The organism is Staphylococcus sp. ZWU0021, from assembly GCF_000798895.1.
GTDB lineage: Bacteria > Bacillota > Bacilli > Staphylococcales > Staphylococcaceae > Staphylococcus > Staphylococcus saprophyticus.
Window position 1 is genome coordinate 464,582 of record NZ_JTLN01000030.1, and the last position, 57,671, is coordinate 522,252.

General features: G+C 33.6%; 49 protein-coding genes, 2 pseudogenes and 1 riboswitch (1 of these 52 cut by a window edge). Of the genes and pseudogenes, 9 read left to right on the forward strand and 42 right to left on the reverse strand.

The features are described from left to right. From L987_RS11285 to L987_RS11295, 3 genes are all read right to left on the reverse strand, one after another. A protein-coding gene (locus L987_RS11285) for a lactate/malate family dehydrogenase (protein WP_047504701.1) crosses the window boundary here: on the reverse strand, positions 1 to 471 show its 5' portion. It extends 462 nt beyond the left edge of the window; 471 of the gene's 933 nt are visible here — the first part of the coding sequence; the start codon lies at positions 469 to 471; its stop codon lies off the left edge, out of view. Between the two features lie 43 nt (positions 472 to 514). Further along, a complete protein-coding gene (locus L987_RS11290; protein WP_011302237.1) occupies positions 515 to 1,333 on the reverse strand; it encodes a MetQ/NlpA family ABC transporter substrate-binding protein in 819 nt (272 codons plus the stop codon). 89 nt (positions 1,334 to 1,422) lie between these two features. After that, a riboswitch (SAM riboswitch) is annotated at positions 1,423 to 1,529 on the reverse strand. 145 nt (positions 1,530 to 1,674) lie between these two features. Continuing rightward, positions 1,675 to 2,430 (reverse strand): CPBP family intramembrane glutamic endopeptidase, encoded by a 756-nt coding sequence (locus tag L987_RS11295; protein ID WP_047504704.1) that lies wholly within the window; start codon positions 2,428 to 2,430, stop codon positions 1,675 to 1,677. A 213-nt stretch (positions 2,431 to 2,643) separates the two neighbouring features. Here L987_RS11295 and panE point away from each other — a divergent pair, with 213 nt between their 5' ends. Then, entirely contained in the window at positions 2,644 to 3,561 is a 918-nt protein-coding gene (panE, locus tag L987_RS11300) for a 2-dehydropantoate 2-reductase (RefSeq protein ID WP_011302235.1), read from the forward strand. 94 nt (positions 3,562 to 3,655) lie between these two features. Here the strand turns inward: panE and L987_RS11305 are convergent, their stop codons facing one another. The 14 genes and pseudogenes from L987_RS11305 to L987_RS11375 form a co-directional block, all read right to left on the reverse strand. Further along, entirely contained in the window at positions 3,656 to 4,171 is a 516-nt protein-coding gene (locus L987_RS11305) for an HTH domain-containing protein (RefSeq protein ID WP_047504706.1), read from the reverse strand. A 342-nt stretch (positions 4,172 to 4,513) separates the two neighbouring features. Next, the gene (locus L987_RS11310; protein WP_002482190.1) at positions 4,514 to 5,245 is read right to left on the reverse strand and encodes an amino acid ABC transporter ATP-binding protein; all 732 of its coding nucleotides are present in this window, start codon (positions 5,243 to 5,245) and stop codon (positions 4,514 to 4,516) included. Beyond that, positions 5,242 to 5,961 carry an amino acid ABC transporter permease gene (locus L987_RS11315; RefSeq protein ID WP_011302233.1) on the reverse strand — a complete coding sequence of 240 codons (720 nt, stop codon included), beginning with the start codon at positions 5,959 to 5,961 and terminating at the stop codon, positions 5,242 to 5,244. The genes L987_RS11310 and L987_RS11315 overlap by 4 nt, the downstream gene beginning before the upstream one ends. Then, on the reverse strand, positions 5,945 to 6,739 hold the full coding sequence (locus tag L987_RS11320; RefSeq protein ID WP_011302232.1) for an amino acid ABC transporter substrate-binding protein: 795 nt from the start codon (positions 6,737 to 6,739) through the stop codon (positions 5,945 to 5,947). Before L987_RS11320 ends, L987_RS11315 begins: the two co-directional genes overlap by 17 nt. Positions 6,740 to 6,972: 233 nt before the next feature. Further along, positions 6,973 to 7,299 carry a PTS lactose/cellobiose transporter subunit IIA gene (locus L987_RS11325; RefSeq protein WP_011302231.1) on the reverse strand — a complete coding sequence of 109 codons (327 nt, stop codon included), beginning with the start codon at positions 7,297 to 7,299 and terminating at the stop codon, positions 6,973 to 6,975. Between the two features lie 10 nt (positions 7,300 to 7,309). Continuing rightward, the gene (locus L987_RS11330; protein WP_047504709.1) at positions 7,310 to 7,630 is read right to left on the reverse strand and encodes a PTS sugar transporter subunit IIB; all 321 of its coding nucleotides are present in this window, start codon (positions 7,628 to 7,630) and stop codon (positions 7,310 to 7,312) included. Between the two features lie 37 nt (positions 7,631 to 7,667). Beyond that, complete coding sequence (locus L987_RS11335; RefSeq protein ID WP_011302230.1) at positions 7,668 to 8,564, reverse strand: DUF7916 family protein; 897 nt, start codon at positions 8,562 to 8,564, stop codon at positions 7,668 to 7,670. Between the two features lie 18 nt (positions 8,565 to 8,582). After that, positions 8,583 to 9,899 carry a PTS sugar transporter subunit IIC gene (locus tag L987_RS11340; RefSeq protein WP_047504711.1) on the reverse strand — a complete coding sequence of 439 codons (1,317 nt, stop codon included), beginning with the start codon at positions 9,897 to 9,899 and terminating at the stop codon, positions 8,583 to 8,585. A gap of 10 nt (positions 9,900 to 9,909) precedes the next feature. Further along, a complete protein-coding gene (locus L987_RS11345) occupies positions 9,910 to 11,040 on the reverse strand; it encodes a zinc-dependent alcohol dehydrogenase family protein (protein WP_011302228.1) in 1,131 nt (376 codons plus the stop codon). 55 nt (positions 11,041 to 11,095) lie between these two features. Further along, positions 11,096 to 11,944, reverse strand: a complete 849-nt coding sequence (gene ahlS / locus L987_RS11350; RefSeq protein WP_041079459.1) for an AhlS family quorum-quenching N-acyl homoserine lactonase — start codon at positions 11,942 to 11,944, stop codon at positions 11,096 to 11,098. A gap of 245 nt (positions 11,945 to 12,189) precedes the next feature. Then, entirely contained in the window at positions 12,190 to 12,936 is a 747-nt protein-coding gene (gene nagB, locus L987_RS11355) for a glucosamine-6-phosphate deaminase (protein WP_047504914.1), read from the reverse strand. Between the two features lie 51 nt (positions 12,937 to 12,987). Further along, positions 12,988 to 14,523: pseudogene (ptsG, locus tag L987_RS11360) on the reverse strand (glucose-specific PTS transporter subunit IIBC). 454 nt (positions 14,524 to 14,977) lie between these two features. After that, positions 14,978 to 16,045, reverse strand: coding sequence for an ornithine carbamoyltransferase (gene argF, locus L987_RS11370; RefSeq protein WP_170178157.1), 1,068 nt, complete (start codon positions 16,043 to 16,045; stop codon positions 14,978 to 14,980). 594 nt (positions 16,046 to 16,639) lie between these two features. Next, positions 16,640 to 17,893, reverse strand: coding sequence for an MFS transporter (locus tag L987_RS11375; protein WP_011302222.1), 1,254 nt, complete (start codon positions 17,891 to 17,893; stop codon positions 16,640 to 16,642). A gap of 393 nt (positions 17,894 to 18,286) precedes the next feature. Here L987_RS11375 and L987_RS11380 point away from each other — a divergent pair, with 393 nt between their 5' ends. Together L987_RS11380 and L987_RS11385 are read left to right on the forward strand one after the other, a co-directional pair. After that, positions 18,287 to 19,876, forward strand: a complete 1,590-nt coding sequence (locus tag L987_RS11380; protein ID WP_011302221.1) for an L-lactate permease — start codon at positions 18,287 to 18,289, stop codon at positions 19,874 to 19,876. 240 nt (positions 19,877 to 20,116) lie between these two features. Continuing rightward, positions 20,117 to 20,776, forward strand: a complete 660-nt coding sequence (locus L987_RS11385) for a glyoxalase/bleomycin resistance/dioxygenase family protein (RefSeq protein WP_047504718.1) — start codon at positions 20,117 to 20,119, stop codon at positions 20,774 to 20,776. A 97-nt stretch (positions 20,777 to 20,873) separates the two neighbouring features. Here the strand turns inward: L987_RS11385 and L987_RS11390 are convergent, their stop codons facing one another. From L987_RS11390 to L987_RS11405, 4 genes are all read right to left on the reverse strand, one after another. Further along, entirely contained in the window at positions 20,874 to 21,323 is a 450-nt protein-coding gene (locus tag L987_RS11390; protein ID WP_306462266.1) for a hypothetical protein, read from the reverse strand. 94 nt (positions 21,324 to 21,417) lie between these two features. Next, entirely contained in the window at positions 21,418 to 22,002 is a 585-nt protein-coding gene (locus tag L987_RS11395; protein WP_011302218.1) for a TetR/AcrR family transcriptional regulator, read from the reverse strand. Positions 22,003 to 22,168: 166 nt separating this feature from the next. Continuing rightward, the gene (ssuE, locus tag L987_RS11400) at positions 22,169 to 22,708 is read right to left on the reverse strand and encodes an NADPH-dependent FMN reductase (protein ID WP_011302217.1); all 540 of its coding nucleotides are present in this window, start codon (positions 22,706 to 22,708) and stop codon (positions 22,169 to 22,171) included. 229 nt (positions 22,709 to 22,937) lie between these two features. Continuing rightward, positions 22,938 to 23,330 (reverse strand): DUF1398 family protein, encoded by a 393-nt coding sequence (locus L987_RS11405; protein WP_047504721.1) that lies wholly within the window; start codon positions 23,328 to 23,330, stop codon positions 22,938 to 22,940. Between the two features lie 210 nt (positions 23,331 to 23,540). Between L987_RS11405 and L987_RS11410 the strand changes: the two genes are divergently transcribed. Next, positions 23,541 to 24,773, forward strand: coding sequence for an ArgE/DapE family deacylase (locus L987_RS11410; protein ID WP_011302215.1), 1,233 nt, complete (start codon positions 23,541 to 23,543; stop codon positions 24,771 to 24,773). Positions 24,774 to 25,090: 317 nt separating this feature from the next. Here the strand turns inward: L987_RS11410 and argB are convergent, their stop codons facing one another. From argB to L987_RS11465, 11 genes are all read right to left on the reverse strand, one after another. Beyond that, positions 25,091 to 25,852, reverse strand: a complete 762-nt coding sequence (gene argB / locus L987_RS11415; protein WP_011302214.1) for an acetylglutamate kinase — start codon at positions 25,850 to 25,852, stop codon at positions 25,091 to 25,093. A gap of 12 nt (positions 25,853 to 25,864) precedes the next feature. Further along, positions 25,865 to 27,103, reverse strand: coding sequence for a bifunctional glutamate N-acetyltransferase/amino-acid acetyltransferase ArgJ (gene argJ, locus L987_RS11420; protein WP_011302213.1), 1,239 nt, complete (start codon positions 27,101 to 27,103; stop codon positions 25,865 to 25,867). 23 nt (positions 27,104 to 27,126) lie between these two features. Further along, entirely contained in the window at positions 27,127 to 28,158 is a 1,032-nt protein-coding gene (gene argC, locus L987_RS11425; RefSeq protein WP_047504723.1) for an N-acetyl-gamma-glutamyl-phosphate reductase, read from the reverse strand. A 44-nt stretch (positions 28,159 to 28,202) separates the two neighbouring features. Beyond that, positions 28,203 to 29,387 carry an ornithine--oxo-acid transaminase gene (gene rocD / locus L987_RS11430; RefSeq protein WP_047504725.1) on the reverse strand — a complete coding sequence of 395 codons (1,185 nt, stop codon included), beginning with the start codon at positions 29,385 to 29,387 and terminating at the stop codon, positions 28,203 to 28,205. A 457-nt stretch (positions 29,388 to 29,844) separates the two neighbouring features. After that, positions 29,845 to 31,488, reverse strand: a complete 1,644-nt coding sequence (locus L987_RS11435; protein WP_047504728.1) for an APC family permease — start codon at positions 31,486 to 31,488, stop codon at positions 29,845 to 29,847. A gap of 490 nt (positions 31,489 to 31,978) precedes the next feature. Then, complete coding sequence (locus L987_RS11440; protein ID WP_225791771.1) at positions 31,979 to 33,322, reverse strand: gluconate:H+ symporter; 1,344 nt, start codon at positions 33,320 to 33,322, stop codon at positions 31,979 to 31,981. A gap of 199 nt (positions 33,323 to 33,521) precedes the next feature. Then, positions 33,522 to 34,190: an ABC transporter ATP-binding protein gene (locus tag L987_RS11445; protein WP_011302207.1), complete on the reverse strand. Its 669-nt coding sequence runs from the start codon at positions 34,188 to 34,190 to the stop codon at positions 33,522 to 33,524. Positions 34,191 to 34,200: 10 nt separating this feature from the next. Continuing rightward, positions 34,201 to 35,124 carry an ABC transporter permease gene (locus L987_RS11450; RefSeq protein ID WP_011302206.1) on the reverse strand — a complete coding sequence of 308 codons (924 nt, stop codon included), beginning with the start codon at positions 35,122 to 35,124 and terminating at the stop codon, positions 34,201 to 34,203. Continuing rightward, entirely contained in the window at positions 35,121 to 36,287 is a 1,167-nt protein-coding gene (locus tag L987_RS11455; RefSeq protein WP_047504732.1) for an ABC transporter permease, read from the reverse strand. The genes L987_RS11450 and L987_RS11455 overlap by 4 nt, the downstream gene beginning before the upstream one ends. Before the next feature lie 50 nt (positions 36,288 to 36,337). Beyond that, on the reverse strand, positions 36,338 to 37,843 hold the full coding sequence (locus L987_RS11460; RefSeq protein WP_047504735.1) for a DUF6583 family protein: 1,506 nt from the start codon (positions 37,841 to 37,843) through the stop codon (positions 36,338 to 36,340). Between the two features lie 240 nt (positions 37,844 to 38,083). Further along, the gene (locus L987_RS11465) at positions 38,084 to 39,481 is read right to left on the reverse strand and encodes an MFS transporter (protein WP_047504738.1); all 1,398 of its coding nucleotides are present in this window, start codon (positions 39,479 to 39,481) and stop codon (positions 38,084 to 38,086) included. A gap of 333 nt (positions 39,482 to 39,814) precedes the next feature. Here L987_RS11465 and L987_RS11470 point away from each other — a divergent pair, with 333 nt between their 5' ends. Next, complete coding sequence (locus L987_RS11470; RefSeq protein ID WP_047504741.1) at positions 39,815 to 40,756, forward strand: nucleoside hydrolase; 942 nt, start codon at positions 39,815 to 39,817, stop codon at positions 40,754 to 40,756. A 95-nt stretch (positions 40,757 to 40,851) separates the two neighbouring features. Here the strand turns inward: L987_RS11470 and L987_RS11475 are convergent, their stop codons facing one another. The 4 genes and pseudogenes from L987_RS11475 to L987_RS11490 all read right to left on the reverse strand — a co-directional run bounded on the left by L987_RS11475 (position 40,852) and on the right by L987_RS11490 (position 44,955). Continuing rightward, positions 40,852 to 41,994, reverse strand: coding sequence for a CapA family protein (locus L987_RS11475; protein ID WP_047504744.1), 1,143 nt, complete (start codon positions 41,992 to 41,994; stop codon positions 40,852 to 40,854). A 147-nt stretch (positions 41,995 to 42,141) separates the two neighbouring features. After that, positions 42,142 to 42,768 (reverse strand): nitroreductase family protein, encoded by a 627-nt coding sequence (locus L987_RS11480; protein WP_047504747.1) that lies wholly within the window; start codon positions 42,766 to 42,768, stop codon positions 42,142 to 42,144. A 262-nt stretch (positions 42,769 to 43,030) separates the two neighbouring features. Further along, positions 43,031 to 44,336 (reverse strand): annotated as a pseudogene (locus tag L987_RS11485) (MFS transporter). 175 nt (positions 44,337 to 44,511) lie between these two features. Next, the gene (locus tag L987_RS11490) at positions 44,512 to 44,955 is read right to left on the reverse strand and encodes a GNAT family N-acetyltransferase (RefSeq protein WP_047504749.1); all 444 of its coding nucleotides are present in this window, start codon (positions 44,953 to 44,955) and stop codon (positions 44,512 to 44,514) included. 319 nt (positions 44,956 to 45,274) lie between these two features. Here L987_RS11490 and L987_RS13575 point away from each other — a divergent pair, with 319 nt between their 5' ends. Next, the gene (locus L987_RS13575) at positions 45,275 to 47,434 is read left to right on the forward strand and encodes a bifunctional glycosyltransferase/CDP-glycerol:glycerophosphate glycerophosphotransferase (protein WP_047504753.1); all 2,160 of its coding nucleotides are present in this window, start codon (positions 45,275 to 45,277) and stop codon (positions 47,432 to 47,434) included. Positions 47,435 to 47,613: 179 nt separating this feature from the next. On the opposite strand, the gene L987_RS11500 is transcribed toward L987_RS13575, so the two are convergent. The 5 genes from L987_RS11500 to betB form a co-directional block, all read right to left on the reverse strand. Next, a complete protein-coding gene (locus L987_RS11500) occupies positions 47,614 to 47,937 on the reverse strand; it encodes a hypothetical protein (protein WP_047504757.1) in 324 nt (107 codons plus the stop codon). Between the two features lie 27 nt (positions 47,938 to 47,964). Further along, the gene (locus L987_RS11505) at positions 47,965 to 48,285 is read right to left on the reverse strand and encodes a carboxymuconolactone decarboxylase family protein (protein ID WP_047504760.1); all 321 of its coding nucleotides are present in this window, start codon (positions 48,283 to 48,285) and stop codon (positions 47,965 to 47,967) included. A gap of 125 nt (positions 48,286 to 48,410) precedes the next feature. Continuing rightward, the gene (locus L987_RS11510; RefSeq protein WP_047504763.1) at positions 48,411 to 49,298 is read right to left on the reverse strand and encodes a LysR family transcriptional regulator; all 888 of its coding nucleotides are present in this window, start codon (positions 49,296 to 49,298) and stop codon (positions 48,411 to 48,413) included. A gap of 348 nt (positions 49,299 to 49,646) precedes the next feature. After that, positions 49,647 to 51,329, reverse strand: coding sequence for a choline dehydrogenase (gene betA, locus L987_RS11515; protein WP_047504766.1), 1,683 nt, complete (start codon positions 51,327 to 51,329; stop codon positions 49,647 to 49,649). A gap of 56 nt (positions 51,330 to 51,385) precedes the next feature. Then, positions 51,386 to 52,879, reverse strand: coding sequence for a betaine-aldehyde dehydrogenase (betB, locus tag L987_RS11520; protein WP_047504769.1), 1,494 nt, complete (start codon positions 52,877 to 52,879; stop codon positions 51,386 to 51,388). Positions 52,880 to 53,081: 202 nt separating this feature from the next. Here betB and cudC point away from each other — a divergent pair, with 202 nt between their 5' ends. Continuing rightward, complete coding sequence (gene cudC, locus L987_RS11525) at positions 53,082 to 53,642, forward strand: choline uptake/conversion transcriptional regulator CudC (RefSeq protein WP_002482146.1); 561 nt, start codon at positions 53,082 to 53,084, stop codon at positions 53,640 to 53,642. 169 nt (positions 53,643 to 53,811) lie between these two features. On the opposite strand, the gene L987_RS11530 is transcribed toward cudC, so the two are convergent. Beyond that, positions 53,812 to 55,434: a BCCT family transporter gene (locus L987_RS11530; RefSeq protein WP_011302187.1), complete on the reverse strand. Its 1,623-nt coding sequence runs from the start codon at positions 55,432 to 55,434 to the stop codon at positions 53,812 to 53,814. A 484-nt stretch (positions 55,435 to 55,918) separates the two neighbouring features. On the opposite strand from L987_RS11530, the gene L987_RS11535 reads away from it, so the two are divergent. Continuing rightward, entirely contained in the window at positions 55,919 to 56,641 is a 723-nt protein-coding gene (locus tag L987_RS11535; RefSeq protein ID WP_011302186.1) for a class I SAM-dependent methyltransferase, read from the forward strand. Between the two features lie 125 nt (positions 56,642 to 56,766). Further along, positions 56,767 to 57,657 carry a fructose bisphosphate aldolase gene (locus tag L987_RS11540; protein WP_011302185.1) on the forward strand — a complete coding sequence of 297 codons (891 nt, stop codon included), beginning with the start codon at positions 56,767 to 56,769 and terminating at the stop codon, positions 57,655 to 57,657. Positions 57,658 to 57,671: the final 14 nt, after the last annotated feature.

A 57,671-nucleotide genomic window follows, 5' to 3' on the forward strand; every position in this document is an offset into this window, starting at 1 on the left:
GGCTATAATTGTTTTAAATCTTGATGTCTCTAGAGCCGTACCCGTACCAATAATTTTATGGGCTGGGTAATCTATTTGATTTGCAAAGTAAACTATAGAATCTACAGGATTAGATATCAGAATCACAACCGCCTCTTGCGTCACTTCAGCTATTTGGGACATTATGCCCTTAATGATGTCGTGATTTCCTTGCGCTAATAATGTACGGTCACCATTATTTTTATCGGTTGCTTCACTCGCAGCTATGACGATAAAGTCTGCATCCGTTAAGTCTTGATAGACACCGCTACGAATCTTGATATGTGCAGTATTTATCAGTCCTTGCGAGTGAATATGGTCAAGTGCTTCACCACTTGCCACGTCCGCTCTATCATCAATTAAAATAATCTCTGAAAACAAATTCAGTTGCTGTACATCTGTAAGTACTTGCGTACCCACTTTTCCTAAACCAATAATACCTAGCTTAGACATAATCGAATCACCTTCCTCTTCAATCTATATATTACATGATTATTTATTTTTCATACGGAATAACATCTTGTCCATATTTATCAGTTATAAATTTCTTCATCTCTTTAGATTGTAAAACTTTCATAAGTTCTTTGAATTTTTTATCGTTTTTATGTCCTTCTTGTACGGCAACAATATTCGCAAATGGTGATGATTTTCCTTCTATAGCAATTGCATCTTTATGTGGTGTTAGACCATTATCAATCGCATAATTAGAATTCATTATCACTGCTGCGCCTTCTTTACTATTATAAGTTTTAGGTAAGAATTCCGCACCTTGCTTGTTATTAAATTTCAAATCTTTTTTATTTTCTACAATGTCATCAAACTTAGCATCTTCAATACTGACACCTTTTTTAATTTTGATTAAGCCTTTATCAACAAAGAATGACAAGAAACGACCTTCTTCAGCAGGATTGTTTGATACATAAATGGTAGAACCTTTAGGGATATCTTTAATGTCTTTATATTTTTTACTATAAACGCCCATCGGTGTCGTGAACACTTTCCCGGCTTCTTCTATTTTATAATTATGGTCTTTCTTTTCTGCTTTAAGATACGGTGTATGTTGAAATGCATTCGCATCAACATCTCCTTTATCTAATAATTTATTAGGAACCTTATAATCATTAACTGTTTTTATTTTTAAATCATAGCCTTTCTTTTTCATTTCTTCTTTTGCATGTTCAAGTACGACGCCATGGGGCGCTGGCGAAGCAGCAATCGTAATTTCCTTATCCTCTTTTTCACCATTCGATTTACCACATGCTGCTAGTATAATCGTTAACACAAACAATGATCCTAAAATAAACCATTTTCTCATAATACTTTCACTCCTTAAAAATTTGTTTCAACGTACTTATATGTATAAAAAAACTTTCTCTTAATAAATCAAGAGAAAGTTTGCACTTTCTCTCATCTCCAAAAGTTAAATAACTTTTTGTGACTTAGCACCATTTCGAAAAATCGACGGTTGCTGGGTTTCATCGGGCACATCCCTCCACCACTCTTGATAAGAGTCAATCATATTTATGTTTAGTGGTTTAATCCTAGCATTATGCTCAAGATTAGTCAATGAGTTTTTAGAAAATTCTAAACACTAACACGATAAAATATACCTGTCCTTCACAAAGAAGACAGGTATATCACTAAGAATTATGTAAATTACGTGATAATCATGAAAATATACGCTAATAAATTATTCAAAGCATGTAACGCAATGGCTACAGCTAAACTACGCTGCGATTTCATATATACATATACAATACCAACTGCTATGGCAAGATACATCACAATTTCTAATGGAGATTTAGCTTCTGTTACATGTAAAGATGCAAACACAATAATTGAAATAACAGACATAACATAGAAATTTAATTTCTTTCCTAATTCGCCAATAATTAAATGTCTAAATAAAAATTCTTCTGTCATTGGTGCAATAATTACAATTGAGAAAAAAGCTAATATGGTTGATACAGGCGTAGCAAACATTTCCTCCACCATTTTGTCATTTTGTGTTTCTTCAAATTTCCAATGTTCTGGTGCGAATGCATTTACTAAATATGGATAAATTTCTTTAAACACTATAATAACGATAAATGTAATGACAATGAGTTTCCAGTGTTGCTTAATATTTTGTAGCCCCTGTTTCCACGATTGTCTAAATGAATGTCTATGGAATAAAATCCATAACGCGAATATAATTATAAAGGCAATCATTTCCATTAATATGCCTGGCGTACCTGAAAAGTTAGCATTAAAGTTAGCGTTATTTTTCCCTTGCGTTTCATTGATTCCAATCATGATTGTTAAGATGACTATAGATAAACAAAAATTACCTATCAAATAAATAAACGGTAGTAGAAAATCTTTCCCTTGCATATCTTTCCACTGATACTTATGATCATTTTTAAACGACATTGGAACCCCTCCATGTTTGTAATTAGTGAACACTTATTACATTGCACAAATTTTATTGTTTTCAAATATATATTTAAAAATAAAATATACTGTCCCAACTACATCTATTGAATTATTTGAAAATTATTTTCATATGCGTATATGCCCCTCAAATGTGGTATATATACATCAATTAACAAATCAACACACATAGCGTATAAGGAGTTGTATTCAATGCGTATATTAGTATTAGGTGCTGGCGGTATCGGAGGCTATTTTGGAGGCAGATTAGCCGAAAGCGGACAGAACGTGACATTCTTAGTAAGACCCAAACGCAAGTCATTTTTAGAAAGAAATGGATTAGCCATCCACAGTGAGCAGGGAGATTATCATTTCAATCCTCAACTCATTACAAAAGACGATCGCGTAGCGCCTTTCGATGTTATTTTACTTTCTTCTAAATCCTATCATTTAGAGCAAGCCATGACAGATTTGAAACCATTTGTCGATGGTCATACTGCCATCATTCCATTATTAAACGGCGTCGCACATATTCCACAATTACAATCTATCTTTGGTAAAGACAAAGTTATGGGTGGCTATTGTGTGATAGAAACAACATTAGATAGTATGGGAGAAATCATACAAACAAGCCCTTTTGATAAACTCTTTTTTGGAGAACTAGATGGAAGTAAAAGTGAACGCGCACAAAAAATTGCACAAGCATTTTCTGAAACAAAGGCAGAATTCAAATTAAGCACTTCAATCGAACAAGGCATGTGGCACAAATATTTAATGATTACTGTGTTATCCAGTATCACAACATTAATGCATGCGCCTATTGGTCCTATTCGAGACAGTGATGGTGGCATTAACTTCGTTCGCTCTTTATACAATGAAGTCGCTTCGATAATGCGTGCACATCGAGCGCCACTCGCAGACGATATTGTATCACAATATATGACATCATTTAATCAGTTATCATACCATTTTAAGACTTCTATGCAACGTGACATGGAAAAAGGATTAAATATTGAAACAGGTCACTTACAAGGTTATTTATTAAACTTAGCCGATACGTACCAAATTGACGCCCCATTACTTAAATGCGTCTACCAAAACCATAAAGTCTATAAAGAAATGCTTAAATAATATAAACAGATCACAAATCTGAAATACAACAGCGCATGTCATCTTTATTATGAGATGACATGCGCTGTTTAAAGTTAAGTCGATAAATGCAATATTATTTTAGTTTTGACATATATTGATAAGCTGTTACGCCATATCGATATTTAAATACCTTATTTAAATGCGCTAAATCTACGAAAGCACATTCTGCTATAGCAAGATAGTCATGCTGCTCTAACCAATTTTGAACGCTTTTCAAATCTTCCACAATCGTTCGTCTTGAAACAGATACGGTGGTCGCAAGCACTTGTGATGATGTCGGCGTATTGGCTTCAAGTAATTTTAACGTTATATATAACAAGCGCTCTTCTTTTGCATAATGTATTGTATGCGTTGTCGATTTAGGTGCAAAGCGCTTTAACTGTTCTGGTGTTGTGGTTATTTTGACCCCCTCTTGCTTAGTCCTTTGAATAATTAAACCTAGGTTACTTGCCATATCTTCAATGTATTCAAGATCGTACTGTATCGTTCTTTCTGTAACATTAAAGTGCGTTGCTAAATGATGAATTTGCACAAAAGTTTCACATTCAAGTATGAACATTAAAATATGATACTGTCGCTTACTTAACATATTAGCAACCTCCTCGCCTCTTTATTGTAAACGCTTTCTAAAGATGATAGATGTGTAATCTCTTTCGTCTTTAAATGCGAAAAGTTGCACATCAAATAAAAAAATCATTATATTTTTAAATTATAAAGTTCAAAGTACATATATGATATCGTTTTATAAAAAAAGCCCGGACATAACTAAATGTCTCGGACTCACCTTATTTAGGCAATCATATATTCTATTGAAAATACATCGCTATCACTTTTAAAAATGCTATTCTTCAGACTGCCTAATCATCCTTGTCAGTATATATAACAAGGCAATCGTTTTATCATAATACTTTCACTAAACTTTCTTTCAACGTTAAACTTCACGAATCATATTTAAAAATCTTTGTAGTTCAGCGCTTTGTGGATGATTAAAGATTTGCTCTGGAGGCCCAGATTCTCCAATTACACCATCATGTATAAATACAATCTTGTTAGATACTTCTTTAGCAAATCGCATTTCATGCGTCACGATAATCATTGTCATACCTTCATTAGCTAGGTCCTTGATGACACGAAGCACATCATTAACGAGTTCTGGATCTAACGCAGACGTAGGTTCATCAAACAGCATTACTTTTGGATTCATGGCTAAAGCTCTAGCAATTGCTACACGTTGCTGTTGTCCTCCAGATAAAGCATTCGGTCTTTGATCTTTTACAGCAGTTAAATCTACTTTTTCCAATAAAGCTAATGCTTGTTGCTTTGCTTCATCTTTTTTCGTTTTTTTAACAGTAATGAGACCTTCCATTACATTTTCTAATGCCGTTTTATGTGGGAATAAATTATAACTTTGAAATACCATGCCCGACTGTTTACGGACTTTTATCTGTGATTTCTTGTCTGCATTGCTATAAGTCTCTCCATTAACATACACAGCACCTTCTGTAGGCAACTCTAAAGCATTAATCATTCGCAACAAAGTCGTCTTACCTGAACCTGATCGTCCAATAAATGTCACAACTTCTCCTTGATTAACGTTTAAATCAATCCCTTTGATAACTTCTTTATCATCAAATGATTTTTTTATATTTTTTAATTCAATCATGAGCGATACCCTCTTTCAAGATAAGATTCATAGAAGTTTTGTGCAATTGAAATGATAAAGCAAACCACCCAGTACATAAGTGCTACAAGTAGATAAATAGTTAAATACTCGTATGTCGTTGAAGCGACTTCTTGTGCTTTTCTAAACATTTCAGCTACTAATATAAATCCTAAAAGTGATGTATCTTTAATTAAACTTAAAAATGTATTACCTAATGCTGGTACGGATACTCTAATCGCTTGTGGCAAGATAATACGTTGAATCGTTTGTCGATAATTCATACCGATTGAATAGGCCGCTTCTGTTTGACCCTTAGGTATAGACATAATACCTCCACGAATAATTTCAGAAGCATATGCCCCTACATTTAATGATAAGCCAATAATTGCTGCGATAACTGGTGCTAACGTCCATTGATTTTCAGAGTTATTTGTCAATAATCTGCCGAGTTCAGGGATCCCGTAAAAGATAATGAATAATTGTACAATCATCGGTGTACCTCGGATGATTGAAATATAAAAACGAGCAATCCCTCTTAAAATACGGCTTGTTGAAATGCGCATTAACGCAGTGAGTAACGCAATCACTAAACCTAACAAAAAGGTTACTAATGTAATAGGTATAGAAAATTTCACTAATCCTTCAAGCATCGGTGCAAATGCTTGACCAGCTGCGTCTAGTGCATGTTGCTGTTCAGTATTAAGATTTAGAAACATCTTCGCCGAACCATTTTTTGCTTATTTTTGCTAATTCACCATTATCTTTTAATTTTTTCATTGCTTTATTTACTTTTTCAATTGTTGCATCGTCTTCTTTTTTACTAAATGTTAAAGCAGATTGACTCTTCTCAGCATTACCTTCAATAATTTTCACATCTGCATTAGGTTTTTGTTTTTTATAATCTAAGTATGAAATATTGTCATTAAATGTACCTTCAACTCTATTAGATTGTAATAAATCCATAGCCTGATTGAAGCCATCTACTTTCGTTAATTCTGCACCTTTAGATTTAGCCAATTTACCATAATTTGAAGTAAACGTTTGAGCCAATTTCTTACCTTTAACATCGTCAAATGATTTTATATCTTTGTTGTTTTTGTTAACGACTAATACTGCTTCTGAATACGTATATGGTTCTGAGAATTTATATTTTTCTTTACGTTCATCATTAATACCTACTTGGTTCGCTATCACATTAAATCTACCAGAGTCTAATCCAGCAAACATAGAATCCCATTGTGTTTCTTTAAATTTAACTTTGTAACCCATTTCTTTAGCTACTGCTTTCATTACATCAATATCATAACCTGTTAGTTTATCTTGTTTATCATGATATGAGAAAGGTGCATAGGTCCCTTCCGTACCTACAACAAATGTTTTATTTTCACTTGCAGTTTTATTTTTGTTATCGTTGTCTTTTTTGTCAGAAGTACCACAAGCTGCGAGTCCCACAACTAAAAGTAACGTCAGTATACCTAATAATATTTTTTTCATTTCGCGCCCTCTATTCTTATTATTCTTATCGGAATAAAAATATTCTATGCCTAACCCTTCATTAAGTCAATAACTTTTTTATCCAAATATACATTTATTTTTTAATTCCCATTAATTAACATATAATACAATTAAGTTGATTCCCTTGTTTACTCCTTTTTTTACAATAATGAACAAAAAAGTACATCTTCAAATCTTTTGAAAATGTACTTTTTCAATGATACTTAATATATTTATGCTTTTGAATCCATCTTTTTATATAAATCGATCATTTCTGCTGCCATATCTTTGAACGTAATAGCTGTCATTAAATGGTCCTGACTGTGAATGGTTAACAGCGACATTTTTATCTCATCACCTTGCGCTTCTTTGGTTAACATATTTGTTTGAATATGATGTGCCTCTAATAATGAAACTTCTGCAAGTTTTAATTTCTTTTCAGCTTCTTCAAAAGCATTTTTCTTTGCCGCATAGATGGCTTCCATTGCATGACTTTTGGCGTCACCACTGTATGCAATAAGTGACATGGCAAACTCTAAACTATTTTCCGCTTCTGACATTGAACCACCTCTATTTTTTCATCAATTGTTCAGCTGCATTTAATACATTTTCTCCATTCATCGTTCCATAATCTCTCATTTCAATGACCGCTACAGGTATGTCTTTCTCAGAGCATTTTTTAGTATATTCATCTTTTTTAAAGCGAACTTGTGGTCCTAGTAGCAATACATCTATATTGTCACTTTCAATTTTTTGATCTGCTTCTGAAGTGGAAACGGCAAAAATATCTCTATCAAGCTTTTGCTTTTCAGCTTCTTTTTGCATTTTTTGTACCAACATACTTGTACTCATTCCCGCTGCACATACCAACATGATTGTTTTTTCTGCCATAAAAAATTCCTCCTGATTAAAAGCGTAGTTTCATCATTTAACGTTGAATCGATCTAGCTATCATGGATACTGTATGTCTTTCCCCTCTGATTGCCTTACTTAATTCAAAAATATTATTGACTGGTGCAAGACCGCAATAACCAGCATCACCAATGTGTTGAATATCAACACCACAGATTTTATTACGTATCGCAAAATCCCTAATGGTACTTGGATCAGAACTTTCTTGGCTTGTTCCTATAGCAGACATAACTAAACCTTCACGACGGTGTACTGCTTTAACAATATTTTTCAATTGTTCCTCATCAAATCCTGGTACCGTGCCAATTGATGGTACAAGAATAATATCTGCCCCAGCGTCTATAAATTGATCTACATACGTTTCCGTTATTACAGGTTCATCTACACCAGCGCTATGCATTTTCCCCGCTATAATAAGTCCTGTAAAATGCTTTCGTGTCTCTGAAATAGCGTTGACAATTTTATCATTCGTTACACCTGTCCCAGGATTCCCTGTCATACATATAAAATTAATACCTAATTTTTCTAATGCCTTTACCGTTTTCGAACTTGCTTGTCGACCTTCTACAATATTTAGTTTTTCTTCTGACATCGTTGCGGTTTTATCTACAGGTTCTAAATTGACACCAATCGGTCTACAAACAAGACGTCTCAATTCATTGATAACCTGTTTATCTTCATCTACATTAACAACTTTAGGATCAAAGGCATCTAAACCATTTAATAAAATTAAATCTGCGCCAAATGCACGAGCAAGTTCAGCATTTGTAATATCTGGAATGACTGGAGTACGTGTGACCACATTTTCAGATAATACAACACGACCATCACTTGCTTTAATACTTTGTTTTAATTCTGTGGCTGTCATTTCAACGATTTCAGATGCATTCGCACTTAATAATCTTTTTACCATGAGACAAATCCCCTTTGTTTAGATTTCTTTTGTTTCATCTGCTTCTTTTTGCTCTAGTTGCAAATTATATTTTTCCATCGTTCTGTAAAATGGATAATACAATAAGATATCAACAATGATACAAACCATTTGTACCAATGAACCACTAACATGACCCGTAGCTAAAAACCCACTAATAATAGGTGGGATTGTCCAAGGCATCGCAGTACCATTAGTTAAATGAACAAGCCCGCTTGCCATGGCAAAATAAGTAATCGTCGCATTGATCATCGGCGCCAATATAAAGGGTACAATCAGCCTAACATTGAGAACGACTGGCAAACCAAACAAGGTCGGTTCATTAATATTAAAAATACCAGGCATCAATGTCAGTGGTGCCATTGTTTTCGTAATTTTACTCGAACGCTTTTTAAAGGCTAAAATGGCAATAACAATCACTAAGCCAATGGTTGAGCCACCGCCCCCCATAAATACAAAATTATCTATAAAAGGTTGCGTGATGATATGTGGCAAATCGCCATGAGGATTAGCTTGATATACAATACGGTTTTCATCTATATTCTTAAGCCATATTGGCTGCATAACCGCATTTACTACATTTGCACCATGAATACCTACAAACCAAAAGGCACTATTTAGTCCTACTAATATAATCGTACCTATTAAAGTACTTCCCATTAAACTTAATGGCACACCTAATGTATTAACAATAAGGTCATGTATGTTTCCAAAAGGAAGGTTATCTAATGCTATATAGATTATAAGCCACAATAAAATAATGACAGCTCCAGGTATTAATGCGCTAAAGCTTTTCGCTACTGCAGGTGGAACTTGATCGGGCATTTTAATCCTTATATTTCTATTAATAAACCATTGAAATATCAATCCGGAAAAGATCCCTATAATTAATGCTACAAAAAGTCCCTGACTTCCCATATACATTTGAGGTATAGCTTCTTCTGGTGTTTTGCCACCGGTCATAACATTAGGTGTTACAACTAAAAATGCAGCCATGGAAATAATTCCTGCTGAAACACCATCCGTATCATACTGTCGAGCAATACTATGTGCCACACCAAAACTTGCAACTAATCCCATCAATCCAAATGTGCCATTTACTGCTTTCATTAAATAGGGTTGTATGCCTTGTGCTTCCAACCATTCAATCCATCCCGGTATGGCGATGCCACTAATGACAAGAAATAGTGATCCAATGATAATCAATGGCATCGCAACGATAATACCATCTCTTAATGAAATTAAAATTTTATTCCATCCCAATTTAGACGCGACTGGTAACAAATACTTTTCTAATGTGTCATTAAAACGACTCATATGAACACACCTAATCCATTTTCACTACTAAACGTGCCGCTTCACCTCGTGCCAAGCGGTCAAACCCTTCATTAATATGTTCTAATGGTAATGTATCTGTTAAAAGTTCATTTACTGGTAAACGACCTTGATGATATAAGTTGATGAAACGTGGTATATCACGGTCAGGAACACAACTTCCCACATATGACCCTTTTATCGTACGCTCTTCAGCAGCGAGCGTTACTTGAGGAAATGAAAATTGGTGTTTGGGATCTGGTAAACCTGTTGTCGTTGTCATTCCACCTCGACGTGTGATTTGATATGCGACATCCATGGCAGGTACTACGCCCGCCGTTTCAAAAGCATAATCCACACCACCTTGCGTATATTGTTTAATATCTTCTATTGTATGTGCTTCACCTGAATTAAATACTGCTGTTGCTCCAAGTGATTTAGCCAATGCAAATTTTTCTTCATTAATATCTAGTGCAATAATTTCACTTGCACCTGCCAGGCGTGCACCAAGAATTGCGTTAAGACCAATGCCACCAAGCCCAACAACCGCCACAGTACTCCCTGCATTAATGCGAGCTGTATTAATGACTGCACCTATGCCCGTAATGACTGCACAACCAAAAATCGCCACCTTTTCAAATGGAATCTTTTTATCTACTTTGACAATTGAATTTGTAGATACCACTGCATAATCTGCAAAACCTGATACACCTAAATGATGATGCATTACCTCATCACGGTCAGATTCATAACGAAAGCCACCTTCTAACATTTCTCCTTTTTCATTTGCCGCTGCACCATTTTCACATAAGGCAGGTCTGCCTTCACGACACGGAATACAATGTCCACAACTTGGTATAAATGTACATACGATATGATCACCCACTTCAAATTCCGCAACGTTTTCACCTACTTCGATAATTTCTCCAGCTGCTTCATGCCCTAATACCATTGGCATTGGACGTGGTCTACTGCCATTAATTACAGATAAATCAGAGTGACACAAACCCACTGCGCCTATTTTTATAAGTACTTCATTTGATTGAGGCCCTTGAAGTTCTAAAGTTTCTATTGTTAAAGGATGACTTTCTGTATATGGTGCATCTTTACCCATTTCACGCAATACTGCCGCTCTTGTTTTCATAACATACACTCCTCATTCACTGTAGTGATTTAAAGATACTTTGATAAAATAGCAATTATTCATAATAACCTTCCGTTGATTTTCTAAAGCCTTCGAATTGTTCGCCATCATGTCCAAACCAAATTTGAGCATTTTTTTCTTTTGCTAATCTTTGAATTTTCTCCACTGATTTCGTCCATCCAATAGAATCATATAAAATACCTGGTGGCTTCAATGTATCCTCTATACTTTCCTTAGTGTATATTGCGTCCGATGCTAATATAATCGTTCCTAATTCAGCACTCTCAATCTCTAGACCAATGATGCCCCATGCATGACCACTACCATAATTTAAAATTCGAACACCATCTACTAGTTTCAAATTATCTTCTTCTTTTTTAATCGTTCTCCATTTCAGATTATTTTTCACCCAAGCATCTATATCTGCCCAAATATAAGCCCCTTCTTGTTGGTTTCGTGCATATGTTTTCATTGCACCACTTAATTCATCATCATGGACAATTATGGTTGCATTCGTAAAATATTCTAAACACCCTGCATGATCCAAATGTAAATGTGAAGCAATAACAAAATCGACTTCTTTAGGATCTACATTAATTTGCTCGAGTCTATTAGGTAAATGACAAGCTTCATCAGCAAAGTACGGAAAAGCTTTTTGTGTTGCACTTATCCATCTCCCACTATCTCCCATAGCGTTCGGATTACAAGCTGTATCAAAAAGGATTTTAGCATCTGGGTGATCTATAAACACAGTATATATAGGGAATTCATGCATCTCGTTATTGGCGTTAGGGTCATCTAATGTTGCTTGATTGGAATTAGCAATCATCAAATTCTTATCCATCTTCATGCGTCCGTTATCCAAAACATAGACTTTCATACGTTCTTTTTTCACATTAACCATAACTACACACCCCTTTTAAAATTATATAATTACATTATAATTGTAAACGTTTACAAAAATCAATTTTTAAATTATTATTTCATTTAAGATTTATACTTTATGTATTTCATTAAAAACGATACAGACTCATTTTTGATTCATTAAAAATAGTATTTAATTATTACAAGACATAAAAATGCGCCCTCCAAAGTTGTCATTTTTAGAATGTCTACTTTGAAGGACGCATATGATTATTTACATCTCACTTACAATGTTCCATCTTCTATGAGTGAAGTAAAAATTTCATCATCAATAATAACTTCTACATTAGGATGTTTGTGCAAAATAGAAGCTGGCAATGCTTCTGACACTTCGCCTTCTAACAAAGCTTTTATTGCTTGCTGTTTATTTTTACCAAATGCTAACAATATGATCCGTTTTGCTTTCATAATAGAAGACAATCCCATAGAAATCGCTTGCTTAGGTACGTCTTCTATATTTTCAAAATGTTGACTATTCGCATTAATGGTTGAAGGTATTAAATCAACAACTCTCGTTACACTTTCAAAAGATGAATATGGCTCATTGAAGCCAATATGCCCATTTTCACCAATGCCTAATATTTGGATATCAGCTGAACCGATTTCACCTAAACGCTGTTCATAAAGTTCACTTTCTAATTCAATATTAGGCGCATCACCTACAGGCAAATAAATATTTTTATTATTCCATGTTTGATTATGATTAAATAAGTGCGCGTTCATATAAACATGATAGCTTTGATTATGTTCTGCAGATAAACCTACATATTCATCTAAATTAAACGTTACGACATTGGATAGATCTATTTGATTCACATTTAATAACGCTGCTAATGTTTTATAAACTTCGATCATGGTATTACCAGTGGCTAAACCTAATACAGCATTAGGTTTGGAGATAACCTGTTTCAGTATTTCTGTTGCTACGTATTGGCTTCCAATCGTACGATTTTTTAAGTTGATTACATTCATCATCTCACCAAAACTTTCTATAATCTATTCATCATCCTCTAATTGAATACCTTACTTATCATTTTCTAAAAGTTCTTCTACTTCGTTTTTAATGGTAGTAACATGTGGCCCATAGATAACTTGTACACGTTCCCTTTTTGAATCACGCCACGTGCTTCTGTAGAAGTTAGCATTGTTTTATCGACAGCTTTATCACTGTTTAACGTTACTCTCAATCTAGTTGCACAACAATCAACGACATCGATATTTTCTTTTCCACCCAGCGCTTGAATAATCGTTTTAGCACGATCAGTTGCTTCAACTGTTTCTGTTACACCTTCGTCTTCACGACCAGGTGTTTTAAAATTAAATTTCGTAATGAGGTATCTAAATATGACGTAATATAGCACAAACCAAACGATGCCAATTGGAATGACCCATAAGAAATTCGTCTTTTCATTACCTTGTAGTACACCAAACAATAAATAATCAATGAAACCACCACTAAATGTTTGTCCCACAGTGATATTGAAAATGTCAGCCATCATAAATGCTAGTCCATCTAAAACGGCATGGATTACGTATAGCATTGGTGCAACAAATAAGAAACTGAATTCTAAAGGCTCTGTAATACCTGTTAAGAACGATGTTAATGCTGCAGATAACATTAAACCACCGACTACTTTTTTACGTTCAGGCTTCGCCGTGTGATAAATTGCTAATGCTGCACCGCAAAGTCCAAACATCATTGTGATAAATCTTCCAGACATATAACGTGAACCGCCTGAGAAATATTTAGTTACATCAGGATCACCTAGCTGTGCAAAAAATATATTTTGCGTTCCTTGAACCATGTGCCCTTTAACTTCTAAAGAATCTCCCAGTGCGGTTTGCCAAAACGGTAAGTAGAAAATATGATGCAAACCAAATGGTCCTAATAACCTCAATATAAAACCAAAGAAAAACGTACCAATAACCCCTGTTTTATCTACTAGACCACCGATACCAAATATCCATCCTTGTACCGTTGGCCAAATAAAGAATATAACCACACCTAGCACTATTGAAGAAACTGAAGTGATGATAGGTACAAAGCGTGACCCACCGAAGAAACCTAAATACGCAGGCAGTGATATTTTATGAAATTTATTATGTAACAAAGCTGTCATAATACCGGTGATAATACCTCCAAATACACCTGTTTCTACAGTTTGTATTCCCAATACCATACTTTGACCTTCTTCTGCCAAGTTGCCTTTCGCCAATGTATCTGTGATCGTCAACAAACCATTCATTGATGCATTCATAATTAAAAACCCAAGCATTGCTGCTAGACCAGCCGTGCCTTTTATCACTTTTTGCTAAACCTAATGCCACACCCACCGCGAAAATAACCAGTAAATTTTGAAAAACGATATTTCCTGCTGCTGACATTAAAATAAATATATTTTGCAAGAGCGCAATATCCAATACTGGATAGGCTTTGATTGTATTCGGATTACTCAACGCACCACCAATACCTAACAATAAACCAGCTGCTGGTAAAATAGCTATCGGTAACATAAATGATTTCCCAAATTGTTGTGCTTTTTCAAACAACTTACTCATATACTATAACCTCCTAATTAACATCAATATACAGTCGAAGAAAATATTAATCATTACAATAGAACAATATGAAAAATATTTTCATAAAGTGTTATCATTATCTATTATATGCATCTATTAAGTTATCCATATGTTGTCCAAATTCATTTTAGATATATACTTTCAACTTCCTTCATTTCAACGAAAGTCACACCTTAACTTCATTTTTAAATTTGAAGATAAAAAAACAACCAACAAATTAAATTTGTTGGTTGTTTACAAGTAGAAACGTCAATCTATTTCATAATAAAATGCTAACACTATCTATGCATTAAATTAAGTTGGCCTTTACATGTTCAATTCAGTCATCTACTGACTAATCGTAGGAAAAGAGTGTAAGACATTTCTTTTGTCCCAGGCTCCATCCTTTTTATAGTAGCATTACAAAACCTCTTCATAATACTTAACATCTAATTTAAAAAATATCACCCAGTGTTACAGCCATAATTGCTTTAATAGAGTGTAATCTATTTTCTGATTGGTCAAAAATGACAGCATGTTCACCTTTAAATACGTCATCTGAAATTTCCATTTCAGTTAAGCCATACGTTTCGTAAATTTGTTGTCCTACTTGTGTATTTACATCATGAAATGCAGGTAAGCAATGTAATACGATAACATCTGGATTCATTGTGTTGATCAGCATCTCTTTGTTTACTTGATAAGGTAATAATTGATTGATACGCGGTTCTAATACCGATTGATCTTCACCCATTGAAAACCAAACATCTGTGTATATTGCATCTGTTTGATAGATTGCTTGTTGAATATCATCTGTAATCAATATATCGCTCGATGATTCAGCAGCATATTTTTGTGCCATAACTTGAATATCTTCATCCGGTTGTAACGCTTTTGGTGCGGCTACATGTATGTTCACACCTAAAATTGCACCCGTAATAAGTAAATCATGAGCTACGTTATTTCTAGCATCACCGACATAAGTCAATGTTTTACCTTGTAATGTTCCCCAGTGTTCTTTTAATGTGAAAAAATCTGCAATCATTTGAGTTGGGTGCCATTCATTAGTGAGCCCATTCCATACTGGTACACCTGCATTTTTAGCAAGTGCTTCTACATCTTTCTGATGATGACCTCTAAATTCAATACCATCATACATTCTACCTAGAACTTTGGCAGTATCTTCTGAGGATTCTTTAACTCCTAAATGAATATCACCTTGCCCAAAGTATTCTGGATAAGCGCCTAAATCATATGCTGCCACACTAAATGCTGAACGCGTTCTAGTAGAAGGTTTTTCAAATAAGAATGCCAAATTTTTCCCTTTTAAATACGGGTGTGGAATACCACGCTTTTTCTTTTCTTTTAATTCACCAGTAAAATCAATTAAAGTATGTAACTCATCTGCTGAAAAATCACATGTCTTCAAAAAGTCTTTACCCTTGAATAATGCTAGCTTGTTTAATGCTGTTGTGTACGCCCCATTTTCATCACTCCAATGTTTTATAAGATTTATATACATAATAAAGGTATTTAAATGATATTTCAAGTATATTTATACTAAAAAATGAATATTATTTAATTTTATATACATTGACAGCTTTTTTCAATTTTAAAAAAAGTTAAAGTCTCTTAAACAATAACGTCGAAAATCTCGTCATTTAAGCATTGAAAATATCTGAAAATAAACAGTTGTGAACTTTAAATTTCAAGTTATGCGTTACATATCTTTTATTATCAAAATGGTTGTATATTGGGAATGTAATCATTTATCTCACGGAGGTGAATTATTATGTTTAAAGATATTGTAGCTGTAATTAAACAAATCGTAGCACAATTTGTTTCAGGCGGTTTCCAAGAAAAATAAAGCATTTATTTCCACTCCACCTCAAAAAATTCCATAATCACCCTTTTAATCAGAAATGAATTTTCGAATCAGTCGTTGATCATCAATTTGATTCAAAGCCTATGAGACACCCCTTATATTTCATAGGCTTTTTTATAAATTTCGTTATATTTCAATATCTATTCAATTTATTTAATTATTACCTATGAAAAAAGACCATGACATCTATAGATATCACGGCCTTGTTCATTATATGTTATCCATCGGATTTTAAGTTGCTTCTTTTTCGTTCAAAATACCACGCTCTTCTGGTGTTTTTAAAAAACGAGTCATAATCGCACTTGCTACATAAAGTCCAAATATAAGATACATCATACCTTGTACGCCAATACTATCGTAGAATAAAGCGACTAATCCAGGTCCAGCAAACACACACAAACCTGCTCCTAAGTTCAATATAGCCATTGCCGGACCTTTATCACCATCATGCACAAGTGAAGGCACAAGTGCTGATATAGGAACGAATCCAGCTAAACACATTCCCCATAAAAATCCTACTGTTCCGACAATGAACACATTCCCTGTAAATATTTCAGGTATAAAATACAAGCCTAAAGTAAATACAGCACAACCAATACCTCCGATATAAGATATTGTATTTTTCCAACCAATCTTGTCGCTTAATGCACCAAATATAAGATTGAAAATAATATTTGCAATAAAAATCGTACCCCAAATATTTAACCACGTCGTCGTTGCGATACCTTTCGTAGATAAATATATTGGAAGGAACAACGGAAATGCATATTGTGCAGCTTGATTAATAATTCTTACAATACAAGCAACCGCTACGCGAGGTTCTCGTTTTAAAATTGTAATACCAGCGCCCATCTCTTTCAAATGGGTTTTAAAACCATTCCCTTTATTCTCTATTTCAAATTTATCACGGTTTACAAATACTGCTAAAAATGTTCCAACAATCACCCATAAAATCGCAGTCCATAAGGTGAATATATGACCAAATATTTGAATCGCCATCGAAGAATAAAATGAACCCAGTACACTCAAACCTCCTGTAAATACAAACCAAAACCATCCTACTGCTGCACCTAAACGTTTCTGTGGAGAACGATATGCTACCCAAACTAAAAATGAATAGGCAAATAATGGATACCCAAAACCTCTAATCGCATACGATGGTATCATTAGTCCATAATTCATGGATGGAAGTGCTAAGCCTACAAATATCATGTGACCAATAATATACAATAGCGTTCCCAATAACATTACTTTTCGTGGACCAATAATCTCTACTAATACACCTGAAAACCAAGATCCAATAGCAATCGTTACACCATAACAAGTAGTTAATATAGCAGTTTGATGTACAGATAGGCCATGATCATGTAAGTATGGACTAATCCAGGCTAGCTCCAAGCCATCCCCCATCATAAAAATGAGTACACCAATATATCCCCATAATAGTGTCGGTGGCATGCCCATTTTAGCTAACTTTTTATTCATTCATAACCCCCCTATATCTATAAATTTTCATTCCTATGTTATTTAAAATAATATGCGTTTTCTTTAAAACCCTATGCGTTCATTTATTCCAATTAAAAGAAAACGCTTTCATTTATTTCTATTATCTTATTTCATTTTTTCTATTATCGCAAATTTATTTTCGTTTCTTTTCGTTTCTTTGTTTTAATTACTATTAAAAACTGTGTTTACAATTTTAAATTTCCTACAAACGTTTTTACTCTTAAAGTATGTTTTTAAAAATAAATGTCATTTTTTAAATGAAATAATTTATTTATTGGAATTTGAATTTTTACATGAATGCGTTTACAATGAATAATATTTAATCATCATATGACTAGATGATTGTTATTTTTACTTAGGGGGATTTTTTAAATGATGTTATTTGTTGCTTTTAGTGCTGTCATTGTGCCTTTTATTTTTTTAGTATTACTACGTATGTCTGCACTAAAGGGTATGATTATTAGTGCGTTCATTGTCACATTCTTGGGCGTCTTTGTTTGGGGAATGCAAGGTCATGTCATATCGGCCTCACTGCTTCAAGGTACTCATAAAACACTTACCATTCTCTATATTTTATTTGGTGCGCTTGTGTTGCTTAATACTTTGCGACAAACTGGTGCAGTTACACGTATTAATGAAGGATTCAAAAAATTATCAGGAGATATGCGTGTTCAAGTTATTATTGTGGCTTTTTTATTTGGTTCATTGATTGAAGGTGCATCTGGATTTGGCACACCTGCAGTGGTCACAGCACCACTCATGGTAGCACTAGGTTTCAGACCGATGATAGCTGTTGTTACCGCTTTGATTGCTGATAGCGTTGCTGTTTCATTTGGTGCCGTGGGTACACCTGTATTAGTCGGTTTAAGTACATTAAATGACGCAGATAGTTCACTGTTTCAAGCTACAGCTGAACGTATTACAACATTAGATTTACTAAGTGGTATTTTTATACCTATTATATTAATTGCTACTTTGATTATTTTCTTTGGCAAAACAAACAAACTCAAATCTATTGTTGAAATGATTCCATGGCTAGCCTGTATTGGTTTCATCTATGTCGCTTCTTCATTTGCCTATGCCTTTCTATTCGGTCCTGAATTCGTTGCAATTCTCGGTTCACTCACAGGACTTATCGTAGCCGTAGTCACAGCAAGTAAAGGTTGGCTACTCCCTAAAAATGAATGGAAAGACGGTTTTGATGACAGTTATACACCCACAAAATCAGAACATGACATGCCATTATTAACTGCTTGGTCACCCTATTTAATGGTCGTTATATTATTATTACTGACAAGAACTGTACCACTGATTAAAGATTTCACTACACAAGTGTTAGATTTATCTTGGAATCAAATTCTAGGCTTTGAAACAATTTCATCTGATTGGGAATTTCTTTATTCACCAGGCACTATCTTACTGCTTTCTGCTTTATTTGCCATCCTAATACAGAGAAAATCGTTCAAAGATCTATCGCAAGCAAGCGTAGAATCGCTAAATACGATTAAAACCACTGGAATAACATTAGTAGCTACACTTGTGATGGTGCATGTGTTTATCAATTCTGGAATCAATACAAGTGATTTAATCAGCATGCCAGAATATATTGCTGAGAATATGTCTAAATACTTAGGACCTATTTGGTTATTCGTAGCACCTTTCTTAGGCGCATTAGGCTCCTTTATTACAGGAAGTGCAACCGTTTCTACATTGACATTTTCACCTATTCAATTAAATATTGCTCAATCCATTGGCGCAGAACCTTATACCGTCTTGGCTGCACAAATTATTGGTGCAGCAGCTGGTAACATGATTTGCGTACACAATGTCGTAGCTGTATGTGCTGTAGTGAATATGCCAGGAAAAGAAGGCAGTGTAATTAGAAAAACACTCGGCCCAGCCTTACTATACTGTCTCTTAGTTGGTTTAAGTGCTTATATCATTACCTCAATATTCTTTTAATCTATAAATGTATTTTTAAAAGGACTAACCCCTTACTGTTGGGCTTGGTCCTTTTATTTAACTTCATAAATACTTTATTATAATTTAATAATTACTTTTGATGATAATTTAGAATCTGAGCAATTTCAAAACATTTAGGTTATATAAATTCTTAATATTATCATCTTTATTATTATTTTGATAAAGTACTATTAAAATACTTTTTAAAATATGGTTACTACGTGGGGATGGGATATACATATGAAATTTGAAAGTATAACGTTATGTACTTCAGAATTAGAAGAAACGCTACAATTTTATGAGGAAACTTTGGAATGTCCTGTAGAAGTTATTAATCAAGATACTTTCATTGTTCAAATTGGTGAAACACAATTGCAATTTTGTAGGTCTGAAGACGTTATTCAACCTTATTATCACTTTGCAATTGATATTCCATACAATCATTTTTATGACATGAAAGAGCATTATCAAAATATATTATTTTTATTAATGGAAGACGGGCACCATACAACTTATTTTGAATCATTTGTCGCACACGCTATATACTTTAATGATCCATCTGGAAACATCGTGGAATTGATTGCAAGAGTATCCAACATTACAAATGAACCTGAATTTTCTAGAATCAGTGAAATCGGCTTTGTATGTAATGAGACAAATGCTATTTACCAAGCTTTATCGGATTATAAAATCGAAACATTTGAACACGCTCATTTTGAACCTTATGCGTTAAACTTTCTAGGCGATACATCCGATGAAAGCTATATACTACTCACACCTGAAGATAGACGCTGGTCATTTTCTGAGAAACATTCCATTGCGTATCCAATTGATATTAAGACGGAAACATTCCACTTATCGTATGATACGCGTCATCAATGGCACTTAAAGCAATCTTAAATTATTCAAAAATAGTAAATATAAACGTGGAACAGAAATCCAATTTTCTCTAAAAATTAAATTTCTGTTCCACTATTTTTATATCATCGGTTATACTTTATACTTTTTTAGGTTTCGGCCAAATAAAGTAGCTCAGTGTGATTAATAAATCAATCCCTAATATAACTGTCCAAATTTTAATAACATGATAAAGCGCTGCTACACTATCGCCTTGTCCTACAATATTTATAATTAACCACAATAGACCTGTTCCAATCAAATAGGCTAAAACATGTCTTAACCAACTTACAAAATAAGCTTTTGCATAAGCAATACCCGTTTTCTTTTCAGGTAAATTTCCTTCCTTTAAAACATAGTATTTAAAACGTTCGTCTGCCCATTGAATCATTTGTTTTCTAAATGCAATTGAAACGCCAATATATACTGCTGCTATGCCATGAGGGACCGTTGCTTTGGCACCATTTAATAAATCTACACTCATCGTAATAATTAAAATCAAATCAATTACAGGCGTCATTGCAAGTAAAATCAAACCAACTTGTTTCATGCGTAAGACATATCTTGAAATCAAAACTAAAATAATGACAATTCAAAATAATAATTCAGCTACAATAAGTATCATTAATACCCCGTTCATTATATTACCTCCTTAACCAGGATTTCACTTCGCTCTCTATTAAATGTTCAATATCTTCATTTATCATCTGCTCGGGATTTAACAATTTATGTAATGCTAATCCATCCAATAATGCATGCATTTTCATTATTGCTACATATTGATTTAACGATGTGTCGAGTAAGTCATGTTCTTCTAAAAATGACATCGATGCTTTTATTAAAGTAAAGATTTCATTCCCCATGGAATCTTTACCTACTTCATGTAACTCATATTGAAAGGCCAACCAGACCTCCATATCCGCATATCGTTCTTCATCAAGCGGCATAGCTTTCAACATCGCCTGTATGACTTTATCAAGCGGGCTTAGACTTCCGTCGTTATATACCGCTTTAATTCTTCCTCTAACTTTACTATCTACTTCGACCGATACTGCTTTTAACAAATCATGATGGTTTGGATAATAATAACGTATTTGTCCTGGTGTCATTCGTGCTAACTTTGCAATATTTCTAACTGTAGCACCCTTAGCGCCATTGCTTACGATAGATTGCCATGCATACTGTATAATTTGCTGCTTCTTTTTCTCGTGATCTACTACTTTGGGCATATATCAGAACCCCCTTTTTAATACAATTGTATTAATTAAAAACTAAAAAAATAGCCTTTAAAACTTATTTTATTTACTTTAACACATTTTAATACACCTGTGTTAAAACAAAGCATTTTTAAAGACGTATCGCAATTATTTAGATACGCCTTTAAATCAATATCTTTTATTCTATTACTTGCGCTTTATCACTGACAAACTTTTTTAAAGTTTTATTTAAGCCATCTTTCGCTTCTTGATCATAACCATAAGTACCGTCTTCATTAGATGTAATATGTTTGTCTAAAATAAATCTACCTTTATGAATTGTATCTGCACCCAATTCTTTTATAACTGGATCTAAGCTATATTGAATCGCTAATACATGTGCAAATGTACCACCTAATGCGAGCGGGAGGACTGTTTTACCTGTAAATGCGCCACGTGGCAGTAAATCTAAATATGTCTTCACGATGCCTGAATACGCTGCTTTAAATACAGGTGAAACGATAATTATCCCATCAGCTTCTTCAATTTTTTTATGTGTTTTATTAATTGATTCATTTGAAAAGTTAGCGGTAATCAATGCTTCAGCGTCTAATTGATGTACATGTATGACATCTGTCTCAATGCCTTCATCATTTAAATATTTTTCAGCATATTTTACTACACCTGTTAACCTAGACTCAATCTTATTACCACCTGCGATAATTGCTACACTTGCCATACTTATTGTCCCCTTTCATTGTTAAACACGATATATCTATATGAAGCACTTTAGGGTCATTGTTCGACTCGCAACTTTCCCCTAAACAACCCACGTTTAATTAATAATTAAGCTTTAATCTTGCCACTTTATAATCTTTCTACACTCTCTACCGTATCATCAATTATAAATGCTGTCATAGTATACGTCTTAAATATCTTATCTTTTTACTCGTATTTATAAACACATATCAAGATTGAGGTATATTTTCTGTAATGAGAACCTGATTTTCCTTGTCTATATAGGCACATGTGCCAGCGATAATATCAATATGCCACTTATAAATGCCCGCTCGTGCCATTTCATCGCAAAACTTTGGAAAATCCGTTTCACCTGCTTGATGACGCTGCAATATATCTTTTACCAACGCAAGGTGTGTCTGTTGTGCAATGGGTACAGCTACTTTAACACTTTCATCAGTAATTTCAGCTCCATCCTGATGAATATAAGATGTTTCACCTTGTTCTATATTCACTGTATTAACAATGATTCCCATATCTTTAAAAGCTTTAAACAATTTCGGAAAATCTACGCCTGTATATTGTTGGTGTGCTTGATGAATTTTATTTAATGATAACGTCATAATCGTACCTCTTTTACGCTTATTTGCTTACTCTATATCATAGCTTTAAAACTTGTATACAACAAGTTTATTAATCAATTAATCGCACTATTGTAATTATACACAATATATATTTTAAAATTATAAAGTTTTTATTAAAAGTCTTTTCACTTATCAAAATAATTTGTCAGATGTATACTTGTTATAGTTTTTCTAAAGGAGTGGTATGTTATGAGTACATTTTCTGTAGAAGAAAAAGTACAAATATTATCTGATATTGTAGCAATGAATACAGTAAATGATAATGAAATCGAGGTATGTCAATACTTCCAAAATTTATTTGAACAACACGGTATTAAATCAACCATTGATAAAGTTGATGAACGACGCGCTAACTTAATTGCCGACATTGGTGAAGGCAGTCCAGTCATCGGTGTATCTGGACATATGGATGTCGTATCAGAAGGTAATCGTGAACAATGGTCATATGACCCTTTTAAACTTACCGAAGACAATGGTTATTTATATGGTCGTGGTGCTGCTGATATGAAATCTGGACTCGCTGCACTCGCTATTGCTCTTATCGAAATGCACGATGCACAATTATTAACAAAAGGACGCATTAAATTCTTAGCTACTACAGGTGAAGAGATGGAACAACTTGGTTCACAAAATCTCTACGAAAAAGGTTACATGGATGATGTTGACGCACTCATCATAGCCGAGCCTTGTCAAGATATGATGGTCTACGCACATAAAGGGTCTATGGACTATCGTATTAAATCACAAGGTACTTCTGCACATAGTTCTATGCCTATCTTCGGTGTAAACGCAATTAAACCTTTAATTGAATTTATTCAAGATATCGATAACGCATATCAAAAAATATCTAAAGAAATTAAAGGTGAATCTTTAGACTTCACTCATTTGCTCGATCGAATGAAACCTTCTCTACCAGCTACATTTGCTGTTGAAGAAATTGAATCCGCATTACAAGGGCTTGTCATCACTAACACATTAATCAAGGGTGGCGTTCAAGTGAATTCTGTCCCTGAAGACGCTGATGCTGATTTCAATATTCGTACAATCCCAGAATACAATAATGACCAAGTTAAAAATTTATTTAATAATACAATTGAAAAACATAATGCAAATGGCTCAAATTTAGAAAGTGAATTATATCTTGACTTAGATCCTGTACTTACTACTGGTCAAAATAGCCTAATTGACACTGCTAAAACGATTGGCAAAACAGCATTTAATAAAGATTTTGTCGCTGCCCCAATTGGTGGTGTGACGGATGCTTCTAATTTACTACGCGGTAAAGATGAATCTTTCCCATTCTTAGTATTTGGTCCAGGTGAAAAACCACACCAAGTAGATGAACGTGTAGAAAAAGCAATGTACCTTAAATTCATTGATTTCTATAAAGAACTATTAATCACTTATTCAAAAAATTATTAATGGCCTGATTAGCACTAAGTACGATATCCAAGCCATTTATAAAAAAACAACGCATATGCGTCATTCCAGCATATGCGTTGTTTTTTTATTTTCAAATTAACCATTACACTATCACACCAATTCAATCCTACAATGTAAACAGCTGCTGAAAAACACTAACCAATTGCGTTACTTTAATATGTACCACATCGTTTAAAAGCAGCGCTATTTCAAGCATCTACCAATTTTGTTTATACTATGACAAAGTCTTTTTTTAATTTTTAATATAGTGATACTTTGATTTAACGATTTCCCAGGAAATTGCTATTATATTATGCTCACAACACAATCGTTGTCCCAATACCTTTCCCAGTTCTTATCCTTTCCACGACATGCGCTTCGTTACCTGCTGCGATAACTACTTTTTGACAGCCATATTCAATGGCACTGATCGCATCCTGTACTTTAGGAATCATCCCCCCATATATTTGCTCTTGTTCAATATAATTTTTAATATGCTCTGAATTCAATGTGGCCTTTACTTTATTATCTATCATGACACCTGGTATATCACTCAATAAATAGATAGGTGCGTTTAATGTCTGCGCTATTTTGTACGCCAACGTATCTGCGTTAATATTATATAAATGTCTAGAGGTTTTATGTCTGCCGATAGACGCAATAACAGGTATATATTCTTCTGTAAGATGATCTATAACTGCTGTATTAATGTTGATTGGTTCGCCTACATATCCATATTTTTCGTTTAATGGTTCAACGTCAAATAGCTTGGCATCTATTCCATTTAACCCAATACTTTGAATATTTTCATCATTCATTTTACTTACAAGCTGCGGATTCACCTTTCCGATTAATATCTGACTTGTAATTGACATTACTTCATCTGTAGTAACCCTCAATCCATCTTCAAATAATGAATCGACGCCTTGCTGCTCTAACGCTTGATTGATAAAAGGCCCTCCACCATGAATAATAATCGGATGCAAATCCTGTTGCTTTAACTGTGCAATATCATCAATGGTAGTTTCATGTAATTCGGTCAAGGTACTACCACCAATTTTGATAACTATATAATTCATTGCAGTCACTCCTTAAGTTCTGTACGACGCGTTGATACGTACATATTCATATGATAAATCACAACCATATGCTGCCGCTTCTCCTTCCCCGTTTCCAACAGTTGCTTCAATTAAAATATTATCTGATGCTAATTCTTCTTTTAAACGCTGTTCATCAAAATCTACAGCCATACCTTTTTCCAACACACTCACTTGGCATAACGAAACATGGGTTGCGCTAGGTTCTATATATCGCGATGCGTATCCTATAGCAGTGACAATTCTTCCGAAATTCGCATCTTCACCATGGACAGCGGTTTTCACTAAATTCGAGGAGACAATGCTCTTGGCAATTTTTCTTGCTTCAACAACATCGTGAGCGCCCTTGACCTTTACAGTAACCAATTTAGTTGCCCCTTCACCATCTTTAGCGATGCTCTTGGCAAGATAGTGGCATACAAAATTCAATGCATACACAAACTTATGCCATTCGGGATGTAATGCATCAATTTGTGTATGTTGCGCTTGACCATTTGCCATGCATAGCACCATATCATTTGTACTTGAATCACCATCCACCGTAATCATATTAAACGATTGATCGATTGATTGTTTTAGGCAATAATCCAACGTATTCGCATCAATATTGGCATCAGTAGTTATAAATCCTAGCATTGTTGCCATATTGGGATGTATCATGCCTGATCCTTTTGCAGTGCCACCTATCGTTACTGTGGTACCATCGATTTCAACCTTTACTGACAGATGTTTCGTCATCGTATCAGTTGTTAAAATAGCTTGATTGAATGCTTCACTTTTATTATATTGTTCTTTTAAAACGTGCTGCGTTGCATATTGTATTTTATCCATTGGCAAAAACGATCCAATAACACCTGTAGAGGCAACACCAACAAGATGTTGCTCGATATTTAATTGCTCAGCAATCCAAGCTTGTGTATCCAACGCATCTTGCATACCTTTTTCTCCTGTGCACGCATTCGCAATAGCCGAATTCACAATAATGGCTTGTAGTGCTTTATCCTTATTAATACTATCTTCAGTTAGTTTTAATGGCGCAGCTTTAAATTGATTCAATGTATAAACACCTGTTGCTGTAGCTGGGGTCGTTGAATAAATCCAACCAAAGTCCACTTTCTTTCTTCTCAAACCGCAATGTAAACCACCAGCAATAAAACCTAATGGTGAACTCACGTCGCCTTGTAAATCTATATTTAATTGGTTTAATGTATCAATTGTTTCAATGTCTCTCATTTCTTCTCTCCTTTCATCCTACTTTATGGATAAACTGGTGATTGTAGCAATCCAGTGTTTTCTTTCCATCCATACATTAAGTTCAAATTCTGAATCGCTTGACCACTTGCACCTTTAACTAAGTTATCAATCACAGACACGAGAATCGCTGTTTGATTCTCTTCATCAACATAAATACCGATATCACAATAATTGCTACCGTAAACTTCCTTAGTTTTTGGAAATTGACCTAATGATCTAATTCTTACAAATGGTTTATCTTCATAATAATCTTTAAACAGATTATGTAAGTCTTCATTAGTAAAAGCATGGTTTAGTTTGATATAAATGGTTGATAAAATACCTCGAGTCATAGGTACGAGATGCGGTGTAAATGTTACTTTTACTTCTTGTTGAGCTAATAATGATAAATATTGTTCAATTTCAGGTTTATGCTTATGCTTTCCTATCGCATAGGCGCTTAAATTTTCATTCATCTCCGCGAAATGAACATGTTGTGCCAAAGACCTACCGGCACCGGATACACCCGTCTTCGCATCGATGATAATGTTATCTAGCTTTACAATATCTTTATCTATTAGCGGATGTAGTGCTAACAATGTAGCTGTTGGAAAACATCCAGGGTTCGCAATTAATTGCGTTGTTTGTGCATTTACATTTGACCATTCTGCAATGCTATAATTTGCTTCATTCAAATATTCTTGAGAAGCTGCCGTTTCACCATAATACGTTTCATAAGTAGCTCGATTAGTTAATCTAAAATCACCCGACAAATCAATGATTTTAATCCTATTGCTAAGCAACTGAGGAACAATGTGTTTACTCACATTTGAAGGTGTCGCAAAAAATATCACGTCGCATTCAATTCCTTCACTATTTAACGTTTCATAGTGATATGTGAGCTGTTCCAAATGTGGGAATGTTTCCTTTATAGGTTGATCCTGTTTAGAATGCGAAAAGATATATTTTATATTTACATTAGGATGCTGAATTAATAATCGAATTAATTCAATGGCTCCATATCCACTACCGCCAACGATACCAACTTCAATCATTCACTTCATTCCTTTCTGAATATTCGGAAATTTTATATTAAATTTTACTTTTCCAAAACTTCTGTTATGACACGAATTACTTCATCGATTTCATCTTTATCAATAACAAGTGGTGGTGTAATCCTTATAATATTGCCCTGTGTTTCTTTACAAAGCACACCTTTATTTATCATTTGTTCACAATAGTCCTGTGCTGCTACATTTAATTCTATACCTATAAACAATCCCCTACCTCTCACTTCCACGATCAGTTCACTTTCAATTTGTTGCAGGTGCTTTAATAATCTATCGCCTAAGTCTAATGCATTTTGTACTAAATGCTCTTCATTCAGCACGTCTAATGCTGCCATTGATACAGCGCAAGCTAGTGGATTACCACCAAATGTGGAACCATGCGTGCCTGGGGTCAGGACACTCATCACATCTTGGTTCGCTAACACTGCGGATATCGGATATAACCCTCCACCTAGTGATTTACCTAATAAATATATATCTGGCTCTGTATTTTCCCATTCCATTGCGAACATCTTACCCGTTCTTCCAAGCCCCACTTGTATCTCGTCTGCAATTAATAACACATTATATTCGTTACAGAGTTGACGTACTTCTTGTATAAAATGTGTTGGAGGAATATTTACGCCTCCCTCACCTTGTATAGGTTCCAGAATAATTGCAGTTGTTTGATTATTAATTAATTTTTTTAATTGTTCTATATCTCCAAAATCTGCGTAATGTATATTGTTTAATAACGGTCCAAAACCTTTTTTATAACTATCTTGTGATGATAATGATAATGAACCTAACGTACGGCCATGAAAGTTTCCATTCATAGCAATGATTTCTGATGATGATTCATCAATATTTTTAATATCAGCGCCCCATTTACGAGCCATTTTTATGGCTGTTTCCACAGCCTCTGTGCCAGTATTCATTGGTAAAACATTTTCTTTATTTGCAAGTTTACAAATCTTTTCTTCCCATTTACCTAAATTATCACTATATAAAGCACGAGAAACCATTGTTATTCTTTGGCTCTGCTCTTGAAATGCCTTTATGATTTTAGGATGACAATGGCCTTGATTAACTACCGAAAATCCAGAAATACAATCTATATAACAATTGTCTTCAATATCCCAGACTTTTGCACCACGTCCTTTAGCTAAAGCTAATTTTAATGGACTATAATTTTTAGAACTATATTTGTCTGTGTGTTCATATAAATCAAGCATCAAAACCCTCATTTCATAATATTTATTCTTAAAAATGAATTAATATTCATAAATAATACACTTGTCAGATTAATTAGTCAAAGGTTATTTTGAATTTTTACACTTTAAACGAATTGAAAATGTTGTTTTAATGGGAATAAAAAACATTGTTAAATAATTTATTTTAATGAAATTTACTTTTCCATAGAATATCCCATGCATTTATTTTGCATAAAATGTTGTCCACTGCAATATTGCATACGCTTATTGTCTAAGTACAGTCGCATTATTATAGTCATTTTCTATACATAAAAAAGATGGAGCAGAAATCAAATTGTCTCAAAAAGATTTCAGGCTCCCACTCCATTTAAGCATGATCATTCAAATGATTAACTATGTCGCTATTTATATGAAAAAAGCGTCTGGGAGATTTAACAATGTCCCAGACGCTATATATATTTCTACTCACAGAATTAAATTATTCTTCACTAATGTGTTCTGATTTACGTTTTTCACGTAAATCCGCACGCATATCTTTATTAATCTTTTTAGCACGTTTAAAGTAAACACTTTCAAAGTAACTAGACGTACCTATTTTGTAGAAGATTAATGCAATAATGATAATAACAATAAAATCATAAGGGTAATGAATCCAGTTCATACCTTTAAATTCTTTACTACCGATAAATGATAAGAAGGCAAGTACAATAAGATATAAGATAATCCACAAGCTACCGCCAATTTGTTTTTTGGTATTTTTCCAATTCATTTTATATTCATAGAAGAAGTAAATTGGTAATCCTAGAATAATAATTAAAATAACTTCGGCTGTTGTTGGCCACATCGCCCAATATATCGCTAATGAAGCCATCACAAATGAAAATGGCGCCATAAATTTTAATAAGTTTGCTCTAAACGGTCTATGCATTTTAGGTGCCATTTTACGTAGTGAAATCACTGTCGTTGGTCCTGTTAAATATGCCACTAACGTAGCTGTTGATATTACACTTGCTAAAGTACCCCAATCACGGAATAGCGATACCATGACCATACTTATAATTGCATTAAATATAATGGCTACACGAGGAATCATATATTTTTTATTCATTTTCCCTAAAAATTTAGGAATATGACCATTTTGTTCCATAGCACGTAAGACACGTCCAGTAACAGCTACAAATGATACACCTGTACCAAATGGTGAAACAACTGCTTCCATATATAGTAATATAGCTAACCAATTTAATCCTAATAGAATAGCCATATCAGCAAATGGTGAGTTAAAGTTAATACCACTCCAACCATTTTCATGCAGCATTTCAGTAGGCATTGACGTAATAAATGTACTTTGTAGTACTATGTACAGGATTGCACTTAAAGTCAGTGAAATAGCTATACCACGTGCAATGTTTTTTTCAGGTTTTTGAATTTCAGATCCCATATTAATAATTGTCTGGAATGCGTTGAATGAAAAAATAATACCTGATGCTGTTGTTGCAGCAAATATAGGTGCTGAACCGTAAGGCATAAATGTTCCAACTGAATGACCATAGTTCCCAGTGTCAAAACCAGAAATAATTAACATGATAATCGTTAATAAAGGCACACCTAATTTAAATACTGAAATTAAACTTGTGAATGACGTCAATAATTTTACTGACCAATAGTTTAATAATGAGAAGATAATAATAATTACAAATACTGCAAATAAACCTGCGTTACTTATTGTAGATCCATCCATTAAACCAGACGTAAATTTCGCCCATTCCCAAGGCCATGAACTCATATATTGTACAGCTGATACTGCTTCAATAGGAATGATAGTTACCAGCGATACCCAGTTTGCCCAGGCAGCAATGAATCCAAGTAACGAACCATGTGTATATTGCGCATAATTACTCATACCACCTGATTGTGGAAACATCGTTCCTATTTCAATATAGTTATAAGCAATTGAACCTATAACTACAAAACCGATAATCCAAGAAATAATTGCGGCTGGTCCTGCAATGGAAGATGCCTCCCATGCGCCAAATAACCAACCAGATCCAATTAATGAACCTAATCCTAGCAATACGAGCTGTGGTAAATTAATTTTACTACTTTCATCTTTTTGTCCCATAATTACTCCTAATATTTTCTCTTTTATATTCATATCAAGAATAAGTGGCTTTTATACACCTTCTTGTATATGGTGTTATTATACTCGTATAACAATTCAAGTCAAATCAACTTTTCACTACCAATAATTGTATATTTTTGTGTTTTTATTCATAATATTAGCATATTACTGTATAAAAACATCACACAACATAAGTCACTCAAGATAGTGTCATTAATACGCTGAAAGTAGATTTATTCATGTTACTCATTTATTCACATAAAGTATAATGCCCACAACCTTCTAATTTATAACACATATGCTACAAATACCTTTACATCAGTAATCACAAGACTTTGAATCGATGCATTTAAAAATATTTGTAACTTTTGTAACGGTTTTGTGTATTTATACTAAAATAAAACATTATTTACAAAAATATCTTTAAATACTTTGCAAATAATGCTTTTTATGATGTTACACAAATATGAATCATTGTTATTTTACTTTATTATTTTAAATAAATAGATCCAGAATTAAGACAACCATTAATCCTGTTACAGATGTCGTTAATAACAACGCACCCCCATGTCTTAAATGTATCCTTAATAGAAATATTAAAATATTCTTTGAATAACCAAAATGATGCATCATTAACATGAGTAATGGTATTACTACCTACAGCTGTAGCTAATACCATAAGCACAGGGCTGACATCAAAAGTGGGTATCAACGGACCAACGATACCTGCAGCAGTAATTGCTGAAACAACACCTTGACCCGTCGCAATACGGATCAGCGCTGTAATTAACCAAGCCATAATAAGTGGAGAGATATTGGTACCTTTCATGATATCTGCAATATAATCTCCAACATGTGCTTCTAAAATGATTTCCTTAAAAGCGCCACCCGCTCCGACAATGAATATAATAGTTGCAACACCTTTTAGACCTGTTTCAAATGATTTCATCATTGTATCCATATCTTTACCTTTTCTAAGTCCAAACATAACAATCGCAGTAATAATAGCAATGATAAGACTGATTTCCGCACTTCCAATAAATGATACGATTTCATGTAATATCGTGTCTTCGGTAATAAATAAACTGAGTATGGTTGATATTGAAATTAGAATAGCTGGTATTAATGGTACAAATAAACTCAAACCAAAACTAGGCATTTCACTGTCTGTAAAATTTTTTCTTTTTTGTAATAATGGTGGTATAGGATAATCTATGCGCTTCATGAATCTCGGCAATATAATACCCGCAATAATCACACTAGGAATAAAGACGATCATCCCCAAAATATAAACCATTCCCATATCCGCATTGTAAGCATCTACGAGTGCTGTGGGCCCTGCTTGTGGCGGGAAAATATTGTGTGATAAAGTTGTCGCTGCAACCATTGTAATCGCCAATTTCATAAATGGTGTCTTAGCTTCAACAGCAATACTGATGACTAACGGTGCTAAAATCATAAATGCTACTTCATAAAATACAGAAATACCAAATACAGCACCGATGATGATTAAAGCCCATTGAACATATTTAGCACCAAATCTTTCTATAAGTGTTGAAGCGATACGTTGTGCTGCGCCAGAATCTACCATTAATTTACCAAGTACTGCACCAAACCCAATAATTAATGCGAGACTCCCTAATGTAGATCCTAATCCTTCCTTAATTGTATCTAAAATTGCTAACGGCTTCATGCCATTCATAAATCCTACAAGCACCGCTGCGAATATGAGCGATAGGATACTATTAATCTTCAATTTAATGTTTAAAAATAGTAATACTCCTACACCAATAACAAGCGATATGAGCGGCAAATGTTCCCCTAAAAATGACAAATTCGTGTTCCCCCAATCCCTTAAAAATAATGAAAGCGAATTCACAATTACTCATTATAAATTATTTATCGCAAAATAACAACGTTGTTATTATTGTATTAATTTATGTTTCTTCTTTTTCACCTCATTATATACAAAATAATTAAAACCACATCCATCATCACGGGGGTTCTCCATGAATGGATGTGGTTCATCATCTCTATTTATTATTATATACTTCGAATGCCCAATGCTTATCTTCAAGAATTTCCCTATAGAATGGATCATTACCAATTACTTTAATTTGATCCGCTAATGCTTCAACTTCATCTAAGTGGTGTGTCGTTAATATAATGAGTCGTTCCCTCTTCATTGTATTCAAAAGGTTATGAATATCAAATCTGGATTTTAAATCTATACCTACTGTAGGTTCATCTAAAATTAATATTTGCGGATTACTTAATAAACCGATTAGAACATTCACCTTTCGTTTCGTACCACCAGACAAATTAGAAATTGTCATGGTTCTCTCATTTAAATTGAGTTGACGTGCATACTCGTCTATCAATACATTGGATAACGGTGTTTTGCATAGCGCCTTAAAACATCGAATATTTTCATTAACTGTCATATGTTCAAATAGTGCAATATCCTGTGGTACATAACCGATTTTATCTTGTCTTTGCTTTTTTGACAGTTGTTCTCCAAAATAACGTATTTCACCTTTAGTCAATTGTTCTAAACCGGCAATCATTCTTAATAATGTGGATTTACCAGCGCCGTTTTCACCTAATAAAACGGTTAATTGCAAATTTTCAAATGTCATATCTAGGGACTCAAAGATGCATTTTTTACGATAGTGCTTGCTTAAATTTTTTAATTCTATCATCTTATCACTCCTATAATTGTATAAAGATATATAACACCGCCATCAATAAGGCAAATATGACTGCCATAAAGAGCCTATGACTGAGTGTATTTATTTTGAAAAGTAACCATGAAACCCCTAGTTCATACACAATAATAATCACTAATGATTTCGCAAAGAACGTAAATGAAAGTTGTTGTTGAAATATGAATGTTGTTATGCCAAGTACAAGCATTAAAATGAGTGTATGAATCAAAATATAAGTTGTGAAAAGTATCAACTTACTGTATTGAAATATAAAAAGTCTTGTTAACGGACCATTTTGTTTCAGCCTTTGATGCAACACGATTTGAACACTACTAACGAATAAGATAATGCCAAACACTAGGCTGATTGATATAGACGTCTCAGAATTGGTATTTACGACATGGTGAACAATGGCTGATTTGGGCGTGTGTTGATTTAATGTATCGGACACCTTTTCTAAGGACGTCTCTTGACCGTCATCATCTAAATGTTTTTTTACAATATACGGAATTTGTTGTTCATATAATGAACGACTAATCATTTCAAATGTAATATCACCAATAAAATCATCTCTTGCATAAAGTGTAAGTGCCAATTTTAATTGATTATTTTTCAATTTATCACTGTAATCTTTAGGGATATGCATCGCTGCAACCGCTTCTTTTTTACTAACACTTTCATCCAGATATATTGCTTCTTGGTCCAACTTTTCAACTTTAACAAAGTCGTTCTTCTCAATACTTTGAATTAATGTATGTGAAGCTTGGGATTGATCCTGATCTTGAACTGCGACTGGAATTTTAAAAGATTGATTCAGCGATGAATAAGCTGCCCATATCAATAACAACGTACACGTTAAAATAGTAAAAAAAATCACTAATTGCTTCCACTGTTTTAATATAATGATAAATATAAAGGACTGTATCATCGGCGATACCTCCAAACAATGATTACCAATAATATAATAGCTGTTATCACAAAGCTCATATAGAAAGTAATGGGTGTATCTAAGATATAATTATTTAATATAATCTCTAACATTTGATTAGTGACAAAACTAAATGGCTGCACATTAAACATGCCATTCAATAAATGTTTGAAATATATCGTTGGTATAATTTGACCAGAAAATAGAATAACCATAAGTGCAAGCATGATTTTCAGTACGATATTGAACCAACGGAAACTGATCAAATCAATAATGGTTAACCAACCTGTAATCATTAGAATATAATAAACTAATTGAATAACTACAGTTGGCCAATTATAAGGCTCAAAAGTATTGGGCAATATCTGTATCATGCATAAGCATCCTAACAAGGTCCACACGCCAGTATAAAATAGCGTAAATAAACTTCTAATTAATGTTAGCTTTTCAAATGAAAAATGGTACATATGTAATCTGGATTTTAATGCCTTAGCTTGGTTCATTTTTAAAATTGAAAATAGTGATAGTGCAAAAATAAATATGGAGGCTAAATAACCTGTCACTACATAATAGCTCGATGTATCAAATATTTGTATCGGTTGATAATCAAATCCGCCTGTCCGATTTAAACCGGTAAATAATAAATCCGTCAATAATTGTAACTTATCGTCCTTATTGGCCTCTGGTGATAATGTCGTGTAGGTTAACCCTCCACCCATCGATAACATGAGGCGACTATAAACTGAATCAGTCAACTGATTAATAACTAAACTTTTAGTTGACGTTTGATCATATGTATAAACAGCTATAGGTAAATTACCATGTTTATAAAATGTTTTTGTCATACCTTTTTCAAAAACATAATATCCCTCTAATTTTTGTGCTTTCAATAATTTTTGCGCTTGATTTTGATTGTAACGCTGAATACGAATATCTTTACCTAGATGTGTTCCATTTCCCATTGAATTGAGTATGAGCTGTGTCTCCGCCGAATTATCTTGATCAACAATACCTATTCTAAACTTTGCATCATCTTGATTAACGTACTGAACGACTAGTAAGGCAGTTAAAAAAGCACACATCATCAAAATCAAATAGAAAAAAAGATGCCATTTTTTTAATAGAAAAGAGTGGTAAATGCGAAACAATTGAATTGTTTTCATTTAACCACTCCTCTCTCCATTAATATATTACCTTTTTAAATGAGTTATCTTTATTTTTTATCTTTAATATCTTTTGCGATATCTTTTACAATATCTTCAGTGTTGTTAGATATTTCTCGTTGTAGTTTTCTAAAGTCACTATCAGACATTGTATTTAAATCTTGTGCATTTGCTTTTTTAAATTTAATGTCTTCTTTAAGTTTTGTGTCACCTTTAATATTAATCACGACCGTCTCATTATCGATATCTGTTGATAATGAAAGTTCTTGTTTTTGTGTATTATTTTTAGTGTCTGTGTCTAAATTATTATTGAAATCAATTGTTGTTTTATCGTAGTTAGCATTGATTTCAATCTGACCTTTGTCGTTACGTTTATCCCCATCTTGTGATTCTGTATTTGTTAAAGTTGCATCAGACTTACGGTAACCATTATCAAAAGTTACTTTGTAGTTATCTTTATACTGATCGTCTTTTTTAGTCGACTTACCTTTCAGTGCTACTTCTTGGTCATCATCTGTTGTTAATTTATAATCAATCATTAAGTTATCATCATCAACTTGACTTGTCCCATTTAATTTCACTGTTGAACCGTCTTCATCTTTCATCGTTAAATTACGTTTAAGAATCTGATTATCGTCTTCCCATATAACTGATTTCACACTTGGAAATTCTGCTTTATCTGTATCTTTTACTTCTTTTAATATATCATCTAATTGTTTTTTATAGTCTTTCGCATTAAATTGATCTTCTGCAATCGCTTTAATATCTTTGTCTTTTTTAGCTTTTTCTAATATGTCTGTTAAAATGGCTTTTGTTTCACCTTTACTTACATTCATTGTTACTTTTTTAACATCTTTATCCTCACCATTGACCTTAATTGTTACATCGTCTTTTTCAAAATTATCATCGTCTAATTTATCTGTAATCACTTCACTATATTTCTTGCTAATTTCATCAATTTTATCTTGAGATATTTGTGTACCAGATAACAACGAATTTAAATTTAATGAGTCATTTGTAATGCCATTATTTGTCCCTTCAACACTCGATGTTTCCCCAGTGATTTTTTTATACACATCGACAAGTTCATTATTCTTCGCTTTGTAAACATCATCTAAAATTGGAGCTGCATAATATTGATTTTGCTTATCGGCAGCCCATTGAAATTCCCCAATTTCATTATCTGCAACTGTAGGTGTTAAAGCTATAACTGAATGCTCTTTATCCGGATCATGTCCCAATTTAAATCCTAACTTCGAAGCATCTGCAACAGATTTTGGTATATCCGATGATTTGAGTAGTGCTTCTGGTACATCTGCACTTGCATTTAAATTAATTAAATACGACTCATCTTTCATCTTATCTTGAAATTCAAATTCATTTTCAAACCTGTCTTCACCATACGCTTTCATTTGCTTTGCTGTTTCCTGTTCACTTAGTAAATACGTATTTTTAGGTGTGTTCTTTGTGAAATAATACGCTGCTGCTCCCCCAATGCCACAAATCAGTAGTACCCCAATAACGACTGCTATAACAATCTTCACTGTCTTAGACATATCGTTCTACCTCCCCTTAAGTTTTAATTTCTTTTATAATAGCACAATATATATATAATTAATTAACTAATTCTAAAATTCTATCAATTTTTACATCTTTTTTAATAATAAGTATTATATTTATTATTTGTATAAAAATATAATTATACCCAATGTAGTCCTTCACAGTAGGTTGAGCTTAAATTTTTCAAAAATAAAAAGTAGTTGCCATTTTTGATAATGACAACTACTTAAATATATTTAATCTTTTCTAACTTCATCTTCCCACCATAAAGCATCTTTAGGATTTTTCACTACATGATCATAATCCTCTTGCGTTTCGACATTTGGATAAGAACCTCTGAGTGATTTGTTAGAGGTAGATTTAAACATTGTTATGAAGATAATGAGTCCAACGACATTAATAAACATCAAGTAATAAGATGGTGCAATTTGTTGTCCTGTCGTTTCTACTAAAGTTGAAAGTATAAATGGCGTTAAACCACCAAATACCGCAGCACCAATATTATAAACAAGTGATAATGTACGTAACCTAACCTTTGTATGGAACATACTTGGTAATAAGGATGGCATAACACCTTCAAATGTTGACATAAATAATGCAATGATAAACAATCCAAGTATTACAAATGGAATCATTGGAATACTCATTAACCAAAATGCAAGCACCGAGAATAAACTAAATCCTGCTAAACCAAATATAATGGTGCGTTTGTTACCAACTTTATCACTATACCAACCAAAGAAAAATACTGCTGGTATCATAACTAACATGGTTATGGTGCTCAATATGGATCCCATAGTTCCACCTAAGTTGATTGTTGAATTCAAGAATGATGGCATATAGGAAAGTACCATATAGTTGGCAACATTTAAGAAAGCTACGCCTGCAAAACAAACGACGACGTCTTTCCAATAATATTTGAAAATATCTAAATATGAATATTCTAATTCTTCTTGTTCTTCTAATGTAGATTCATAAGCTGGGCTTTCATCTAAACTTGAACGTAAGATAATACCAATAATACCTAATGGTGCAGCAAGGATGAATGGAATTCTCCAGCCCCAATCAGCCATTTGTTGATCACTTAATAATGAATACATCAGCCCCGCTAAAATAGCAGCCATAATATTTCCAGCAAGTGTACCAATTTCTAATCCACTGCCTAATTTACCGCGTGTCTTATCAGGAGCTGTTTCTGCAATATAAGTCATTGCACCTGCGTATTCCCCACCTGTTGAAAATGACTGAATCATACGAACAACAAGTAATAATATAGGTGCCCAAATACCAATTTGATCTTGTGTAGGTAACAGCCCGAGCATCAATGTCGATGCTGCCATAAGTAATATCGTTGTCGATAATACAATTTTCCGTCCATATTTGTCCCCTAAGTGACTGAAAAATATACCACCGATTGGTCTCACTATAAAAGCAAAGGCAAATACTGCAAATGTTGAAACAATTTGCATCTCTTGAGGTAAATTCCCAAAGAAATTTGCACTTAATATCACAGCTAATTGTGCATATAAACCAAAATCAAACCATTCTATTGCATTACCAATCCCTGTGGCTACAACACCTTTTTTGGCTTGATCAGAATCTACTCTGTTAACTTTCTCTTTTTTAAATTTCACAAATAAAAACACCCCTTAAATTGTTTCTATTTATATAACATAACCTATGTATTAACTTATAAACACTTATAAGTTATAATTTATTATTTTTTAATTTTCAAAATCAATAAATTTTAAAATGATTTCGCGAATTTATTAAATGCCATTTTAATTATAGACATTCATCTAATGCCGTATCGTAAACACACACTTCAATCTTTTAGTATTTATATAAGTATTTAAGGCAATAAGTTCCAACATGATATCTCAAAGACGCCGCTTTTTTCTCAACACGATATGACTCTGATTCACTTTTGATATAATAGATTTACAAAATGAAACGGAGGATATTTTATGAAACAAATATATTTTAACCATGACGGTGGCGTCGATGATTTAATTTCTCTATTTCTGTTACTACAAATGGAGGATGTATCACTCATTGGTGTGAGTGCAATTGGTGCTGATAGCTATGTTGAACCTGCAGCAAGTGCATCTCAAAAAATCATTAATCGCTTTAGCAAGCAACCGATTCATGTCGCCGCTTCGAAACAACGCGGAAAAAATCCATTCCCTAAAGATTGGCGTATGCATGCATTTTTTATGGACGCTTTACCTATTTTAAACGAAGCTAATCAAAGCCATTCAAATTTACTTGAACACGATGCTTATGAAGATATTATTGAAAAATTACAAAAGAGTCATGCTCCAGTGACTTTATTATTTACTGGCCCATTAACGGATTTAGCTAAAGCCGTAACAGTTGAGCCTACAATTATTAATAAAATTGAACGTTTAGTATGGATGGGTGGTACATTTTTAGAAAAAGGAAATGTCGAAGAACCTGAACACGATGGCACTGCAGAATGGAATGCTTTTTGGGATCCAGAATCTGTTAAAACCGTCTTTGATACAAATATAAAAATAGACATAGTCGCATTAGAAAGTACAAATCGTGTACCACTGACATGGGATATTAGACAAGCTTGGGCAAACGAACGACATTATCCAGGTGTTGATTTCTTAGGAGTCAGTTATGCTGCTGTACCTCCATTAACACATTTCCAAACGAATTCTACTTATTTCTTATGGGATGTACTAACAACTGCATATGTAGGTAAACCTGAATTGGTACAGCAACATTCGGTCAATGCTAGTGTTTATACAGAAGGGCCTAGTCAGGGGCAAACGTATATAGATGATGTACACGGCAGAACAATTTCAGTCGTCGATCATGTCGAACACGATGCCTTCTTTAAATACATTACAAATTTAGCAAAAAAAGTTGAACAATAACGTGTTAAAAAGCGCCCTTTTCGTTGTTACACTTCAATACTGTGTAGTAACGAGAGGGCGCTTTTGCACTTTTATATATATATTTACGCAACATACTAGTAACTCTTTTCATCCAGATATTGTTTATCAATCACATCTTTCGTAATACCTACAAGTCTCTGACGTGATACTTCCATGCCTTTTTTATCATTTAAAGCATGATATTGTGCCTGCTCATCTTTATAATGATCTAATTTATACATTTTAAAATTTTGAGGAGTTGCTTTTAAATAAGGTTCCCCATTTTCATAATGTGTCACCAATGATTTCCATTTAACATTATTGATTTGTACGCCTTTAGGATTTTTTTCTAAATTAAAACGTATGTTACCACCTAATATATTCTTTTCAGTTCCTGTAGCTTGTCCATTTAGAAAATTTCCCAGGGAATAAGCAACGAGTGTTTTATGATTATCTTTCCCTTTCACCCATTTAACTGGCTGTATCACATGTGGATGTGTGCCTAATACGACATCTGCACCCGCATCAGCAAACACTTTGGCATACTGTTGTTGCGTCTCATTGGGTTTAGTCTTACCTTCATTACCCCAATGTGCGGAGACGATAACTGCATCACTTTTTTCTTTTGCGCTTGCGATATCTTTTTTGATTTGTGCCTTATCAAAATAATTGATTTGATATGGTTTTTCTCTAGGAATATCATTTGTTCCATATGTATAACTCAGCATTGCCATTTTTATTCCATTTTTCTCAATTACAGGAATCGTATCATGTTGCTTTGGCGAATCAAACGTTCCGAAATAAAACACGGACTTAAATTGCTTCCAAACGCTGATTTCATTTTCTAAACCTGCAGTTCCTTGATCTAAAGCATGATTATTAGCTCCATTAACCACATTAAATCCAGTATGTACTATGTTTTGTGCGATTGCCTCTGGCGTATTAAATTGTTTAAATCCTGACAAACCGCGTTCATCACCACCAAGTGGCGACTCTTGATTGATGTATGATACATCTGTTGATTGAACTTCATCTTTTAAATTGTCATACATTGACTCAAAATTGAACTGTCCATTATCTTGCAAAGCATCCTGATAAACGACTGGATGGATTAAATTATCGCCTACTGCATAAAAAGATAACGTTTGCGTTAATTTATCTTTTTCATTTAAACAACCTACACATAAAACTAAAAAACACGAAAACAAAAAACACAAAATAATCCCATATTTCCACATATTTCATAACCCCTATCAATACTCATTAAATTTTATTATAAATTTGATAAGTCAATATATCAATAGAGTTGTAAAATCGAATACTATTTTTTATAAAGAAATAAAAAAAGACATTTTTCAATATTAAAAAATGTCTTTCACTATATATTAAACGTATTTAGTCACAGTTTCTGTTGGTAATCTATAAGAACCATGGGCTGGATTTTTAGCTTTACCAATCGCAACAATTAGTACGGGTACATAGCGTTCTGAATCTATACCAAATGCATCTGCGATTTGATCACTTTCAAATCCGCCAATTGGATTTGTATCATATCCATGCGCTTTCGCAACAAGCATAAATTGCATTGCGGCTAAACTACTATCAATCTTCACAATGTCATTCATTTGTTCTTTTGGTGCATTATCATATAATGGTATGACTTTTTCTAACATTTCTTGTTTTACTTCTTCCGGCATTAAATCATGTTTAACTGCATTACCATAAATTTCTTCGGCATTTGTTTGACTCTTCATATCACCAAAAATAACGACCATAGCCGCTGATGAATCATTTTGACGTGTGTTAAAACGAATGAGCGGACGTAATGTGTCTTTACCTTCATCACTTTCGACTACTAAGAATCTCCACGGTTGCATATTAACTGATGATGGTGCTGTCGTTGCTTTTTTAATCATTTCATCCATTTCTGCTTTCGGTATTTTCACTTGTTCATCAAATACTTTTACAGACTTTCTATTCATTAAAATTTCTTCAAAATTATTATTTATCATTTGTTATTTCTCCTTAATCATTTTTAACAAAATCAAATTATACTCAATTTAGCTATAATTACAAATCATTTGTTTATAATTAGGAACAAAAAATGTTTTACCTCAAACGCCCCACACTATTTACTTTGAGTAAAAACAAAAAAAGCGAGTATAAATGAACCTCATATTAAAATGATGGTCATTTATACTCGTAGCTTTATTTTATAAGTAATACTTCTTTAAAGCATTTGGAATATATCCATGTAACTTACATAAATTTGATTTATGAAGTTGGTTTCATTTTTTTAATACCTGGTTTAACAAAGCACATCGCAATAATACCGATGACTGCCGCTACTACTGCAGATATAAACATTGATGAATATCCATATAATGTTACAAGTATACCTGTTAACGTTGGCGCTATAATCGTTGCAGAGTTAACAAAGAAATGCGTAATACCGCCATACGTCCCAGTTTTCTTCGGTGCTGTATCAATAATGACAGACCAATAAACAGCATTTGGCAAGAATATACAGGCATTACCTAGCATCATTAGGAACATTATCCAGCCAATTTGATTGGTTGTTGGGATAATTAAAAAACAAATCGCTGCCAAAGTCATTCCAAATATCGCTAAACCTGATCGTGCAATTCTTAGACTGCCTGTTTTCACACGTAACCAATCTGATAATCTTCCACCGAAACATGCTGTAAAACAAGCACCTATCCAGGGAAGCATACCAAGATACCACAATGAGTGAATCTCAAAATGATACTCGTCTTGTAAATATTTTGGTGTCCAAGTTAAAATCAAAAAGTTTATGTATTGAAAACCAAAATAACCAACCATATTAAAGATAAGTGTCGGACTTTTGAAAAAGTGATACCATTTTTCATGTGCATTGTGCTCAGTTTCAACTGGATTTTCACCATGAACCGTTTCTTCTGTGGATCGAATACTTTCAATTTCTTCCTGAGAAACATGTTTATTATCTTCAGGATAATCGGTAAATACTTTATACCAAATAATAATCCATACGAGACCTAATAAACCTAAAATTACAAAAAGCACGCGCCAAGTTGAAATAACTAAGAAACCAGAAACAATCGGTGCTGTGATTAACGCACCCAGTGGTACACCAATTAAACCTAAAGCTGATAATAAACCGTGTTCTCTCGGTGCTGCCAAGTTTGCATTGGTCTTACTGATTGTAGAAAATATTGGACCTTCAGATACACCAAATAGTACTCTTAATAAGCCAAACCCAGCTAATGCAGAACCGCCAAATAAAGCCATGCCTATCTCACCAGCAAATGCCATACCTATTTCAAATAATGACCAAAGTGTACCAGCAATTAACCAAACAAATTTTGGCCCCCTTTTTATCTGCTGTAACCCCTCCAAACAATGAACCAAGCATATAACCATAGCCAAAATAACCTAATATTGATCCCCAAGCGATATTATCGAAACCAAATTCGTTAATAATATCTTCTTGAGCATAGGAAATAGCGCCACGATCGACATAGTTGATCATTGTCATAATAATAATCATCGTAATGATAAAATAACGATAGTTTTTCATTTTTAATTTCCCGACTTGTTTACAACATTGGTAAATATAGAAAAACCTAACGCTAAATGAAAACGCTATCAACAATATTTTTGATTATTAAATTTACCTTTATTACTAATAATGTCTAAAACCCTTGCTATTAAAAGAAAAATAAAGTTTTTAAAAATAGCAAATATTCAAAAAATTATTCTACTACTTTCATAGACATTGTAATATTTCTCTCTTGAAAACCAACTTTTTCATATAATAATTTAGCTTTATTCTGTACATTTACATTTAACCTAACTTCACCAATATGCTGTCTTTTAAAAAAGTCATTAACAAAATACATTAACTTTTTAGCAACACCCTGTCTTCTATAACCTTCAAAGACATATAACTCATAGATAAAACCGTAATCTTGTTGTTCAAGGTAATCTGTTTTTTTATCAATAAGCACAAATCCTTTGCATATGTTTTCTTCAATCAACACATAATATTTTGCACCTTGCAATAGCAATTGACTTGACATATCCCGCAATGACGCATCTGATAAATCAAAATTCACCATCATCGCTTCTTTGAATAACTTTGGTATAACTTTGTTAATGAGTTTCAATTCATTATCTTTAGCACATCTTATTGTCATGATATTCATCCCCTGTCTTTAATATTTTTATATACATTTCCAAAACTACTAACTATGCTTTAATATAATAAAAGTAAATAATGTATTTTACCTATAAGTTGAAGTCTTTTGCTTTTCTTTATACTACATAACCGTGCTACAATATATGCTTTAGAAATAATATATGCTTATAAATAATAATATATTATTATTCGTACGTTTTATGCACATAATAATCAAAAAAATTTGATTTCAAAGTTGAAAAGATAAAACAAAGTTTGTTAATATTTTACCTTATATAGAAGATAGTGAGAAAATTTAAGTAAAAAGAGGGAACACAATGAAGTCTATATCAGTCATAGTGACTTATTACAATTCAGAAGATTATATCGAAAGATGTTTAATAAGCCTTAAAAAACAAAGATTCCAAGATTTTGAACTCATCTTAGTAAATGATGGTTCAACAGATCAATCGAAACCACTTGCAACACAAATACTTAAAGATTGGGATATTCCAATTAAAGCAATTGATTTACCAGAAAATACAGGACATGCGCATGCTAGAAACATGGGCTTGAAAGAAGTTGAATCTCCTTACTTTATCTTTATTGATTCTGATGATTATTTGGCATCCTATGCATTATCATTTTATATGAAGAAACTAAATCAATTCGATGCGTTAATTGCGCCTATCCATGGGTTCACGTTGGATATACCTCAATACGTTGACCAAAATTTAGTGCGTACTCAATATTTAAATACTAAAACACATTCTAATCAATTTTTAAGAAAGCAAACTGCATGTAATATTGTTTTCAAAACTGCAATTGCACGTGGCCATAACTTACAATTTAATGAAGACTTGAACGTCTTTGTAGATTGGTCCTTTATTTTAGAATTTATTAAATATGCCAATGGATTCGTGCGTGTCAGTCGCTTTCCTTTCTATATTAAAGGGGAAATCTATGACCCGTTTGTGAAACCAGCACTGTCTAAACAAGATTTTGGCATTACGTTCAACGATTATGTATATAGTTTCTCTGATTCTGTTCAACGTGCGCCTTTAAAAGAAAATAAAGTTTTCATAAAAAATAAAATGAAAAATATTTACAAACATTCATTCGAACCCTCATCAAGAAAAACCCCTGAGCGTTATAAATATAACAGTGAATTGCTTCCAAAAGTGACAAGAGAATTAATTCCGACGCTTTTCAAAAATGAGAAACCACTCTTTATATTAGAGTCATTGATGCTCATGGTGAATAAACGTAAATCCGCTTTTAAAATAAATAAACTTAGAAAAAAAGCACGTTTAGTAAAAAGTATCTTGTTACGTAGAAAAAATAAAAATCGTGCATTATACCAATTAACAGATAGTGAAGATAAAGTGAGTCCAAATACGATTGTATTTGAAGCATTTGCTGGTAAAAATTACAGTGATAGCCCGAAATATATTTACGAATATATGATGAAACGCTATCCGAATTATGAATTTATATGGGTCTTTAAAAACCCTTCTAAAGTACAAATTCCTGGCTTAGCTAAAAAAGTTAAAAAAGGCTCTAAAGCTTACTATGAAGCATATTCAAAAGCTAAATACTGGGTGTCTAACGCGAGATTACCGCTTTATCTGAATAAAAAACCAAACCAAGTTTATATACAAAATTGGCACGGCACACCATTAAAACGATTAGCAAATGATATGAAAGTCATTCGTATGCCAGGAACTACAACGGATAACTATAAACGTAATTTTAGAGAAGAAACAAGCCGTTGGGATTATTTAGTGTCACCAAATAGATATTCTTCTAAAATTTTCGAGACTGCATTTTGGATGAAACCTGAACAACTACTTGAAATTGGTTATCCTAGAAATGATGTATTAGTTAACCATGCAAATGACAAATCATATATCCAAGAAATTAAAGAAAATTTAAACTTACCTGCAGATAAAAAAGTCATCATGTATGCGCCAACTTGGAGAGATGATGAATTTGTGAAAAAAGGTAAATATTTATTTAATCTACAAATTGATTTAGATAATTTACAAGCACAACTTGGCGATGACTATGTTGTACTATTGAGAATGCATTATCTCATTTCTAATGCCTTAGATTTACGTGGTTATGAAGATTTTGCCATTGATGTTTCAAACTACAGTGATATCTCTGAATTATATTTAATTTCAGATTGCCTTATCACAGACTATTCATCCGTCATGTTTGATTACGGTGTATTGAAACGTCCTCAATTCTTCTTTGCTTATGATTTAGATAAATACGGTCAAGATTTACGCGGATTCTATTTAGACTATCACAATGATTTACCTGGACCTATTCACCAAGATCCATACCAATTAACAGAAGATCTAAAAAATCTAGATCAAGTTTCAATAGATTACAATGACAAAATCAATCAGTTTTATGATGACTTTTGTTCATTAGAAAATGGACAAGCGTCTAAAGCAATTTCCGATTTAATTACTAAAAATAACAACTAGCCTATTAAATTAGAAATAATTAGGAAAAAAAATACTCATTCTGAAAATAAAGCGTCTGGGTCATAAATCCCTAATCTCAAAAAAGAGGACTAATCCTTAGTATGGATTGGTCCTCTTTATATTTAAATTCTAACACTTTCGATTGTGCATGCTTTCCTAGGAAATAACGACTTCAAATATTATATTTCGTACTTATTTTCTTTTTTCTTAAATACTAATAAAACATACAATAACATGATGATTTGAATCACTGTCCCAATCACCATTGAAATGAGCGTTAAACTACTGTTGTTATTTTCAAAGTTTAAAATATGCAGTAATGTCGTTGCAATAATGAGTTCAAAGACGATACCCGCTGATGATCCAATTTGATGAGCTAGATTGACTAATCCAGAAGCGATACCTGATTGCTCATTCGTCACTTGATATACGCCTAAATTTGTTAATGGCGTAAAAATAAACCCCTGCCCAACCCCAATTAAAATTAATGGCAGTATAAACATTGTTATGATAGGCCTCCTTATTATTGATTAATCATTGTATATATCTTTGGCAATGTTAAATGCGGACCATGCTTTTGGCCAACCAACGTAGAATGATAAGTGTGTAATTATTTCTACTACTTCTTCTTTGGTTACACCATTTTCTTTAACTATTTTTAAATGCGCTGTTAATTGTTCAAAATTCCCACCTGTAATGAGCGCAGTTATTGTTATTAAACTTCTTTTATAAGGAGACAGTTCTGATTCTCTAGACCAAACTTCTCCAAATAATACGTCATCATTTAGTTCAGCAAATTTTGGTGCGAATGATCCTAAATTATCTCTACCTGCAGTTTGTTTTTTAGCCATATATATCACTCCTAATTAATACATTTTTGAAGACAACTACAGATTAGTGCCATTTCAGACATTCGTCTAATGCTTAAAATAAAAGAACGCATGCTTTATAAGCATGCGTTCTTTATGAAATAAATCTACTGTGGATGATTCATTTCCTTAAACCTTTTGATAAAGTTTTTTAAAATAGGTGTTTGTATTCTACTTTTCTTCCATACTAAAACACAATGTGTGTAAAGTTCTGGTTTAAATGGAATAAAAGCTAAATTATCTAAATTTCTATTCGATGTTACACCTTCAATCACAACAGCTGAACCAACATTATTTCTTACCAATGAAAAAATATTAAATATTAAGTTATACGTTCCAATCACTTGCAAGTCATTGACTGCTATTTGACTCCATTCTGAAATCATTTTTTGATTTTCTGGTCTTCTAGACATTAATAATTTTGTTTTTTTCAAATCTCCAGGATGTATTGAGGATTGCCCTCTAAATGGAGAATCTTCAGAAACAAGCAAACCCCAACGCTCTGGTCTCGGTAAAGGTACTTGCTCATATTTTTCCATTGCAATGGGTTCTATTAAAATCGCAATATCCAATAATCCTTTATCAAGACGCTCACTGATTTCACTGCCTATACCACTTACGATATGAAAAGTGATTAAAGGATGTTCTCTCACCATCTCTTCTAATATCATGGCAAGCGTGTCAGAATTATCCGCTTCTACACATCCTATCGTAATATGTCCACTCAACGCTTGTTGTTTTTTATTTTCAAATTCTTGTTGCGTCTGATTCGTTAATGACAATATCTCTTCTGCTCTATTTTTTAAAAATATGCCTTCTTCTGTAAGCATAATACCTTTATTTTCTCGATAAAAGAGCTCTACCCCTAGTTCTAATTCTAAGTCATGCATTTGTCTACTTAATGTAGGTTGCGTAATGTTTAGTACCGTTGCCGCTTTTGAAATCGCATGTTCTTCAGCAACTGTCCAAAAATATCTAAGTATTCTCAATTCCATTGGGTATCCCTACTTTGTTTATGGTTTATTTTACTCATTATAACAAAATTAAATGATACTTCCTTGTAATATTTGTGGTGTATAAAAGTCATTCATTCAACCACCATAGATTTAACCAAGTCTCCCCGATAAATAATATCTCTCATATTACGTAACAGCGCGTTATGCGTGCGTCTGTCGAAAATGAACTCGTAAAAGCTTTAAGTATCAAAAAAGGCAATGTTAGTCGGACGTGCACAAAAAAACTGCCAACAAAGTCTAAGCCTTTGTCGGCAGTCAGAGATAATAACAAATACATGCCTTACCTCTATATCTATTTCATTTATTTTAAAATATCATAATCAAACATTACTTTATAGTACCCGCATCTTTATCATGTACACCATGACGATAGAAATCAATATATTCTGGATCTAATGGTTTTTTACCACGTATGATGTCCGCTGCTTTCTCAGCCATCATTAATACAGGTGAATGAATGTTACCATTTGTTGTACGTGGCATAATAGATGCGTCTACAACACGTAGATTTTCCATACCATGTACTTTGAACGTTTCTGGATCTACGACTGACATTTCATCTGAAGCTGGCCCCATTCTACAGCTACAAGATGGATGCAATGCTGTTTCACCATCGCGTTTTACCCATTCAATAATTTCTTCATCTGTTTGCACTTCAGGTCCAGGAGAGATTTCTCCTCCATTATAAGGGTCTAATGCTTTTTGGCCTAAGATATTTCTAGCTACTTTAATTGCTTCCACCCATTCACGTTTATCTTCTTCTGTAGATAAGTAGTTAAACACAAAATCTGGCTTAACAAATGGATCTTTTGATTTGATTTTTAAATGTCCACGAGAATTTGAGTACATTGGTCCTACATGCACTTGATAACCATGTGCAGCTGGCGCTTTCGTACCATCGTATCTTACCGCAATTGGTAAGAAGTGGAACATTAAGTTTGGATAATCTACATCTTCATTTGAACGTACAAAGCCACCACCTTCGAAATGGTTTGATGCTGCAGCACCTTTACGTCCGAAAATCCATTGTAATCCTATGAATGGCATTTTTAATTTATTTAAACTTGGTTGCATTGAAACAGGTTCTTTACATGCATGTTGCACATAAACTTCTAAATGGTCTTCAAAATTTTCACCAACACCTGGTAAGTGAATACGTGGTTCAATACCTAATGAACGTAAATGTTCTGAATCACCGATACCTGATAATTGTAGTAATTGCGGGGAGTTAATTGCACCACCTGATAGGATAACCTCTTTCGCATTTACTGTATGTTCTCTACCATTTTTCTTAAATGTAACACCCGTTACTTTGTTACCTTCAAAATTTAATTTCGTCACAAATGCACGTGTTTGCACTTCTAAATTCTTACGTTTCATCGCTGGATGTAAATATGCTCTAGATGCAGAAACACGACGACCATTATGTACTTGACTATCAAATGGTCCAAATCCTTCTTGACGGAATCCATTTACATCTGGTGTTTTATTATAACCTGCTTCAACACCTGCATCGAAGAAAGCCTGGAATAACGGATTATCAGCTGGACCTCTTCTTAGTTTAATTGGTCCGTGATGTCCACGGAATTGATCATCTTTTGTTGCACCGAATGTTTTTTCTAAACGTTTAAAATACGGTAAACAATGTGCGTAATCCCATGAATCCATGCCTTCAGGCTTCGCCCATTTTTCATAGTCCATTGGGTTACCTCTTTGATAAATCATACCGTTAATCGAACTTGAACCACCTAGAACTTTACCACGTGCATGACCGACTTTACGTCCATCCATATGTGGCTCAGGTGTCGTTTCATAAATCCAATCGTATAATTTATTTCCAGCTGGATACATTAATGCTGCAGGCATCTGTATTAATAAGTCCCATGGATAATCACTACGTCCAGCTTCCAATACAAGTACGTTATTCGATACATCTTCACTTATACGGCTACCAAGTACTGACCCAGCACTTCCACCACCTATAATGATATAATCGTATGATTGCTTCATTGTGATACTGCCTCCTCTAATTTATATACGTTCATTCTCTTATTTGAAAATCTATATTATGCTTTACCAAACCAATTAACTGGTTCTGGGTTTGTATTACGTAATATATGTTTCTCTACTTGATATTCAGCTAGACCTTCTTTACCAAGCTCTCTACCAATACCAGATTGTTTATAGCCGCCCCAAGGTGCTTGGGCAAAGTATGGATGGAAATCATTAATCCAAACTGTTCCCATCTTCAATTTATTAACGACGCGTTCAGCTTTGCCTATATCTTGTGTAAAGACACCGCCAGCCAAACCGTAAATGGAATCGTTCGCAAGTTCTATGGCTTCTGCTTCAGTTGAAAAACCTTCAATTGTTACAACTGGTCCAAATACTTCCTCTTGAACAATTCTCATAGAAGTATCACAGTTTGTAATTACAGTTGGTTCAAAGAAGAACCCATCTTGTAGGTCTTCACGTTCAGGACGTTTACCACCAATAGCAATCGTTGCATTTTCAGCTTTTGCAATTTCCATATAATTTTCAATTTTTTCTCTATGTTCAGCTGAAATCACAGGTCCCATTTCCGTTTCTGAGTCAAAACCATTACCTAATTTAATATTTTTAACTCTTTCAATAAGGGCTGCTTCGAATTTTTCTTTAATATCGTTATGCACGATAATTCTTGCGCCAGCAGAGCATACTTGACCTGCATGGAAGAATCCGCCATTTAATGCTTGATCTACTGCTAAGTCAAAATCGGCATCGTCAAAAATGACATTTGGGTTTTTACCGCCAAGTTCTAACGCTACATCTGTAACATGATCTGCTGCTTGTTTCATAATGTGTTTACCAGTTTTTATGCCACCAGTAAATGACACTAAATCCACTTCTTTATGTGCAGATAACGGTTCACCAACTTCAGATCCTTTTCCTAATACTAAATTAATCACACCTTTAGGGAAGCCAACTTCTTCCATTAATTCAAATACACGAATTGTTGTTAACGGCGTGATTTCACTTGGTTTCATAACAAGCGAACAACCTGTTGCCAATGCAGGTGCAAGTTTCCATGAAGCTTGCAGTAAAGGATAATTCCATGGTGTAATTTGAGTTACAACTCCAATCGGTTCTTTTATTACTTTGCTTTCTGTATTTGGGATTGGAGAATCTATCAATTCTCCACCATCTTTATCTGCCAAACCTGCAAAATAGTTAAATACGTTCGCAATATCATCCATATCTGCGTAAGATTCTTCTAATGTTTTACCTGTATCTAATGTTTCAAGTCTCGCTAATTCTTCACGATGTGTCACAATTAAATCGGCAATAGCACGTACTTTTTTGCCTCTATTTTCACTTGTTTCTAATGACCATTCACCTTTTTCAAAAGCACGACGTGCAGCTAATATCGCACGTTCACTATCCTCAGCAGTACCTTCTGCTACTTCAAATATGACTTCTTGGTTAAATGGATTAATAATTTTTCTTGTTGCTTGATTCGAGCTATCTACCCACTCACCATCAATGTATTGACGACGAGACAATTGATTTACAAGTTCCATTAAAATTACCTCCGTTAAGTTTGTTAAATTTTTATTTAACGAATTTTATAGATTTTATGTTACCATAGTAAACGAAAGCGTGTCAAACCAGTTCAAATTTCAATTGGCTCATAACTTCAGAAACAAAGCGCTACTTAAATTCTGTTCGTTAACCTGCTATAATTTGAATTCACAATAAAATATTTGGTCGGAGGTGTACTACATGGCACATTCAAACAACCCTGAACATCAATTAGACGAAGCAAAAGATATTGTTATCAATGCGATTGGTGAAACAATGGATTTATATGGTATCAACAGAAGTGTTGGTAATTTATTTGGTACTATGCTCTTCGAAGATAGCATGACACTCGATGAGATGCGTGAACAATTACAAATGAGTAAACCAAGCATGAGTGCTGGGGTCAAAAGACTCCAAGAATTTGATATCGTTAAGCAACAATTTACACGCGGTAGTAGAAAACAACATTTTATTGCAGAAAAAGATTTCTTTAACTTCTTTAGCAATTTCTTTACACGCAAATGGCGTCGGGAAATCGTAATTAATGCCGAAGCTGTCCATGATGCCGTTGCGATACTAAACAAAATTATTAATGACGAAAGTACAGATGCCGCTATTAAAACTGAGGCAAACGAAACGAAACAGCAACTCATCGACACGTTACCTTATTACGAATGGTTAGATCATTTAAGTGATGCATTGGAAAGTGGAGAAATATTTAAATACTTCCCAATACCTGAAAATAATTACAAAGAAGATTAAATATGTGTAAGATAGTTAGCCCAAAATCAACAGAATTTCAAAAAGCGTCCGTGTGAAGTTAAATTTCAAACGGTCGCTTTTTTATTTAACAAATAAGCATGACAATTCAACCTTAAGTTAAAGCATAAAAAAGCTGAGACATCGTACTTGTCTCAGCTTTTATTTAAAATTACAAATTATCGTCTTCTTTTTGTTCTCTAACTTGTGTGATACGCAATGAACGTCGCTCGACCTCTCTATACTTGTCTGCCCGACTTTCTAGTTTAAGTCGGTCCTCATTAAGTGTCCGCATAAATGCGACCATCATCATAACAAAGACTACAAGTACTGGCACACTCGCCAATAAGGCTGCTGTTTTCAGTACTTCTAACGCTTTCTCGCCACCGACTAACATAAGCGCAAATGGTAATAAACATAACGCAAACGCCCAATAAAGACGGTTTGCTTTTAATGGTTCACCAATTACTTTTTTCTGAGATGCTGCTGCTAAGATATATGATCCAGAATCAAATGTTGTCGCTAAGAACAGCACTGCCGAAAGCATAAATAATACAATGATAATATTATGGAACGGTAATTGATGCAATACCTCTATGATTGTAGCTTCCGTACCATGTGTATTCAGATTTTGGATCACATCAAATTGTCCACTAATTTGTAAAAACACAGCATAGTTACCAAAAATACCGAAGAACAACATACATCCTAATGTACCATAGATAATTGTACCTAAAACTACTTCTTTTAACGTACGACCTTTGGAAATACGTGCGATAAACAATCCAATAAATGGTGCATAAACAATCCACCATGACCAATAGAATATTGTCCACTGTTGTGGGAAGTTCGTTTCTTTACGGCCACCAATACCGCCAAATGGTTCTAGCCAAGTAGCCATTTCGAAAAAGTTCTTAATCATATTACCCATACTTGTAATTGTCGTTTCCATAATAAATACCGTTGGTCCAACAATTAACACAAATCCAAGTAATACAAATGACAAAATAACGTTCCAATCACTTAATACTTTTATACCTTTTTTCAATCCAGAATATGAACTATAAGCAAAGATAGCAGTTACTAAAAACAGTATCGCACCACGCATTAACATGTTATCACCATCGATACCAGTCAAGCGCTCTATCCCCGCTGTAATCATTGGTACACCAAGTGCTAATGATGTAGCTGCACCACCTAATAATCCAAAAATGAATATAATATCGACAATCTTACCTACAAGACCATCTGTTTGCCCTTTTAATATTGGACGTAACGTTTGGCTTACTTTATAAATAGGTTTCTTCTTCACGAATAATAAGTAACCAATACACAGCGCTGGTAGTACAAAGGTCGCCCATGCAATCGGTCCCCAATGGAACATACCATACATCGTTGCATAATTAAGCGCACTATCTGTCATACCTTTACCACCATGTGGCGGATCTTGATAATAGAATGCCCACTCGATAATACCCCAATATAGAATATCAGACGCAATACCGGCACAAAACAGCATGGCAGCCCAACTAAAATTATTAAACTCGGGCTTATCTGTCGCTTTACCTAAAGTTACATTACCGTACTTACCAAAGGCTATGTATAAAACAAATATTAAAATAGCGAGTCCGATAAACAAATAAACTGAACCTAATGCACTAGAAACGGCATCGTTCATTTTAGTAATCACTTCTTGACTTGCTTTAGGAAAGACCATCATAGGAATTACTGCAATCAGTAAAATAACCGATGATCCTATAAAGGTCGTCCAATCCATAACTTTATTTTTCTTCATTATTGAACACCCCTGTATTTATTTTTATAACTATGTAAAAGTCGCTAAAAATAGATAAACATTAGCAAAAATATATATTAATTCACAAACATGAGCCTAACGAACTTTAAATAATAATGCAAATTGCATTCAATATTCTGAAATTAATTATATGAATATTTATATAAAACAGAGAATTAATTTCGGAGTATAAATCGCTATAATCACAGTGTTAAGTTTAAACTTAATGAAATTAATGAATCTTACAAACTTTATAATATGTATCTTTATTCATTATTTACGTATAAATATTTGTTTTTATTTTTTTGTATTTTTAGAGAAAAAGACTGTTTTTTTATAAAATATCGCATAAAGGTTCTTCGATACATAATTAAATGTATGTCGTTTTTTGTGTGTTTTTAAATAGTCATCACAAACTTTTATACTTAAATATTCTATAATAGTGTAAACAGCAAAATAATTGTAATAAGCGGAGTGAATTTAAATGGAAAAATCAAAGATCATTAATTATTGGGATAAACGTGCTGAATCCTTTAGTAAAAATAAGCTAGCAGAATTAGAAAGTACGCATGCTCAAAAATGGATAGAAGAAATTAATAACATAAACCCGATACAACCTGGTATGAAAATCTTAGATATTGGTACTGGCGCGGGTTTTTTAGCTATTTTATGTGGAAACCTAGGTAGCGATGTCACAGGGATAGATCTTTCTCCTGAAATGATCCAATCAGCAAAACAGAATGCCGAAAGTCATCATCAAGATATTCACTTTCAAGTAATGGATGCTGAATCACTACAATTCAATGATGAAACTTTTGATATGGTTATTTCTCGCAATGTAACGTGGCTACTTCCTAATACAAAGGCAGCATATCAAGAATGGTTACGTGTATTAAAACCTAACGGTAAACTGATTAATATTGATGCCAATTATGGTAACGATTCATTCACTGACTATAAATCCCTGAATACTGAACATGCACACCACACACTCGGCAAAGATATGCTGGCTGAAAGCGAGGCAATCAAACAAAATATACCCATTAATCACCAACCCAGACCTCAAACAGATATGGATATCTTAAAATCATTAGGATTTGATCATATCCATTTAGACACTGAAATTTATTTACGTATGTACTCAGAACAAGATGAATTTTATAACCCAACGCCCATATTTTTAATTTCAGTTACTAAATCATATTAGCTACAGAAAAAGTTTTTATTAAAGACACAATTTCCATTATATTTTATCGTAAAAGAGCCTACAGCTTGCGTTATTTTTTAATTTTTATCATACTATAAGAGAATATAGTAAAAGGAGTGGTAAGAATGAATCAAGAACAATTTGACAAAGTAAAAAATGGAAAAGGCTTCATTGCTGCATTAGACCAAAGTGGTGGTAGTACACCTAAAGCGTTACGTGACTACGGCGTTACAGAAGATCAATATGACAGTGAAGACGAAATGTTCAAACTCGTTCATGACATGCGTACACGTATCGTGTCGTCACCATCATTTAGTTCAGATAAAATTGTAGGTGCGATTCTGTTCGAACAAACAATGGACCGCGAAGTAGAAGGCAAACATACAGCGGACTATCTAGCTGATAAAGGTGTTGTACCTTTCTTAAAAATAGATAAAGGTTTAGATGAACAAAAAGATGGCGTTCAATTAATGAAACCTATGCCTGAGCTAGATGACTTACTAAATCGTGCAAATAAACATAAAATTTTCGGTACTAAAATGCGTTCTAATATCTTAGAACTAAATAAAGACGGTATTGATTTAGTTGTTAAACAACAGTTTGATGTAGCTAAACAAATTATTGCAGCTGGTTTAGTTCCAATTATTGAACCTGAAGTTAATATTAATGCTGAAAACAAAGAAGAGATTGAAGCATACTTAACTGATTCAATTTTAGAAGAACTAAACAAACTCAACGATGATCAACTTGTAATGCTTAAAGTAACTATCCCTACAAAAGCAAATCAATATCAATCATTAATCAACCATCCAAACGTTGTACGTGTCGTTGCGTTATCTGGTGGCTATAGCAGAGAACATGCAAATGAAGTACTTAAACAAAATAAAGATTTAATCGCTAGCTTCTCTCGTGCATTAATCAATGATTTAAATGTGAACCAATCTGATGAAGAATTCGACAAAATTTTAGGCGAAACAGTTGAATCTATCTATGATGCTTCTGTAAACAAAAATTAATCTATCCTAATACA

Excerpts from the sequence above, each read along its gene's own strand:
- L987_RS11310 (WP_002482190.1), bottom strand. The coding sequence starts at position 5,245 with ATGATTGAATTAAAAAATATAAAAAAATCATTTGATGATAAAGAAGTT.
- argB (WP_011302214.1), bottom strand. The coding sequence starts at position 25,852 with ATGAATTATATAGTTATCAAAATTGGTGGTAGTACCTTGACCGAATTA.
- L987_RS11385 (WP_047504718.1), top strand. The coding sequence starts at position 20,117 with ATGAAATTTGAAAGTATAACGTTATGTACTTCAGAATTAGAAGAAACG.
- L987_RS11505 (WP_047504760.1), bottom strand. The coding sequence starts at position 48,285 with ATGGCTAAAAAACAAACTGCAGGTAGAGATAATTTAGGATCATTCGCA.
- nagB (WP_047504914.1), bottom strand. The coding sequence starts at position 12,936 with ATGAATGTAATCAACTTAAAAAATCGTACGATTGGAAGCCAATACGTA.
- argC (WP_047504723.1), bottom strand. The coding sequence starts at position 28,158 with ATGATTGAAGTTGGTATCGTTGGCGGTAGTGGATATGGAGCCATTGAA.
- L987_RS11410 (WP_011302215.1), top strand. The coding sequence starts at position 23,541 with ATGAGTACATTTTCTGTAGAAGAAAAAGTACAAATATTATCTGATATT.
- L987_RS11470 (WP_047504741.1), top strand. The coding sequence starts at position 39,815 with ATGAAACAAATATATTTTAACCATGACGGTGGCGTCGATGATTTAATT.
- L987_RS11450 (WP_011302206.1), bottom strand. The coding sequence starts at position 35,124 with ATGATACAGTCCTTTATATTTATCATTATATTAAAACAGTGGAAGCAA.
- L987_RS11320 (WP_011302232.1), bottom strand. The coding sequence starts at position 6,739 with ATGAAAAAAATATTATTAGGTATACTGACGTTACTTTTAGTTGTGGGA.
- L987_RS11500 (WP_047504757.1), bottom strand. The coding sequence starts at position 47,937 with ATGTTTATACTGCCATTAATTTTAATTGGGGTTGGGCAGGGGTTTATT.
- L987_RS11530 (WP_011302187.1), bottom strand. The coding sequence starts at position 55,434 with ATGAAGAAAAATAAAGTTATGGATTGGACGACCTTTATAGGATCATCG.
- L987_RS11535 (WP_011302186.1), top strand. The coding sequence starts at position 55,919 with ATGGAAAAATCAAAGATCATTAATTATTGGGATAAACGTGCTGAATCC.
- L987_RS11340 (WP_047504711.1), bottom strand. The coding sequence starts at position 9,899 with ATGAGTCGTTTTAATGACACATTAGAAAAGTATTTGTTACCAGTCGCG.
- betB (WP_047504769.1), bottom strand. The coding sequence starts at position 52,879 with ATGGAACTTGTAAATCAATTGTCTCGTCGTCAATACATTGATGGTGAG.
- L987_RS11445 (WP_011302207.1), bottom strand. The coding sequence starts at position 34,190 with ATGATAGAATTAAAAAATTTAAGCAAGCACTATCGTAAAAAATGCATC.
- betA (WP_047504766.1), bottom strand. The coding sequence starts at position 51,329 with ATGAAGCAATCATACGATTATATCATTATAGGTGGTGGAAGTGCTGGG.
- ssuE (WP_011302217.1), bottom strand. The coding sequence starts at position 22,708 with ATGGCAAGTGTAGCAATTATCGCAGGTGGTAATAAGATTGAGTCTAGG.
- L987_RS11395 (WP_011302218.1), bottom strand. The coding sequence starts at position 22,002 with ATGCCCAAAGTAGTAGATCACGAGAAAAAGAAGCAGCAAATTATACAG.
- L987_RS11460 (WP_047504735.1), bottom strand. The coding sequence starts at position 37,843 with ATGTCTAAGACAGTGAAGATTGTTATAGCAGTCGTTATTGGGGTACTA.
- L987_RS11405 (WP_047504721.1), bottom strand. The coding sequence starts at position 23,330 with ATGACGTTATCATTAAATAAAATTCATCAAGCACACCAACAATATACA.
- L987_RS11475 (WP_047504744.1), bottom strand. The coding sequence starts at position 41,994 with ATGTGGAAATATGGGATTATTTTGTGTTTTTTGTTTTCGTGTTTTTTA.
- L987_RS11390 (WP_306462266.1), bottom strand. The coding sequence starts at position 21,323 with ATGAAACAAGTTGGTTTGATTTTACTTGCAATGACGCCTGTAATTGAT.
- argJ (WP_011302213.1), bottom strand. The coding sequence starts at position 27,103 with ATGAGAGACATTGAAACAATTGATACATTAAACCAATTAAATATAGAT.
- argF (WP_170178157.1), bottom strand. The coding sequence starts at position 16,045 with ATGTATATAAATCTTATAAAACATTGGAGTGATGAAAATGGGGCGTAC.
- L987_RS11295 (WP_047504704.1), bottom strand. The coding sequence starts at position 2,430 with ATGTCGTTTAAAAATGATCATAAGTATCAGTGGAAAGATATGCAAGGG.
- rocD (WP_047504725.1), bottom strand. The coding sequence starts at position 29,387 with ATGCTTGATTTATATGAACACACAGACAAATATAGTTCTAAAAATTAT.
- L987_RS13575 (WP_047504753.1), top strand. The coding sequence starts at position 45,275 with ATGAAGTCTATATCAGTCATAGTGACTTATTACAATTCAGAAGATTAT.
- L987_RS11480 (WP_047504747.1), bottom strand. The coding sequence starts at position 42,768 with ATGATAAATAATAATTTTGAAGAAATTTTAATGAATAGAAAGTCTGTA.
- L987_RS11325 (WP_011302231.1), bottom strand. The coding sequence starts at position 7,299 with ATGTCAGAAGCGGAAAATAGTTTAGAGTTTGCCATGTCACTTATTGCA.
- L987_RS11375 (WP_011302222.1), bottom strand. The coding sequence starts at position 17,893 with ATGAATAAAAAGTTAGCTAAAATGGGCATGCCACCGACACTATTATGG.
- L987_RS11380 (WP_011302221.1), top strand. The coding sequence starts at position 18,287 with ATGATGTTATTTGTTGCTTTTAGTGCTGTCATTGTGCCTTTTATTTTT.
- cudC (WP_002482146.1), top strand. The coding sequence starts at position 53,082 with ATGGCACATTCAAACAACCCTGAACATCAATTAGACGAAGCAAAAGAT.
- L987_RS11335 (WP_011302230.1), bottom strand. The coding sequence starts at position 8,564 with ATGGTAAAAAGATTATTAAGTGCGAATGCATCTGAAATCGTTGAAATG.
- L987_RS11435 (WP_047504728.1), bottom strand. The coding sequence starts at position 31,488 with ATGGGACAAAAAGATGAAAGTAGTAAAATTAATTTACCACAGCTCGTA.
- L987_RS11510 (WP_047504763.1), bottom strand. The coding sequence starts at position 49,298 with ATGGAATTGAGAATACTTAGATATTTTTGGACAGTTGCTGAAGAACAT.
- L987_RS11490 (WP_047504749.1), bottom strand. The coding sequence starts at position 44,955 with ATGACAATAAGATGTGCTAAAGATAATGAATTGAAACTCATTAACAAA.
- L987_RS11305 (WP_047504706.1), bottom strand. The coding sequence starts at position 4,171 with ATGTTAAGTAAGCGACAGTATCATATTTTAATGTTCATACTTGAATGT.
- L987_RS11540 (WP_011302185.1), top strand. The coding sequence starts at position 56,767 with ATGAATCAAGAACAATTTGACAAAGTAAAAAATGGAAAAGGCTTCATT.
- L987_RS11345 (WP_011302228.1), bottom strand. The coding sequence starts at position 11,040 with ATGAAAACAAGAGCGGCAGTATTGCGTGAAATGGGTAAAGATGCACCA.
- L987_RS11330 (WP_047504709.1), bottom strand. The coding sequence starts at position 7,630 with ATGGCAGAAAAAACAATCATGTTGGTATGTGCAGCGGGAATGAGTACA.
- panE (WP_011302235.1), top strand. The coding sequence starts at position 2,644 with ATGCGTATATTAGTATTAGGTGCTGGCGGTATCGGAGGCTATTTTGGA.
- L987_RS11290 (WP_011302237.1), bottom strand. The coding sequence starts at position 1,333 with ATGAGAAAATGGTTTATTTTAGGATCATTGTTTGTGTTAACGATTATA.
- L987_RS11455 (WP_047504732.1), bottom strand. The coding sequence starts at position 36,287 with ATGAAAACAATTCAATTGTTTCGCATTTACCACTCTTTTCTATTAAAA.
- L987_RS11315 (WP_011302233.1), bottom strand. The coding sequence starts at position 5,961 with ATGTTTCTAAATCTTAATACTGAACAGCAACATGCACTAGACGCAGCT.
- ahlS (WP_041079459.1), bottom strand. The coding sequence starts at position 11,944 with ATGGTTAATGTGAAAAAAGAACGTATGAAAGTCTATGTTTTGGATAAC.